The sequence below is a fragment of the Xanthomarina sp. genome, assembly GCF_035306605.1.
Classification (GTDB): domain Bacteria; phylum Bacteroidota; class Bacteroidia; order Flavobacteriales; family Flavobacteriaceae; genus Xanthomarina.
Genome location: NZ_DATGNR010000042.1, coordinates 1 through 57,671 on the forward strand (window position 1 = coordinate 1; position 57,671 = coordinate 57,671).

Below are 57,671 nucleotides of genomic sequence, written 5' to 3' on the forward strand. Positions count from 1 at the left end.
AAGTAACCGTAGTCGTACCACCTTCGCATAATAGCGGAGCAGTAGGATTTCCATAATCTCCTGTAGCATTACAACCACCAGTAACAGAGAATCCTTGTAACCACGTATTGAATGCTGCGTCAACAGCTGCTTGATCAGCGAATCACAAGCCTCAGAAGTCATAGAGTCTGGAGCGTTAGCAACTACTGCTTCAGGAGCATTAATTGTAAATGTTCTTTCGATAGAGGTATCACCACATATATCAGTAACATTATAAGTAACCGTAGTCGTACCACCTTCGCACAATAATGGAGCAGTAGGATTTCCGTAATCTCCTGTAACATTACAACCACCAGTAACAGTGAATCCTTGTAACCACGTATTGAATGCTGTGTCAACAGCTGCTTGATCAGCGAAATCACAAGCCTCAGAAGTCATAGCGTCTGGAGCGTTAGCAACTACTGCTGTTGGAGCATTAATTGTAAATGTTCTTTCGATAGAGGTATCACCACAGATATCAGAGATATTATAAGTAACCGTAGTCGTACCTCCTTCGCACAATAATGGAGCAGTAGGATTTCCGTAATCTCCTGTAGCATTACAACCACCAGTAACTGTGAATCCTTGTAACCACGTATTGAATGCTGTGTCAACAGCTGCTTGATCAGTGTAATCACAAGCATCAGAAGTCATAGAGTCTGGTGCGTTTGTAACTACTGCTTCAGGAGCATTAACTGTAAATGTTCTTTCGATAGAGGTATCACCACAGATATTAGAGATATTATAAGTAACCGTAGTCGTACCACCTTCGCATAATAGCGGAGCAGTAGGATTTCCATAATCTCCTGTAGCATTACAACCACCAGTAACAGAGAATCCTTGTAACCACGTATTGAATGCTGCGTCAACAGCTGCTTGATCAGCGTAATCACAAGCCTCAGAAGTCATAGAGTCTGGAGCGTTAGCAACTACTGCTTCAGGAGCATTAATTGTAAATGTTCTTTCGATAGAGGTATCACCACATATATCAGTAACATTATAAGTAACCGTAGTCGTTGCACCTTCGCATAATAGCGGAGCAGTAGGATTTCCGTAATCTCCTGTAGCATTACAACCACCAGTAACAGAGAATCCTTGTAACCACGTATTGAATGCAGCATCAACAGCTGCTTGATCAGCGTAATCACAAGCTTCAGAAGTCATTGCATCTGGAGCGTTGATTACTAACTCTGGTGTATTAATAGTTATAATTTGCTCCACTGTTGCTGTTGCTCCACAATTATCTGTAAGGGTAAATGTTCTTGTAACAACAATAGGACAAGTTTCGGAAGCACTATCTAAATAAGTTATGCTTGCTAAATTTTCTTCTTCAAAACCACCTCCTTCAGCTGTAAATTCAGCTTCTGTTATAGTGACTTCTGTTTCAGAATATTCTAAATAAATTGTAGGCTCGTTTATAAGGTCGCTAGTTTCACAACCTTCTAATGATTTGTTAGCAGGTGCTGTTGTAATAATAGGAGCAACAGCATCTAAAACTTCTATCTCATAATTACCAGTAGCTGAACATTCAGTATCATTATCACTAATAGTTACAGTGTAGGTTCCAGCAGTTAAGCCAGTTAAGATTGCTGAATCTAAACTAGGATCAATAGTACCATTATAAGACCAAACGTAAGTGTAGTTTCCTGAGCCACCCTCGACATTTAAAGTAATAGAACCATTACTACTGTCTGTACAACTTTCATTAATTATTTCTTCTGTTATTGTTATGTTATCATAAACAGAAACTGTAAATGGCACTTTTTCTCCCATACAATTTCCGTCAAGTCCTTCAGCCGCATAATAGGTAAACTCTCCTACTGTATCTGTAGGTGGGGTAAATAAAGGTTGTCCAACAGTGTTTGGGTTATTATCAGTATAAAACAACACTACGTGGTTAGGATTTGTTGTAGTTCCAGTTATTGGTGATGCAACTTCATTTAAACAATATTCAAAATTTTCAACAGTTGGAACCGTTTCAATATTAGCTACTTCAATTGTGAAAATATATATACAAGTTGTGTCTCCTGGAGGTACAGCGTAGTATGTTGAAACACCCGGAGTTGCTGGAAATGGGTTTGTATTAGTATATTGAATTGAAGAAGGTGTTAATGGGTATATATTATAAAAAGTTGATCCTAGAGGGAATTGTGATGAAACTACAGATACAGGTATGGTATTAGCAGTTGAGTTGCAGAAGAAAAACTCTCTTTCTTCTGAAATACCTATACAATTATCTAAAATAAACTGTTCCGAGTCTATATCAATATATATAGGATCTATATTAGGTTCTCCTTGACAAATACCATTTTGTTGGTAACCTTGAATTAAAGGAAGAGTATATGGAGAACCAGAAGTAGCCCCTATTCCTGAGATGTATCCACCTACTATTACAATTCTTGGTGCACAATTATTATTTACAAGTATTGAGCAATCTTCAGTGGCCTTTAGTTTAAAGGTAATGTCTGCTAAGAGTGTATTTATATCCGTGTTGATTGGTAAATAGTCAAATTCCCAAACAATAGCTCCAGTAGCACCTTCGTTAGGATCAAAATACGGAGCAGTTTGTATAACTCCAGAGTCATATATATTAGAAGTGATACTTGGATTAATATAAGTTGACGTAAAAGGAATTGGAACAACAAGTTTTGCATTTTCAATAGCTTCTGTACCTTTGTTTCTTATTTCAATACCATATTCAATGGTATCTCCCGGTTCAACAACTATATTAGAGCCTGAAGGAGGAACACCATTAATTGTGTTTGTTGCTAACACTCCTTCTGAAACCGGTATATATGCATCAACGGACATTGTCATATTAAAAATAACATAGGTGTCTTGATTAGAACCATATCTAAACCTTGTTTGAGTTTGGCCGTTAGCAATTAATTGATTGTTAGTATTGTTTAGGTTAAACATGCTAATGTCTAAACCAGTATTATTAGTGTTGTTAGGAGTTCTTGGATTACCACCTGTTACAATGGAAGAGTTAAAGAAGTTGTTTGTTGAATTTCCTGAGTGACTTAAAGAAACCCAAGCGTTGTTATTAGCATTTCTAATACTGAAGAAATCACCAGAAATACTTCTGTCACCTTCACCTGCCATTAATCCTAATTTAATATTTACATCTCCAGCTTGAACTGCATTAAAACCTGATACAGGTAGTTCGTAAGCTGTTGTAGAACCAGTACCACCATTATGCTCAACAAATGCATATCCGTCAAATATGGTAACGTCTCTCCAGTTCATTTTGGAGTTTTCATATATTACTACAAGGCTCCATCCTCCATAATACCCAATAGAACCACCATTCCCTTGACTTAAGGCTAAATCAGCAACCCAATATTCTCCTAATCCATTGTTTCTAACTTGGTTAGTTACTTCTTTGAAACCTACATACATGCCTTCTTTTCCTGGATACAATATTTGGTTTGCATCTGCTTGATGAACTACATAATCACTATCATTAGGACCTTTTAGTTTAATAGTTCTTTTTTGAAGATTTGTTAAATAGCTATCATTCCCTCGTCCAGACCAATAAAGCCCAGCGAATAGAATATTAGAACATTCTGGATTAGCTCCGTTTTCTTCAGAAAATGTTAAGGTAGCTGAAGAAGAGTTTGTTGTACTTGGGTTACCATCTAAGTCAACAAATACCATGTTGGTATTACTATTAGTGGAACTGTTATTTAAACCAGTAACCGTTAAGTTAGAGTTTCCAATAAGTGTAAAATCACCTTTAATACTATAGAGTTTTATGTCTGGTGTATATTGTGATGATCGTTGGGTAAAGGGCTCTAATACTTGAGAAAAAGTAGAGCTAGCGAAAGAGCAAATAAGTATAAACATACTTATTGTCTTTTTATTAAATAAAACAGAATTTATAGTAAACTTTTTCATACTGATATGACTTTTACGTTGTGATATTTTTATGTTTATCGAGGAATATTTACCCCATAATAATTAAGAATATTACTAGAAGGAACATTCGAAAACATGTTTTCTACTTGCTGCTTAGAGGCCTGGATCTCACAGTTTATGTATACGCATTTAAGGTTGCTTAAGTTGCTAAATGCATCTAAGTAATTAATTCTCGCATTTAAATCATTTAAACTATTTACATTAATTATAATAGATTCAACGTTACTTAAATCTAAGTTGTTTAACGTTGCTAAAGACGCTACATCGGTATAAAGTCTTTTGTAATTTTCTTCGCTAAAGGTTAATCTGCCGTTAGTGTAGTAACCACTTTCTTTATATTCATAAACATATTCTTTAAGTTCTGTATTGGAAGTGTTAACAGCAGTTCTAGAGGTATTACTGAATAACTGCACATCATTACTTTGGGCAATGGAATTATTAAAAGTAATTAAAGTCAATAACAGCAAACAAAAAGAAAGGATATTGGATGGGTTGGATTTCATAATTAGTTTGTTAAATATATTAGTACTTAAGTTTTTTTAATATTCATATACAATGAATCAAGATTAAAATTTCAAAATTTCATCTTAAACGTTCAATACAATAATCTTGTACTGTTGTAGAGGGATGAACACTGAGTCTTCAGTGTATCCTGGATTACATGTTGTTTTTTGATTTTGGGTATATTTTTAATTAATAGCTTAGTAACAAATAAATAGAGATTCTTTAATGAAATCAAAAAATTATGTTAAGGAACTCATAAATTCGATAAGGAGCATTTTGTAAACACTTAGTCGATTAAATGAGATTATTAATCGATAGGAAATATGTGCAAATTCTTACTTTAAGTTAACTTTTAATTTTTTTTATACACTTTATTAAGTTTGATGTTTTAATTATTTAGATTTATAATAGCTTTACTCAATGAGTAAAAACCATGTTATTTTATCGATATAAAATTATTGTTGGTCGGTAAAAAATGTATTTAATCGATATGAGATGAAAAAATTAATACTTGTCAGACATGCGAAATCATCTTGGAATGAAGGTGTAAAAGACCATGATAGAGGGTTAGAGAATAGAGGTTTTACCGATGCAAATTTAGTGTCGTTGAATTTTAAGGAATACCTTTTAATTCCCGATAAAGTAATTTCTAGTACAGCTAAAAGGGCCAAAACTACAGCTCAGATATTCTTAAAAAATTTAGAAATAGACCCTGGAAAATTGGAGTTGAATAAAAATGTTTATGATTTTTCTGGAGAAAACCTAGTTAAGACTATTAAAGAAACTCCTGATAATTTTGATGTTTTAATGGTCTTCGGACACAATTACGCTTTAACTGAATTTGTTAATACTTTTGGAGATATGATTATTGAAAATGTTCCAACTAGTGGACTTGTAGTTATAGAGTTCCATACGGATTCATGGCAGTATATTTATAAAGGACAAACTTTAAAAGTAATATTTCCTAGAGATTTAAGAGAGTAATAAAGGAGGAAATAAATCTAAAAAATTTAGTTTTAAATTTTAATTCACTTTAAAACCCTTCAAATTATTAAGTTGAATTTCAAAATTTTAAAATTCCTAAATAAAAGATTTTATTATACTTGAAAACACTAGAAGTTGGTAGGTAATCTATTCAATATTACATTTTAATGGAATATATTTGTAAGACTTAAATTAACCTTTGAATGACAAAAAGAGATAAACCTAATTATAATTATATAAACAGGGAAATAAGCTGGTTGCAATTTAATGCCAGAGTTCTGCAGGAAGCAGCAGACAAGAATGTACCATTAATTGAAAGATTAAGGTTTCTAGGTATATTTTCTAATAATTTGGATGAGTTTTTCAAGGTAAGATATGCTACAGTAAAGCGTATTGTTGAAGCAGGTAAGGATGCCAAAAGTGTTCTAGGTGGGATTAAGGCAAATGAACTTCTTGAAGAAATAACCCAAATAGTAATCAACCAACAAAGCGAAAGTCTCGAGATTTTAAGCAATATTCAAAAAGAGCTTGAGAAAGAAAATATTTTTGTAATTAATGAAGATGACATTGACGAGAATCAGCATAAATTCATCAAACAGTATTTTATAAAGAAAGTAAGTCCGGCTTTAGTTACCATAATTTTAAGTAATCAAGTAGATCTCCCTAATTTAAAAGATAGTGCATCATACTTGGCTGTAAAAATGACTTTACATAATGGACATGGTTGTCAGTATGCCTTAATTGAAATATCAAAAGCTATGGATCGTTTTGTGGTTCTGCCAGAAAAAAACGGAAAGAGCTACATTATTATGTTGGACGACTTATTGCGCTATTGTTTAGACGATATTTTCAACATTTTCCATTATGAAAAAATTTCGGCTCACATGATTAAAATCACAAGAGATGCTGAACTAGATTTTGAAAGTGATTTAACTAAAAGTTTTATAGAAAAAATTTCTGACAGTGTTAAGCATAGACAAATAGGGGAGCCTGTTCGATTTGTTTATGATAAAATGATAGATCCAGAAACCTTATCCTATTTAATGTCTAAAATGGGAATTGATTCTCATGATAGTATTATTCCTGGAGGAAGATATCATAACCGAAGAGATTATATGGCCTTTCCTAGTTTAGGAAGAACAGACTTACTCTACAGTAAAATTGAACCATTAGCCATTAAAGACTTAAGTTTAGAAGATAGTATTTTTGATAGTGTTGCTAAAAGAGATTATTTGCTTCATGCACCATATCAAACTTTTGCCTATGTTGTTAAATTTCTTAGGGAGGCTGCTCTCGATCCAAAGGTAGCTACCATTAAAATTACTATTTATAGGTTAGCTCAAATTTCTCATGTTGCTAGTTCTCTAATTAATGCCGCTAAAAACGGTAAAAAAGTTACTGTGTCAATTGAAATTCAAGCACGTTTTGATGAACAAGCCAATATAGATTATGCCCAGCAAATGGAAAATGAAGGCGTGAATTTAATTTTTGGTGTTCAAGGATTAAAAGTCCACAGCAAAATGTGTGTAATAGAACGTGAAGAAAAAAACAAATTAAAACGTTATGGGTTTATAAGCACGGGGAATTTTAACGAATCAACTGCTAAAATATATACGGATTTCACTTTGTTTACTTCAGATCAGAGAATATTGAAAGATTTGAATAAAGTGTTTAGTTTCTTCGAAATTAATTACAGAATCTATAGATACAAACACATTATTACGTCGCCTCATTATACCCAAAAAGCCTTTTTTAAGCTTATAAATACTGAAATTCAGAATGCTAAAGCAGGAAAGCCAGCCTATATTAGGTTAAAAATGAATAGCCTTTCTAGTTTTAAAATGGCCGATAAATTGTATGAAGCTAGTAAAGCAGGAGTTAAAGTACAAATGATAGTTAGAGGTATTTGCTGTTTAATTCCTGGAGTGAAAGGTATGAGTGAAAACATTGAAGCAATTAGTATAGTAGATAAGTTTTTAGAACATACTAGACTCTTTATTTTCTGTAATAATAACGACCCAAAAGTGTATATTTCATCAGCGGATTGGATGACTAGAAACATAGAAAATAGGGTGGAAGTAAGTTGTCCTATCTATGATGAGGATATTAAAAAAGAACTTATAGAAACATTTAATATTTGTTGGAGCGATAATGTAAAGGCTAGAATTTTAAACGAATCGCAGAAAAATGAATACAGAAAGAGTAAAGGGCCGAAAATACGTTCCCAGTTCGTCTTATACGATTACTACTCTAAAAAACTAGAAAATTAGTATGCTAAACATAAAAAAATACGCGGCTATAGATATAGGATCCAATGCTATTAGACTTCTTATAGCCAATATTATTGAAGAAGAAGGAAAAGAAACACGATTTAAAAAAAGTTCCTTAGTACGTGTTCCCGTGCGTTTAGGAGCCGATGTGTTTTTAGATCAATACGTTTCAGATTACAATAGAGACCGGATTGTGGACACCATGAAGGCCTTTAAGTTGTTGATGAAAACTCATAACGTCGTTAAATATAAAGCCTGTGCCACCTCGGCAATGAGAGAAGCTATAAATGGTAATGAAGTTGTTGAATTGGTTTATAAAAAAACAAAAATTAAAATAGATGTTATTGAAGGTGAAGAAGAAGCAGCTATTATTGCCGCAACAGATTTACATTCATATATAGATAAGAGCAAAACCTATTTGTATGTAGATGTAGGTGGAGGAAGTAGTGAGTTTACCATTATTGATAAAGGTGAAACAATAACTTCAAAATCTTTTAAAATTGGAACAGTTAGGTTGTTAAATGATATTGTAAAAAAAGAAACTTGGAACGAACTGGAAAAATGGATTAAGGAAAACACTAAATTATATGAAAAAATAGACGTTATAGGTTCTGGAGGAAACATAAATAAAATATTTAAAATTTCTGGGAAAGCAATGGGGAAACCATTAACCTATTTTTATCTAACTACGTATTATAATATGTTACAATCCTATTCCTATGAAGAACGCATTTCAGAATTAGATTTAAATCAAGATCGTGCCGATGTAATTATACCAGCTACTAGAATTTATTTGTCATCTATGAAGTGGAGTGGAGCTAAAGATATATATGTTCCAAAAATTGGATTGTCTGATGGAATTATAAAAAGCATCTACCGAAAAACAGTTTCTAGCAATACACAGTAGAAATCATACATTTGGTCTTTAAAGTATATTACATTTCATCAAAATATTTATATTAGATTCATTAGTAATTCTAAACTGCTTCTTTAAAATATTTTATTATGAAAAAAACATTACTTCTTTTAGCTTTTATTACAATTTCAACCTTGAGTTATTCGCAAAACAGCATGTATGGTGTACGAGCAGGATTAAATATTTCTAATTTAGATTTTGAACCCAACCCAACTTTTGAAAATAAGCATAGGAATGGATTTGCTATTGGTTTCTTTGGTGAGTACGATTTGTGCAAAACCTTTGCTATAGCTCCAGAAGTTCAGTTTTCAGCTGAAGGAGCGAAAGACAAAGATTTAAGATTAGATTATATCCAAATACCTGTTTTGGTTAAATATAGACTTAGTGAAAGGTTTTTAATTGGAGCTGGACCTATGGCAGGCGTAAAAGTTTGGGAACATGAAGATGGTAATAAAAACTTTGCGTTTTCAATGGTAGGAGGTTTGGAATTATTTATAACAAGCGAAATTTTTATAGATGCAAGATATCATTACGGATTTACCAATGTTATTGATAATAATTCTACATTCGAGGCTAAAAATAGCAACATACAAATTGGCGTTGGAGTAAAAATTTAAGATAATGATATTCAATAAAAAAAACTCCGATGATTTTTTAAAATCATCGGAGTTTTTTATTTAGTTGAATTTTAAATATCCTATTTAATACTACCCGTGAATGGTTTCAGATTTACTCAAATCTTTCATGATTTCTGCTTCAAATTTTAGAAGCTGTTGCCATTTTTCATCTACTTCTTTTCTGTCTCCATATTGTCTTGCAAATCCTAAAAACATGGTGTAATGATTGGCTTCGCTTACCATGAGTTTTCTGTAAAATTCAGCAAGCTCTTTGTCTTCCAATTCTTCTGAAAGCAACCTAAACCGCTCGCAACTTCTAGCTTCAATTAAGGCTGCATAAAGTAATCTGTGTACAAGTTGAGTTGTTCTGCTTCCTCCTTTTGGAAAAAAAGTAATTAGTTTTAAAACATACTCGTCTTTTCTATCGCGACCTAAGGTCCAACCTTTTTCCAAAATCCGATCGTGAACCATTTTAAAATGACTAATCTCTTCTTTTACTAAAGCAATCATTTCTTGAACTAGTTCTGTATATTCTGGAAAACTAACTATTAATGAAATAGCTGTACTTGCAGCTTTTTGTTCGCAATAAGCATGGTCGGTTAATATTTCTTCAATATTTTTTTCTACAATATTTACCCAACGAGGGTCTGTTGGTAATTTTAATCCTAACATGATTTTTTGTTTAGCCATTTTTATAAAATTAACTAGTTATCGTTTGGTCAAACATCAAATTAATTAATGTATAGCTCAATCGAAAATATTTTTATTTTACTTTCTTTTTAGATTAAATATCTAAATCAAAGGTTCTTCTTAATGTTTCTATAGCTGGATTTTTTTCCAATAATTTCTCGTACTTATCCCTATCAGTAAACGCGTATTGCTTTTCCATTTCTTCATTTATTTCAATGGATAATTGCAAGTCGTAGTTATTTAAGGACTTTTTCAAAAATACCATCAATTCATACTGTTGACGTTCAAGTTCTACTTTGTTGGTAGAATTCGGAAACTCAAGGCAGATAGTTGTTCCATCCAGTTTTGGCGTATCAATCGAAAGAATGGAAGCTAAATTAAATTGTCCTTTTTCTTCTAATTGTTTAATAAAAGCATTCCAAAACGTCATAAATTGTTCTTCAGTAAATGCATCAGTTGGTAGATTTTCTTCATCTACAACTACTTCCATCTGTTTTATTTGATGTTCTTTCTTTGCTTGAATACTTTTTAACGACAAACCAGAAGTGGCTTTTTTGCCACTTTTTAAAGAAATCTTTGGAATTTCAGGTTTTGCTGTTTCAGAAACGGTGTTTTGAATTTTATTAGTACTCGTATTATTACTTCTAACCGGTTGACTATAAGTTTGAGGTTTGGTTTCTTGAAAAGAAGTTTGCTCAGGTTTCGATATAGATACAGGAATAGGTTTAATTCCTTTATTAATAAAGTAACTGGCCGGAATTATGAAGTTCTTACTATTTTTTTTTTCTCCATCAAAAGTGATAGAGGCAAGTTGCATAAGGCATAATTCAACGAGTAGTCGTTGATTTTTACTGGTTTTATACTTTAAATCGCAATCGTTTGCTAATTCTATTCCTTGAAGTAGGAATGGTTGAGAAGCCTTTTTAGACTGGATTAGATATTTTTCTTGGGTTTCTTCGCCTACTTCTAATAACTCTATAGTTTCAGAATTCTTACAAACCATTAAATCTCTAAAGTGAGAAGCTAAACCAGCAATGTAATGATGGCCATCGAACCCTTTGGCCAATATGCTATTAAACTGAACTAAAAGACTTGGTATATTATTTTCAAGAATAAAATCTGTACTAGTAAAGTAAGTTTCGTAATCAAGTACATTTAAATTTTCTGTTACAGCTTGTCTAGTTAAATTTTTTCCTGAGAAACTTACCACACGATCAAATATAGAAAGTGCATCACGCATAGCTCCATCAGCTTTTTGGGCTATAATGTGTAAGGCGTCATCTTCAGCTTCTATCCCTTGTTCTTGGGCAATGTATTTTAAATATTCCTTTGCATCTTTTACTGTAATTCGTTTAAAATCGAAAATTTGACAACGAGATAAGATGGTTGGAATAATTTTATGTTTTTCAGTGGTTGCAAGTATAAATATGCAATGTTTAGGTGGTTCTTCTAGTGTCTTTAAAAAAGCATTAAAAGCAGCTTGAGACAACATGTGAACCTCGTCAATAATATAGACTTTGTATTTTCCCACTTGTGGAGGAATCCGAACTTGATCTGTTAACTCTCTAATTTGGTCAACGCCATTATTAGAAGCGGCATCTAATTCAAAAATATTAAATGCAAAGTCTTCGTCTTCCTTCTCCGTTCCATCGCTGTTAATCATTTTAGCTAGGATACGGGCACAAGTTGTTTTTCCAACCCCACGTGGGCCTGTAAACAGAAGAGCTTGTGCTAAATGATTGCTTTCAATAGCATTTAATAAAGTATTTGTAATAGCCTGCTGACCCACAACATCTTTAAATGTTTGAGGTCTGTATTTACGCGCAGAAACTACAAAGTGATCCAATTTTACTGAATTTATTTTAGAAATTTTAAAATGCTAAACTTGAAAGTAACAAAGTTAAAAATAAGCTTTAAATTAAGTACTATTCCCGTCTATATTTAATAGGAGTTATTAACAAAGTTCCTAACGAGCTTAGTGTTTAAGAGTAATTAAAGGAGTTTTTTTCACTTCTCTGCATACAATTAAAACTCTAGGTAATTATACCTTTAATTCTAAATCTTTATTATGTACTTTTGCGCCAAGTAGATCGCCTTATCGCTGTCCTGATTTATTAGGATGGAGGAAAGTCCGAACACCATAGTGCAACATAGTGGTTAATGGCCACCAGTCGAGAGGCTAGGAAAAGTGCAACAGAAAGTATGTACAGGTAATGCTGTAGTGAAACCAGGTAAACTCTATGTGGTGCAATGTCATGTAAACCAATGCTTGAGGGCGGCACGCTCGATGTTGGAGGGTAGGCAGCTAAAGTGTTTTTGGTAACAAAACACTCAGATAAATGATAAGGGCTTTTCTTTTTTATAATTTATTTTTTAAAAAGAAAATGTACAGAATTCGGCTTATAGATTTGCTTAAATATCATAAACCCTTCAAGTTTTTGAGGGGTTTATTATTATAATTTATTCTTTTTGAATAGTTTTCAAAAATGAAATTTTATCAATTTATATCAATCCTCCTTTTTTACTATTTTTAGTTTTGCTTAAGAAGCAGAAAGAAAGCCCTATATGTTTGACTGAAATGGAAAAGCAATAGGAGGAAAAGAATTCTTTCGTAAATTAAGATCTAGTGTATATTTTAAAAGAGTTGTTGTAAATGATACAGCTGTAATTGCTAAGCTTTAGATTGAGAGAAATTAATAATAATGAAGGAATCCAACCTTTTTATATAACAGAAAAAGGGTTTCGTTATAAAACTGGAAAGTAGATTCTCTATGAGGATAAGTTAGACTTATTAAAAGATTTTTTTTTTTAATATAAACCTATACTTTGGAAGTGCGATTGTTTTAAAACCAAAAGGTAAATATTGTAAAGAATTAGGCGAATTCTCCACGTTTAATATTTCAGATAAAGCTTTGATAGATTGGTAGTTTTACGATGGATTTTCAAAAAAACTAAATATATTTCCGCCATAACTTTTAGAATAGCTAAAATTTTCTATTTCAGAAAGTACCGTGTGTTTGGAATGTTCTACAATTAAAATGCCATCTTCTTCCAATAAATTGTTTTTAAAAATTAGCTCTGGGATTTTAATAAAATTTTCAAGAGAAAAACCATAAGGAGGATCGGCAAAAATAATGTTCGATTTTTTTGTGGCTTTTTCTAAATAAGTAAACACATCACTTTTTATGGCTTGTATGGGCATTTCGAAACTTTTAGCAGTTTCTGTTATAAATTTAACACAACCATAGTCTCCATCAACACTTGTAATGTATGTAGTTCCTCTTGATGCAAATTCATAACTAATGTTTCCTGTGCCAGCAAAAAGATCTAATACAGTAATTTCATCAAAATAATACTGGTTATTAAGAATGTTGAATAGGGCTTCCTTAGCCATATCTGTGGTTGGGCGTACAGGTAATTTTTTTGGAGCAGTAATTCGTCTGCCTTTAAATTGTCCAGAAACAATGCGCATTAAAAACTTTGTATTAGAACAAAATCGGAATAGTCGGATTTTGGTTCGTTAAGGTATTTATAAGTATCGATACGTTTTCCAAAACTTATATGTCTGATGTATTTATATAAGATTTCATATAAATTGGATTCTTGTTCGATATCTCCCAAAAGTACGACATTTATTTTTTCAGGATTTAATTTTAACTGTTCTATAGTAAACAAGATATAATAAATGAAATCTTCTTTACTAGAATAATCGAAGGTGTTATATAAATTAAGTTTTCCTTGATTTGAAACTACAATTTCAAAATGGTCTTTATTTACATGTACGTATAACTTAACATTTTCCGAATGTTTTTCAATTTGTAAAATCTTGTCTACCAAAATGGTCGAGAAATGGCTATAAGTAAAGCTGCCAAAGGTGTCATAAATATAATTGTTTACATTTACGTAGGGTACATAAACACTAACACTATCATTAATATTCAGATGGTCGTAAGCTATAAAATCTGATTTAAGTATTTTTGAATTGAATTTTAAATAATCTGCTAAATAGTCCTCATTAAACAGAGCTTTAGGAACTATAGTAGCAAGTTCATTTATATAAATTACATGAACATTATTAAAATCTTCCTGAAGTTCTTTTTCTGTACTAAAAAGTAGTTTTAAAAAATCTAAAGCTTCAAAGGGAGAAAGTTTTTTGTCCTTTTCGAAATGCTTTAAATATGAAATAGTATTTGTATCCTGGTTTAGGATACAAAAAGAAAGTCCATTCAAGCTTATTTGAATGGACAAATCTAGATTATTTAATTTGTTATAAGTTTTATTCGCTATCTCCATAAGTTTTTGGCCAATTTCCATTGGTTTTAACCTCTGTCATAGATCCTACTTTTAAAGCATCTCCATTAACACCATCCACAGAAATTACTTGATTTTCTTGAATGATAAGGTCTCTGTCTTGATCGTGTAAAATAACATTTTTCTTAACACTAGCTTCAAAAACCGGGATTTTTATTCCGTTTTGATCTAAAAATCCAGCTTCCATTTTAAATTGCTTATCTGTATTAGGAACATTCATCATGGTTTTATATCTATTAGAGTTCTTAAATAAAGAATCCTTAACAGATTTAGTTCCTAAAGTATCAATAATTCTAATTTCTTTAGTCATTTCAACACCGCCATAACGTTTTGTTAATTCTTCATCAATTACGGTTGAGTCTCTACGTTGCGTAATTGTAAAATGAGCAGTATCTATAAATTTTACTAAATTTTCGTGATTAGGAGCAAATACACCAGTTACTTGTTGGTGTGCTAATTGAGCATCTCTAATGTCTATAAGTCTCTCAATAACTTGTGCGTAACGTTTGTTCTTCACTTTGTTAAATTGAATTGGCTCGTAAATTGACATAAAGGTTAGATATCCCAAATAGAAAATCAGCGCCCAAAGAGCAATGGTCAATACTGGTTTAACTTTAGAAGGGACAAACTTGTCAATTAACCATACTAAACCAATAGTAAGTACTATTACAGCAACAGCTATAAGAATTATTTTAAACATAGTGTCAGTTATTAAATTTATTTAAGGTACATCGCAAATCTACAATTTTTTTTTAATCGTAAAAACCAAAGCAGGGAAAAATCATTCTTATCTTTGATGAAATTTAAAAAATCACACTAATACATGACATCTTCCGAATTTTATTCTCTTATAAGACAGCAATTTCCCTTTCATCCAACCACGAAGCAAGAAATTGTATTATTACAACTTTCGGAGTTTATTTTATCTAAAGACCCAAATGCCCTTTATTTACTAAAAGGTTATGCAGGAACAGGAAAAACCACTATTGTTGGTACTTTAGTATCCAACTTATGGAAAATTAAAAAAAGCGCAGTCTTAATGGCACCAACGGGTAGAGCGGCTAAGGTTATCTCAAATTACTCAGGAAAAGAAGCTTTTACAATTCATAAAAAAATATATTTTCCTAAAAAGGAAAAAGGAGGAGGAGTGAAGTTCGTTATGCAACCCAATAAGCACAAAAACACCATTTTTATAGTGGATGAGGCTTCCATGATTCCAGATACGCCTAGCGAATCAAAGTTTTCTGATAATGGTTCCTTGCTAGACGATTTAATGCAATATGTATATTCTGGGTTTAATTGTAAACTATTATTAATTGGAGATACAGCCCAATTACCTCCGGTAAAGCTAGATATAAGTCCAGCATTAGATGCAAATACTTTAGAGCTTAATTATAACAAGCAAGTTACTAAAATGGAATTGGACGAAGTAGTAAGACAGGAGCAAGACTCAGGTATTTTAGTGAACGCTACAAATTTACGTGAAAGCTTAACAGATACCTTTTTCGATAGCTTTAAATTCAATTTAAACAACTATAATGATATTGTAAGACTTATTGACGGACACGAAATAATGGATGCTATAAACGATGCCTATAGTGAACTAGGTAACGAAGAAACAGCAATTATTGTAAGAAGTAACAAACGTGCCAATTTGTATAACGAACAAATAAGAAGTAGAATATTGTTTAATGAAAACGAATTAACTACTGGTGATTTTTTAATGGTTGTTAAAAACAATTATTTCTGGATTAAGCCCACTACAGAAGCAGGCTTTATTGCTAATGGTGATATCATTGAGGTGTTGGAAATTTTTAACATTATAGATTTATACGGATTTCGATTTGCTGAAGTAAAAATCCGAATGGTTGATTATCCTAAAATGAGTCCTTTTGAAACGGTTCTACTTCTAGATACTATTTCGGCTGAAACACCTTCGCTTACCTATGAAGATTCCAATAGACTATATCAAGAAGTAATGAAGGACTATGAAAATGAAACTAGTAATTATAAAAAGTTTTTAAGCGTCAAAAATAATAAGTATTTTAACGCATTGCAAGTTAAGTTTTCCTATGCAATTACCTGTCATAAATCGCAAGGTGGGCAATGGAACACTGTGTTTGTAGAACAACCATATTTGCCAGAAGGCATTACAAAAGATTATTTACGTTGGCTTTATACAGCGGTTACTCGTGCTAAGGAAAAACTATATTTAATAGGATTTACAGATGAGTTTTTTATTGAACAATAAGTGAAATAATGAAATACTATGACAGAATCTGTTTTAAGTATATTTTTAGGAATAGGATTAGCTGCTTCAGTGGGGTTTCGTGTATTTGTACCCTTATTTGTTTTAAGCTTAGCAGCATATTTTCAGTTGTGGGAACTTAATGAATCCTGGTTATGGATTGGTAGTTTGCCTGCAGTTTTAGTTTTAGGAGTTGCAACCGTAGTTGAAATCTTCGCTTATTATATTCCTTTTATAGATAATTTACTAGATACTATTGCAGTACCACTTGCGGCTATTGCCGGAACAGCTATCATGGTTTCTACAGCAATAGATTTAAGCCCAGTGTTTACATGGACTTTAGCGGTTATTGCTGGAGGAGGAACAGCTGCAGCAATTGCAGGAACTAGCTCTGCCACTAGATTAGCTTCAACATCAACTACTGCAGGATTAGGAAATCCTGTTGTTTCAACCTTAGAGACAGGTACTTCTGTGTTTTTATCAGTTGTATCCGTTTTTATGCCTGTTATAGCTATAATTTTAGTTTGTTTTATCTGTTTTATGATTTTTAAGCTTTATAAAAAGTTTCAATCGAGTTAGAGCTTAAATATATTTTAAAAACCCTATTTTTGAAGATACATATTAAATTTATATGAAAATAATTTCCATGATCCCTGCACGATATAGTGCATCCCGTTTTCCAGGTAAGCTTATGCAAGATTTGGGAGGCAAATCTGTTATTAGGCGAACTTATGAAGCCACAGTAAACACTAACTTATTTGATGATGTGTTTGTAGTTACTGATAGCCAGATTATTTATGATGAAATAACAAACCACGGTGGAAAAGCCATAATGAGCAAGAAAGAGCACGAATGTGGTAGTGATAGAATAGCGGAAGCCATCGAATTTATGGATATTGATATTGTTGTAAACGTACAAGGAGATGAACCTTTTACAGAAGTTTCGGCATTACAAAAATTAATCGATGTGTTTAAAAACGATAATCAGAAAGAAGTTGATTTAGCTTCATTAATGGTAAAAATTACAGATTGGGATGAAATTAAAAACCCAAATACTGTAAAGGTAATAGTTGATAATAATAATTTCGCTCTCTATTTTTCCCGTAGCCCAATTCCATACCCAAGAGATGAAACGGTTCCTGTAGTTTATCATAAACACAAAGGAGTTTACGCGTTTAGAAAAGAAGCCTTACTGGATTTTTACCGCTTACCTATGTTGACTTTAGAGGCATCTGAAAAAATTGAATGCATTCGATATTTAGAATATGGAAAAAAAATTAAAATGGTAGAAACAGATGTTCAAGGGGTGGAAATAGATACGCCTGAAGACCTAGAACGCGCTAAAAAACTTTGGAAATAAATACGATGTTTTCTTTGAAAATCCTGTGAATGGATACAAAAAGTATAACAATTAAGAGGTAAATAAATTTGATTAAAGAATATAAAAATATAAAGGTAATAGGCTTTGATGCAGACGATACGCTTTGGGTAAACGAAACCTATTTTCGAGATGCAGAAAAACAGTTTGCCCTACTTTTATCTAAATACGAAACCTTAAATAAAATAGACCAAGAGCTATTTAAAAAGGAGATAGATAATTTACCTCTTTATGGATATGGTATAAAAGGGTTTGTTCTTTCCATGGTTGAAATGGCTTTAGAGTTATCCAATAATAGTGTTCCAAACAAAACTATTCAAGCTATTTTAGATATAGGTAAAGACATGTTAAACAAACCTGTTGAGCTGTTAGATGGAGTAGAAGAAGTTTTAAAAAATCTTTCAGGCAAGTACAAACTTATTTTAGCAACCAAAGGCGATTTGCTTGATCAACAACGAAAATTAGAAAAGTCTGGTTTAACAGATTATTTTCATCACATAGAAGTGTTGATTGATAAACAAGAATCTAATTATTCTAAGCTTTTAAATCATTTAGAAATTAAGCCTTCTGAGTTTTTAATGATAGGAAACTCATTGAAATCGGATGTGTTACCATTATTAAATATTAAAGCACATGCTATTCATGTGCCATTTCATACAACTTGGGTTCATGAGCAAGTGGATCAAAAGGAAACCAATGGTAAATCGTATAGAACAGCTGCTAGCTTGTTGGATATTTTACCTTTATTAAATTAATTAGATAATTATAGTTATTTCATATTCATGAGTTATAAAAACTTTCCAATGGTGTCCAAAGTGATTTTCGGACGAGGTAGTTTTAATCAATTAGAAGAAATACTTTCACCTAAACGATTAAATACTAAAGCGCCATTCATTTATATTGTGGACGATGTTTTTCAAGGTAACTCTTGGTTAACATCAAGAATTCCATTGTCATACAATGATAAGATATATTATGTTTCTGCAGATGAAGAGCCTAAAACCTCCCAAGTAGATCAAATGGTTGAAGAAATAATCTTAAAATTCAATGCTTTACCATCAGGAATAATTGGAATTGGAGGAGGAACCATACTAGATATAGCTAAAGCTATTTCAATTATGCTAACTAATGAAGGCGAATCTAAGGATTACCAAGGATGGGATTTGGTTAAAAAACCAGCTATCTATCATGTTGGGATACCAACAATATCTGGAACTGGTGCAGAAGTATCTAGAACAACTGTTTTAACAGGGCCAGAAAAAAAGTTAGGAATCAATTCAGATTATACACCATTTGATCAAGTAGTTCTAGATCCTGAATTAACCAAAGAAGTACCTGTGGAGCAATGGTTTTATACTGGAATGGACTGTTATATTCATTGTGTTGAATCTTTAAAAGGTACTTTTTTAAATGCTTTTAGTCAAAGCTATGGTGAGAAAGCATATGAACTTTGTGTAGAGCTGTTTTTAGACAACAACCTAACACCAGAGGAAGCACAAGATAAGCTAATGATGGCATCTTGGCATGGTGGAATGAGTATTGCATATTCGCAAGTTGGAGTGGCACATGCCATGAGTTATGGTTTAAGTTATTTGTTAGGAACAAAACACGGAATTGGAAATTGTATTGTTTTCGATCATTTAGAAGAATTTTATCCTGAAGGAGTAAAGATTTTTAAAAAAATGAAAGAAAAACATGGAATAGAGTTGCCAAAAGGGATTTGCGCGAATCTTTCAGATGAAGAATTTGATATTATGATTGATGTAGCATTAGGTTTAGAGCCACTATGGGAAAATGCCTTAGGGAAACATTGGCAAAAAACAATTACTCGAAATAAACTAAAAGAACTTTATTTGAAAATGTAAGATGCGAAAAATAGCTGAATTTATTTATTTTAAGATTTTAGGATGGAAAATAGTTGGAAACACTAATATATCTAAAGATACAGTTAAAAAAGCCGTTCTTATAGCCTTTCCACACACTAGTTGGCACGATTTCTATATTGGAGTATTACTTCGAAAAGTTTTAGGAATTAAAGCTAATTTTATTGCAAAGAAAGAATTGTTTATTTGGCCTTTTGGTTACTACTTTAGATCCATTGGAGGCAGGCCTATAGATAGAACTTCAGGACAAAATAAAGTAGAAGCCATTGCTAAACTGTTTGATGAAAACGACGAATTTAGATTAACTCTAGCTCCTGAAGGAACAAGAAAAAAAGTAGAGGAGTGGCGAACGGGGTTTTACTATATAGCTAAGGCGGCCAATGTGCCAATTATTATGTTTACATTAGATTTTAAGAATAAACAAAATAAAATCTCAGAACCGTTCTATCCGACGGATGATATGGAGGCTGATTTTAAATTTATGAAAAAGTATTTTGAAGGCGTGGTTGGAAAAGTGTCAGGAAATTCATAATAGTTAGGTTATTTATATACAATTATCAATTTTAGCCTAGAGTTGAAAACAAAAAAGCTACTTATTTTAAGTAGCTTTTTTGTTTTTAGAAATAACAATTGTGATGTAATTTCTCTAAAAATATTGAAGTTATAAATTATAGGTAAAAAAACTTTGACTATTCGCTAACCTTAAATTCCTTCATTTCTTTTAAAGGTTCTAATACATTATAATCTTTCCAATAACCAGGATCAAAAGCTTTAAGAGTTTCGTAATCAATTTTTCGTTTTTCAGTAGTAGCATTATAATTGGAAGTTGAAATGGATTTTTCATCCATAACTAAAATCTCGTTTTTTTCTTTAAAGATACCTTCTACTTTAAAATTGAATGCTACTTTATCCCTACTATCATTATCCTTAAATTTTATTGGTCTGTCAACATAAAAATATCTATCCAATTGATCTACCATGTAATTTGGGTAGTAATGACCTTCTGGATGTTTTTTATAAATAACCGAACCTCTTTTATTTTGTTCTATATATTTAACTCCCAAAAGGAACTTTAAATTCAATTTTTCACCTTTTCGTCCTTTTGCAAACTTATAGTCAGCTCTTAAAATAGCAAAGGTTTCATGCGATACGTAAAAGGTTCCTTCAAAATCAGCAGAACCTCTTCGTGGTTCGTATTCTATCACATAAACCATTTCTGGTCCTAAAAATGTAATATCCTTAATCTCGTAATTGTATTTTTTTGTATCTGTAATAAAATCTAGAATGGTTTTGGATGTAAAACTATGATCATTTACTTTATTATGAACCATTTTTCTTATAAATTTCAATGAGTTAATAGTATCGTTTTTACTGTCTTTGTTTTCCTTTAGTGAAACAGAATCAGACATTTTAAACCAACCAGATTTTACAGTATATACCTTATCCTTATCTAAGTGTTTTAAAACAATAGCTTTAGCTTTTTCTGTTAAATTTTCAACGGATTGGTCGTTGCGCTCATCTAACAGCCTAATGGCTTTTGTTACTTCTAATTTTGAGTTTTCTACATCTTTAATTTTTAAATTCCCTACAAACTCCGTGTATTGTTTTGATTTGTTCTTTAATAAGGAGTTACTTAGTTCATCTAAATCGTTGTTAAAAGCTTCTAATTGCTTCTTTTTAAAACCTGAAGATTTATCTATTTTAAATTCGGCATCTTTTCCAACTATATATTCTGTTCTTCTACTAAAAATATCATAGGAAACTAAGTTGGTTTTGTAGTTAGTTTTTAAGTTTCTATTCACATAGTACATTATAGAATCTATAGTAAGTGGCTTGTTGGTTAAGTAAACCTCACGAAGTTCATTTACTTGGTCGTTTAATTTGTAAGTTTTTGAAGTGAATTCTTGAAGTTGTAAACCTAGTTTTTCAAAGCCTAAACAAGAAATATGAACAGAATCCGAAGGTTTAAAACCCGCTGTTTCTATTGAGAAACCTCCTTCTTCGTTTGTAATAACACCATGGTTTTCGCCAATTACAATTGCCGCTAAAGGTATGGGTTCATTGGTTTTTGTAAGTACTTTCCCAGAGACTTGCTGTGCAATAGTGGTTGATATAAACCCAAGAGTTAAGAATAGTAATAGGTAGTTTTTACACATAGTTTTTATTTTAAGACGACTAACTTATTGTATTGTTACTTATAAAGATGAAAAATCCCAAACGATTTGTTTGGGATTTTTTGAAATATTTATGAATTTATTTTTAGAAAGCTCCATCTAAAACACATAAGTTGTCATAATTACCATGGTACAGTCTGTAAGTACCATTTGGTTTAAAAACAATATGATTATAATCTAATTCTGATTTATTGAAAAACGTATTATAGAAAAAATTATAAGAATCTATATATACATCCTTTTCAGGATTTTGCTTAATACTAGAATCTTTACTTACTATTAAATAACCTTCAATTCTGTTCGGGTTTCTTTTAATCGATCTCCAATATCTTTTGTATTTAATATCGTGCTGTAGCTTTTTATCATTTTTTTTATAAAGATGAATAGCAATGGCTTTATTTCTATCTATGTCCTTGCCAACAATCTTTTCAAGTATTAACCGAACTTGTTCGTTTTCTGTTTGAGTCAATTTGTCTTCGATAAAATTTTGACTAAGAAAATTTACAGTAATTCCATCTTCAACAATTGTTTTAGTGGGATATCCCGCCATTAAACATTCATTGAATTTTTTTTCAGATATATAAACTCCTTGGGCATCTGCATATTTCACCTTCTTTCCAGAATCTTGTCCTAATGCCATTATTGGAACAAAACAAGAAAATAAAAATGAAATTACAAATGGCTTAAAGTGCTTCAATAGTAGGTTTTTAAATTAGTCTTCAGAACTTTCCTCCATAGTGTGATATACATTCTGAACATCATCATCTTCTTCTAATTTTTCAAGAAGTTTTTCAACATCTGCAGCTTCATCTGGAGTTAGTTTTTTAGTAACTTGAGGTATACGCTCAAATCCTGAAGATAATATTTCAATACCCCGAGATTCTAATTCTGCTTGTATGGTTCCAAAACTTTCAAAAGGTGCGTAGATTAAAATTCCGTCATCATCGGCAAAAACTTCTTCAGCACCAAAATCTATAAATTCTAATTCTAGTTCTTCTGGATCTAACCCTTCGTTTGGAATTCTAAAGTTACAAGTATGATCAAACATAAACACAACAGAACCTGAAGTTCCTAAACTACCATCACACTTGTTAAAATAACTTCTAACGTTGGCAACCGTTCTTGTGTTGTTATCTGTAGCTGTTTCAACTAAAATAGCAATTCCATGAGGCGCGTAACCTTCAAAAAGAACTTCTTTATAGTCGCCTTGGCTTTTATCGCTTGCTTTTTTTATTGCTCGTTCCACGTTATCCTTTGGCATGTTAACAGCCTTGGCATTCTGGATAACCGCTCGTAATCTAGAGTTACTAGCTGGATCTGGCCCGCCTTCTTTTACAGCCATTACAATATCTTTACCAATACGAGTAAATGCTTTACTCATGGCAGACCAACGTTTCATTTTACGTGCTTTACGAAATTCAAAAGCTCTTCCCATTTATAAAATTTTAATTTTAGGTTCCAAGAAAGTGGAAATATTATTTAATATTTAGTTTGCGACACAAATTTAAAAAAATATGATAATCGAATGTGATTGTATGAAGAAAATTCACAGGTTTTACATTAATAGTTTTAAAATTTATGAACGAGATGACATTTACAGTTATTCCTGTTCTTCAACAATCATTTCTATCGCTTCAGCTAACTGAAAATCTTTTTCAGTAACACCTTTTGCAGAGTGTGTTGATAATGTAATAGACAACACATTATAGGTGTTACTCCAGTCTGGATGATGATTTAATGCTTCACATTCAAAAGCAATTCTGCTCATGGCGCTAAAACAATCTTTAAAATTGTCGAATTCGAATTCTGCATGAAGGGCATCTTCATAATATTCCCAATCAGGAAAGCGCAATAATTTTTTTTCTATGTCTTGTTCTGATAATTTGCTCATTTTATTTGATTTTAATTAGCTCTAAATTTAATCAATTTCAATGAGACCATCAACTAAACGGCTAACTCAGTTAAAATGTCTTCGCTTTTAACTTGTAAATGTTTTGGCAATAAGTTGCTCTGTGGTAAAACAGCTAAATAACGTTCGTCGTTAGTTGTGTAAACTCGTTTTATAATGGGTTGGAAGTTCCCAAAATTTCCTATGGTTTTAATTATATTTTCTATAAACTCATCATGATGTACTAAGTCCGTACTTCCTAAATGAAAGATTCCTGTTTTATTTCGATTAATAATATAATGGATTTGTTGTGTTAGTTTATAGTCTGAAGTAACATTCATCACTAAGTTGGGAAACACTTCTACAGCTTCGCGCGAATTTAATAATTCTTTAATTTCTTGAATTCTTGGTGATTGAGCTCCAAAAACCATAGGTGTTCTTACAATTACAACTTGCCTTTTAGGTAAGCGCATGAGCATGTTTTCAATTTTAATTTTGAAATGCCCATAAACACTATGGCTTAAGGTCTTGTCCTGCTCGTAACTAGGATATTTACTATAACCATCGAACACGTTAGCAGATGACAAAAAGATTATCTTACATTCTCTATTAGCTTTTAAATATTCGGAAATATGAGTGTGTGCAATTATTTGAGCCGAAAAATGTCCTCGTAAAGCTGAAATAATTATTGTGGGTTTTACGGCTTCTAAAATTTCAAAAACATCATCCTCTTCAATGTTATACTGAAAAAAGTGTTTGTTTTTTTCAAAAAAAGTGTTTGGTATATTATAGGTGCCGAATGTATTAAAGTAGGAGCAGAGTTCTCTGTACAATGCATTTCCTAAAAAACCACTTGCACCTAGTATTAATATTCGATGTTTATCTTCTCTTTCTTTCATATAGTTCTAAATGGAAGAATACTAATTAAAATATAGGTTTTAAAGGTGATATGTTTTTAAGTATGACAGAATAACCTAAATTTTCCTCATTCATTTAAACCCTGAGGTTAAACTGAAGTTTGATTGAGAAGTATGCTTACTGAAACAGTATTTTTTCCAGTGAAGCCAACTTCAAAAGTAAATACAATTTAAGATAAAGCTTGTTTGCACAAACTTAGGCTACTTTTGAAGTTGGACTCAGGATAAATTATTTATTTAAGTAATTATTCAGCTTTGTAAAACGGTAGTTTAACTACAGTAGCAGGTACCGCATTTTTTCTAATTTGAATATGGATTTTCGTATCTACATCAGCAAATACTTTTGGTACATAACCTAAACCAATGCCTATTCCTAAGGAAGGTGACATAGTTCCAGAAGTTACTCTACCTATTTTGTTTCCTTGAGTATCCACAATATCATAACCTTGTCTTGGAATACCACGATCGTCTAATTTAAATGCAACCAATTTATTTTCTAAACCACGAGCTTTTTCGGCCTCTAAGGCTTTAGAATTAGTGAATTCTTTGGTGAATTTTGTAACCCAACCTAAACCAGCTTCAAACGGAGATGTGGTGTCGTCTATATCGTTTCCATATAAACAGTAGCCCATTTCTAATCTTAGAGTGTCTCTTGCCGCCAAACCAATAGGTTTAATTCCATAATCAGCGCCAGCTTCAAATACTTTATCCCAAACTTGTTTTACTTCGCTATTTTTACAATAGATTTCAAATCCACCACTTCCAGTATATCCAGTGGCCGAAATAATTACGTTTTCTATCCCCGCAAAATCACCCACAACAAAACTATAAAAGTTAATTTCAGATAAATTATGACTTGTTAAGCTTTGCATTGCTTCAATTGCTTTTGGGCCTTGAATAGCAAGTAGTGCGTATTCATTACTTAAATCTCGGACTGTAGCACCTACATCGTTTTTATCAGCAATCCACTTCCAATCTTTTTCAATATTCCCAGCATTTACTACTAATAAATAGCTTTCTTCTTTTAAACGATAGATAATTAAATCGTCTACAATTCCACCATCTTCATTAGGCATATAGCAGTATTGTGCTTTTCCTATTGCTAATTTGCTAGCATCGTTGCTACATACTTTTTGAATAAGTTCTAAGGCATGCGGGCCTTCAATTAAAAACTCCCCCATATGCGAAACATCAAAAACGCCAACGCCTTTTCTAACAGTTTCATGTTCTATATTAACGCCTTCATACTGAACTGGCATGTTGAATCCTGCAAACGGAACCATTTTTGCTCCAAGAGCTTCGTGAGTGGAATTTAAAGGTATGTTTTTCATTGAAATATGTTTTTATTTCCGAATTGCCGGAAATCTTATAAATTAATATTGAGTTGTCGAGCAAAAGTATCAAAAATTATCTATTCAATTCCATCTAGAACATGATAATATATCATCAAATATTTGTTAATATTTGAAAGGTTTTGTTAATCAAATATTGAATTATAATTTTAAAGGCTCTAAAATTAACTGTATTTTTGAAAGACCTATATAGTTTTATTCAATGAATGTAACAGCAAAGATTTCTAATGAAAATATTATCTAAAGAACAAATTTACGAAGGCGATAAATTAACTGCAGAAAGGCAACAAATTTCTTCAGATGAATTAATGGAACGAGCAGGTATCCAAATATTTAATTGGTTGCATGTTAGGATGCAAGGGGCTCAAGTTCCTATTCATGTGTTTTGTGGAATTGGAAATAATGGTGGCGATGGACTTGCAGTTGCAAGGCACTTAATTACTTATGGCTATAATGTACACACCTACGTAATTAATTGTAGTACGAAACGATCTAAAGAGTTTTTAATTAATTACGATAAAATAAAAGATGTTACCAAAAAGTGGCCTACACTACTAAGTTGTAAAGAAGATTTTCCTCCAATTGCTACCGACGATATTATTATTGATGCTGTTTTTGGGATAGGATTGAATAGGGAAGTAGATGATTGGGTGAAACTACTGTTTCAACATTTTAGAGCATCTAAGGCATTTACACTGGCTATCGATATTCCTTCTGGACTAAGTACCGATAAAGCTCCAAAAGATGAAAATGACGTTGTGTGGGCAAATTATACATTAAGTTTTCAGACGCCAAAATTGGTTTTCTTTTTACCGGATACGGCGAAATTTACTATCGAGTGGGAAGTTTTAGATATAGGAATTGATCGAGAGTACTTAATTTCGGCCGAAACCGAAGCCGACTTAATTGGAAAGAATGAGGTTTTGCCACTTTATAGACCTAGAGAAAGGTATTCTAATAAAGGTCAATATGGCCACGCTTTAATAGTAGGTGGAAGCTATGGTAAAATAGGAGCAGTAACTTTAGCAAGTCGTTCAGTTTTAGCTATAGGAGCAGGTTTGGTAACCGCTTATATTCCTAAATGTGGGTATCATGCCATTCAAGCTTCGTTTCCAGAAGCCATGGTAATTACTGATTCAGATGAAAATATACTAACAAAAATAGAAGTCGATTTTACGCCTTCGGCAATTGGAATTGGGGTTGGTTTAGGAACAGAAGCTAAAACAATTAAAGCTTTTGAAGGATTTCTTAAAAACAATAAATTATCATTAGTAATAGATGCTGACGCTATAAATATTTTATCAAAGAAAAAAGAACTTATTAAATTGCTTCCAGAAGGAACGGTTTTAACACCCCATCCGAAAGAGTTAGAGCGATTAATAGGCACTTGGAAAGACGATTTTGAAAAACTGAAGAAGGTAAAAGCTTTTTCAAAAAAGCACAATGTAATTGTAGTTATAAAAGGAGCTAACACCATTACTGTTTTTGAGGATAAATTATATGTAAATACAACAGGAAATCCAGGTATGGCAACAGGAGGAACTGGAGATGTTCTAACAGGAGTTATTACAGGCTTGATTGCCCAAGGTTATAATCCGTTGATTGCCTCAATTTTTGGAGTTTATTTACATGGTAAATCGGCAGACATAGCGGTTGAGCACACGGGTTATCAAAGTTTAATTGCTAGTCATGTAGTTGAATCCTTAGGTGAAGCTTATTTAGATTTATTTAGACAACCAGAATTAGCTCAAGAGGAGGAGGGAACTCAAGAAGAAAAATAAAAAAAGCCACTCATAAAGAGTGGCTTTTTAGTTTTTTAATAAATTGATTTTAGATGTCTAAAGTGTTAAATAACTCTTTAAGTTTTTCACTTGAAGGTCTAGGTGCATCTGGAGTTACAATGTTTCCATTTGGATCAATTAAAATAAATCTTGGAATTCCATTAATTTTATAATCTCTAATAAACGGTGTTTTCCAACCTTCTGGAGCAAATAATTGAATGCCGCTTAATTCCTTATCTGCAATCATAGCTTTCCAGCTTTCACGTGCTTTATCCCATGAACCTCCGTGAGATCTGTCGTCGTCAATAGATAGACTTACAAAGTTTATGTTTTTTCCGTGATATTCTTTTTCTAATGCTTTTAAAGATGGAATTTCAGCCTTACAAGGTCCACACCAAGTAGCCCAAACATCAATATAAGTATATTTACCTTTTAAATCGGCTAAAGAAGTTGTTGTTCCGTCAATATTCTCATAATTTTCAAATGTTGGAGATGGAGCACCTACAGGAAATTCTTTCTTTAAATTAATTGCATCAGTTATATATCCTTTATAAGCCTTCAGCATGCGGTCTAAATTTTTATTAGCATTTGAAACTAATGACGTGTCAATGTCTGTTTTAGAGTTATAGAATTCATTAAGTTTAGATTTAATGTCTTCCATGGTTTTATCAAGCTCATCTAATTCGGTTAATGTGCTTAATTCATCCAAATTTAAAAGCTCTTCTTCCTTTAACGATTTTTGAGCTAAAAAGTTACTGTGTTCTGAACCAATACCTGTATAAGAAATAGTTTCATCAAACTCTTTAGTATCTAAAGTTAAATTGATATCAAATCCATTTTTTAAGAATAAATTGGTGCTTTCGTTACCATCAAAAAAGTTATATACACCAGTTTCAACTTTAAGAGTATCGCTAAAACTACCATCTTCATTCACTTTAATGGTTTTTGAGTAATCTTTAGATCTTACAACCACAGAATCGCTACTTTTGTTAGAAATCTTTCCAGAAAACGTCACATAATCTTTAGGTTCTTCCTTACATGAGATAATTGCAAGGGCACTAAATAAGAATAATATTTTTTTCATTGTTAATTATTTATTTTCATCAAAAATAATAGATTAATTATATTTTTCCTCATTACAGTTAATTATTAATAAATGTTTGCATAAAACATTTGTATTGTTGATTTTTGAAATCAATTTAAAATACTATGGACAACATTCACTATATATCTACCGAAACCCTCGATTTAAAGACACTTTACAGTGTTGTTTCTGAAAACAAACAATTAAAACTTTCTGATGAAGCTAAAGAGAAAATCACTAACTGTAGAACTTATTTAAATGAAAAATTAAAGAATCAAGATGATCCAATTTATGGAATAAATACAGGTTTTGGTTCCTTATATGATGTTAAGATTAGTAAAGATAATTTAACGAAACTTCAGGAAAACTTAATGATGTCTCACGCTTGTGGAACGGGTGAGGAGGTCCCGGAAGCTATAGTTAAGTTAATGCTCTTGCTAAAAGTACAGTCTTTAAGCTATGGACATAGTGGCGTGCAGTTAAAAACTGTAGAGCGCCTTGTAGACTTTTATAATAATGATATCTACCCAAAAATATATACCCAAGGTTCCTTAGGAGCTTCTGGCGATTTAGCACCTTTGGCTCATTTGACCCTGCCTTTAATAGGAAAGGGAGAAGTTGTTTATAAAAATAAAAATTACTCTGGAGAAGCCATTTTAAAAGAGTTTGGTTGGGAACCTATAACATTACAATCTAAAGAAGGTTTAGCCCTTTTAAACGGTACGCAATTTATGAGTGCTTATGGTATCCATTTGTTATTTGAGTCTTATAAACTATCTTACTTTGCCGATTTAATAGGAAGTATTTCCTTAGATGCTTTTGATGGAAGATTAGAACCGTTTAATGAGTTGGTTCATTTAGTTAGACCACATAACGGACAATTGAAAACAGCAGAACGTGTTCGCGAATTCTTACAAGGCAGTGAATTGATAAAGCAGAAAAAAGTACATGTACAGGATCCGTATTCGTTTAGATGCATGCCTCAAGTACATGGTGCAACTAAGGATACCTTAGCTTTTGTTGAGAAGACCTTTATTACTGAAATTAATTCGGTAACGGATAATCCTAATATTTTCTCAAAAGAGGATGAAATTATTTCTGGAGGGAATTTCCATGGACAACCATTAGCACTTGCGTTAGATTACCTTAAAATAGCTATGGCGGAATTGGGAAATATTTCTGAAAGACGCGTTTTTCAATTAATTTCAGGTTTGAGAGGCCTACCAGCATTCTTGGTAGATAGTCCTGGTTTAAATTCAGGATTTATGATTCCTCAATATACAGCTGCAAGTATTGTTAGTGCTAACAAGCAACTAGCTACACCAGCAAGTATAGATAGTATTGTATCAAGTAATGGACAGGAAGATCATGTAAGTATGGGGGCTAATGCAGCTGCTCAAGCTTATAGATTGATAACTAACGTGAAAAGTGTTTTAGCTATTGAATTATTTAACGCATCTCAAGCGTTAAGTTTAAGATCAAATTTAAAGTCGTCGGAATTTATTGAAAACTTTTTAAGTTTCTATAGATCTGAAGTGGATTTTGTTTCTGTTGATAGAGAATTATATAAGGATATAGAAAAATCTATTAGTTTCTTAGATACATTAAGTATAGATAGCAACGAGCTATTTTAAGGAGAGTAGCTATTGTATTGAACAAAGTTCTTTAGCCCAGTCAACCGCATTATCTAAAGAATCGAAGGTTCTGAAAGGTTTTTTGTAAAACATTTGTTCTATGTCGGTGTTGTCTAGTCGGGATTCATTTCCATTTACAACAGCAATACCCAATACATTTGAGATTTGTGCTGTTTTAATATAGACTTTGGGATCTACAGAATAAGAGTTTATTCTATAGGTTATATACACCAAGTTTGTATTCTTGTAATAAGTTTCTACAAGGTCTTCAAGAACAGAGTTTAATTGTGGTGTAACCGTAATGCCCTCATTCATGACTACCACCATATAACAAGAGTGTATAGTAATTTCTCCGAATGAAAAAGACAAATTTTTAGACATAATGTTTTGTAATATTTTACTTGTTAAGTGTAGTAAATCTAATAAATAAATCCAATTAAAATTAAAAACGCCATTAATATTTATTAATGACGTTTTTTTTATATAATTAAATTAAAAATTTCGATTAAGATTCAGTTGCGTTTTTAGCCTTCTCAATTTTCACTGTTAGCTCTTGAGATTTTTTATCTAAATCCATAATAATAGTATCGCCTTCTTGAATGTTAGAGTTTATAATTTCTTCAGCTAGTTTATCTTCAACGTATTTTTGGATAGCTCTCTTTAAAGGTCTAGCTCCATATTGCTTATCAAATCCTTTGTCGGCAATATAATCTTTTGCACTTTTACTTAATTTTAAAGTATAGTCAAGAGATTTAATACGATCAATTAGCTTCTCTAATTCAATATCGATTATTTTATGGATGTCTTCTTTCTCTAAAGCATTGAAAACAATAACATCGTCTATTCTGTTTAAAAATTCTGGAGCAAACGCTTTTTTAAGTGCGTTTTCAATAACACTTCTTGCGTTGGCATCTTCTTGTGCTTTTTGCGAAGCAGTTCCAAATCCAACACCTGTACCAAAATCTTTTAATTTTCTAGAACCAATATTGGAAGTCATGATAATAATGGTGTTTCTAAAATCAATTTTTCTTCCTAAGCTATCGGTTAAGTATCCATCATCTAAAACTTGTAAAAGCATATTGAATACATCTGGATGTGCTTTTTCAATTTCATCTAATAATACAACAGCATAAGGCTTACGTCTTATTTTTTCGGTTAATTGACCTCCTTCTTCGTAACCAACGTATCCCGGAGGAGCTCCAACTAATCTAGAAATAGCAAATTTTTCCATGTATTCACTCATGTCAATTCTTACAAGAGAATCTTCGCTGTCGAACAACTGTTTTGATAGAACTTTAGCTAATTGAGTTTTACCAACTCCAGTTTGCCCAAGGAAAATAAACGACCCAATTGGTTTGTTAGGATCTTTAAGTCCAGCTCTATTTCTTTGGATTGCTTTTACAACTTTAGCTACGGCTTCATCTTGACCAATTACTTTTCCTTTTATCAATTCAGGTAACTGTGCCAATTTAGAGCTTTCAGCTTGAGCAATTCTGTTAACAGGAATTCCAGTCATCATAGACACGACATCGGCTACACTTTCCTCGGTAACAATTTCTCGGTGTAGTTTGGTTTCCTCGTCCCATTTTTCTTGAGCTATTGCCAAATCTTTTTCTAGACGCTTTTCGTCGTCTCTAAGTTTTGCAGCTTCTTCGTATTTCTGTTTTTTAACAACCGAAGTTTTAGATTCTTTAACGGCTTCAAGTTGTTTTTCAAGTTCTAAAATTTGTTTAGGAACATTTATATTTTTGATATGAACACGAGAACCGGCTTCGTCTAAAGCATCAATAGCTTTGTCTGGTAAAAAGCGCTCCGTCATGTATCTATTAGTTAGTTTTACACATGCTTCAATAGCTTCAGGAGTGTATTCCACATTATGGTGAGTCTCGTATTTGTCTTTAATATTGTTCAGAATTTCTATTGTTTCTTCAACTGTTGTTGGTTCAACAATAACTTTTTGGAAACGACGCTCTAATGCACCATCTTTTTCAATATATTGACGGTATTCGTCTAAAGTTGTAGCACCAACACATTGAATTTCTCCACGTGCTAAAGCTGGTTTAAACATGTTTGATGCGTCTAAACTTCCCGTGGCTCCTCCAGCACCTACAATGGTGTGTATTTCGTCAATAAATAGAATAATATCGTCGTTTTTTTCCAGCTCGTTCATAACGGCTTTCATTCGTTCTTCAAACTGACCTCTATATTTAGTACCAGCAACCAAGCTAGCTAAATCTAGAGTAACAACACGTTTGTTAAATAGTATTCTAGATACTTTACGTTTTACTATTCTAATAGCCAATCCTTCGGCAATAGCCGATTTACCAACTCCAGGTTCACCAATTAAAAGTGGGTTGTTTTTCTTTCTTCTACTTAAAATTTGAGATACACGCTCTATTTCTTTTTCACGCCCAACTACAGGGTCCAATTTGCCTTCTTCTGCCATAGCAGTTAAATCGCGTCCAAAATTATCTAAAACAGGGGTTTTCGATTTTTTATTGGCTTTAGAGGAAGGTGTGTTAAATAAATTATCTTTAGAGGTATCATCGTCCATTCCGCCGTCATCATCTTGAAATGATTCAGCTTTAGGTTCTATATAATCTTCTTCGTTAGTTATCATAAACTTAAATTGTTCTTTTGCGTTATCATAATCTACTTTCAGCTTATTTAAAAGCTTCGTGGTAGGATCGTTTTCATTTCTTAAAATGCATAGCAGTAAATGCGCTGTATTTATAGAAGTGCTCTGAAATAATTTTGCTTCTAAAAATGTTGTTTTTAAAGCTCGTTCTGCTTGTCTAGTTAGGTGTAGGTTCTTTTTCTCGTTAGAAACTACCGTTATATTAGGGTTTGCAGGACTTAGTATTTCAACTTTACGTCTTAAATGATTTAAATCAATATCCAAAGCATTTAAAATGTTAATGGCTTTGCCATTTCCGTCTCGTAGTAAACCCAGCATCAAATGTTCGGTGCCAATAAAGTCGTGTCCTAATCGTAGGGCTTCCTCTTTGCTATAAGCAATCACATCTTTTACTCTTGGGGAAAAATTATCATCCATATTTTAATCCTTTCTTCATTAAAAATACTAAATTCTACTAATTAAAAACAAAAACTATACCTTTAATTATAGCTTTTGTGCTAATAGACAAAAAAAACCTTACAAAATCAAAATATTTAACAGCTTACTTATTAAATAAATTATCTTTGTATTGTTAATAAAAAACTTCAAAAAAAAGCGCAATAAAGTCTTACTATAACTGATGAATTGGTTATATTAGCACGATTTGAAATATTTGAAAAACTAATTTAATTTATATATGACAGAAGGAGAAAAACTCATTCCAATTAATATTGAAGATGAGATGAAATCGGCTTACATTGATTATTCAATGTCAGTCATTGTGTCACGTGCATTACCAGATGTAAGAGATGGATTGAAACCTGTTCACCGTCGTGTGCTTTTCGGCATGCATGAACTAGGAATTAAGGCGACTGGAGCGCATAAAAAATCTGCGAGAATTGTTGGGGAAGTTTTAGGTAAATATCACCCACATGGAGATACCTCGGTTTATGACGCTATGGTTCGTATGGCTCAAGAGTGGAGTTTACGTTACATGATGATTGATGGACAAGGTAACTTTGGATCTGTGGATGGAGATAGTCCGGCAGCTATGCGTTATACGGAAGCGCGTATGAGAAAAATAGCTGAAGACATGTTGGCAGATATTGATAAGGAAACTGTGGATCATAAGTTGAATTTCGATGATACTTTACACGAACCTACAGTGTTGCCAACAAGAATTCCAGGACTTTTAGTTAATGGAGCCTCAGGTATTGCAGTTGGTATGGCTACTAATATGCCTCCTCATAATTTAAGCGAGGTTGTAGATGGTACTATTGCTTTTATTGATAATCCAGATATTGAAATTGATGAATTAATTACACACATTAAAGCTCCAGATTTCCCTACAGGAGGAACTATTTATGGCTACGATGGTGTAAAAGAAGCGTTTCATACAGGTCGTGGACGTGTTGTGATGCGTGGAAAAGCAATAATTGAAGAAGTTCAAGGACGTGAATGCATTATTGTAACTGAAATTCCATATTTAGTTAACAAGGCAGACATGATTAAAAAAACTGCCGATTTAGTTAATGAAAAGAAAATGGATGGTATTGCAACCATTCGTGATGAATCGGATAGAAATGGAATGCGTATCGTTTATGTTTTAAAACGTGATGCTATTCCTAACATTGTTTTAAACAGATTATTTAAATATACAGCTTTACAGTCTTCTTTTAGTGTAAATAATATTGCATTAGTTAATGGAAGACCTCAGTTACTTAACTTAAAAGAGCTAATACATTACTTCGTAGAGCACAGACATGAAGTAGTTGTTAGAAGAACTACTTTTGAATTGCGTAAAGCAGAAGAAAGAGCTCATATTTTAGAAGGATTAATTATTGCTTCAGATAATATAGATGAGGTAATTAAAATTATTCGTGGATCCTCAAATGCAGATGAAGCTCGTGAGAAATTAATTGAGCGCTTTAAACTTTCAGAAATTCAAGCTAAAGCTATTGTAGAAATGCGTCTACGTCAGCTTACTGGATTAGAACAAGATAAATTACGTTCTGAATACGATGACTTGATGATTACCATTGAAGACTTAAAAGACATTCTTAATAAAAAAGAACGTCGTATGGAGATTATCAAAACAGAGCTTACAGAAGTAAAAAGTAAGTATGGTGACGAACGTCGCTCTGTAATAGAATATGCTGGTGGAGATTTAAGTATTGAAGATATGATTCCAGATGAAAAAGTAGTTATCACTATTTCGCACGCTGGATATATTAAACGTACCTCTCTTAATGAATATAAAACTCAGAATAGAGGAGGCGTTGGACAAAAAGGATCAACAACTAGAAATGAGGACTTCTTAGAGTATTTATTTGTTGGTACAAACCACCAATACATGTTGTTCTTCACCCAAAAAGGAAAATGTTTCTGGATGCGTGTTTATGAAATACCTGAAGGAAGTAAAACTTCAAAAGGGCGTGCTATCCAAAACTTAATCAATATAGAACAAGACGATTCTGTAAAAGCTTTTATAGCAACTCAAGATTTAAAAGACGAAGAATACATCAATAGTCACTACGTGATTATGGCAACCAAAAAAGGTCAGGTTAAGAAAACTTCTTTAGAGCAGTATTCAAGACCAAGAGCTAACGGAATTAATGCCATTACCATTAAAGAGGACGATGAATTATTAGAAGCTAAGTTAACTACAGGTGAAAGCCAAGTAATGTTAGCTTTAAAATCTGGTAAAGCCATCCGATTTGAAGAAGCTAAAACACGTCCGATGGGTAGAAATGCTTCTGGGGTTAGAGGTATTCGTTTAGCCGATGAGAAAACAGACGAAGTTGTTGGAATGATTGCTGTAGATGATATGAATAGTGATATTCTTGTAGTTTCAGAAAACGGATATGGAAAACGTTCAAGTTTAGAAGATTACAGAATTACTAATCGTGGAGGAAAAGGAGTTAAAACCATTTCTATAACAGAGAAAACCGGAAATTTAGTAGCTATTAAAAACGTTACCGATAACGATGATTTAATGATTATCAATAAATCCGGAATTGCTATTAGAATGGCTGTTGAAGACTTAAGAGTAATGGGTAGAGCAACACAAGGTGTGAAACTTATTAACTTAAAAGGAAACGATTCAATTGCTGCAGTAGCTAAAGTTATGCACGATGAAGATGATGTTGAGTTAGATGAAAATGGAGATGTTGTTATTCCAGAATCTACGGAAGTATCAAACCAAATTGAAGATGGCACAACTCTTGATAATTCAGAAGAAGAATAAAAAATAAAACAACAATATTAAAAAATTATGAAAACAAAATTTATAGCAGCTTTTGCAATACTAGTAACTACCTTCTCCTTTGCTCAGAAAAAGGAATTGAAATCTGCAGAGAAGGCGATTAAGAAAAATAATTTCGCAGAAGCTAAATCAATACTGGGTCAATTGGATCCAGCCTCTATGGATGACAAATATAAAGCCGAGTTTTATTATCTAAACGCAGAAGCTTTATATGCAAATGGATCAGCAAATAATGACGATGTTTCTAAAGCACTAAAAAGTTTAGGCTTAATTAAAGGAGAATTAGATGCTGAAACGGCAACGTTAAAGAGAACGATGATCGAATCTTTTATTTCAAAAGCAAACGAAGCATACGAAGCTAAAGATTATAGTGTGTCATCAAAGAACTTTGAAAATGCTTATAGAGTATCGACTAAAGATACCTTGTATTTATACTATGCAGCAATAACTGCTGCTGGAGTTCAAGAATTTGATAGAGCAGTGGTGCTTTATGAAGAGTTGGACGATTTAGGATATACTGGTGTTGAGATAGAATATTTTGCATTAGACAAAGAAACAGGTGAAGAGGAAGTTTTTTCTAGTAAAACATTGAGAGATTTATCTGTAAAAGGAGGAACTGTTATTAAACCTGGACAACGTACTACTGAATCTAAACGAGAAGAAATTGTAAAAGCTATTGCATCTATTTACAAAAATAAAGGTGAAAATGAAAAAGCTTTGAATGCTATAGCCAAAGCTAGAAAGGCAAATCCTGACGACTTAAGTTTATTGATTTCAGAAGCAAATTTATACTATGACCTAGGAGATAATGATAAATTTAAGGAGTTATTGAAGGTAGCAACGGAAAAGGATCCTAATAATCCAGAATTGCAATTTAACTTAGGTGTTTTATCACAAGAATCTGGAGATTTTGATGCGGCAAAGAAATATTATGACAAAGCCATAGAATTAGATCCAAATTATATTAGTGCTCAAATTAACATGGCGGCTATGCTTTTGGATAAAGAGAAAGCTTTAATTGAAGAAATGAATAGTTTAGGTGCATCTGCAGCAGATAACAAACGTTACGATCAATTAAAATTAGAGCGTACTGAAATTTATAAAAGAGCTATTCCATATTTAGAGGCTGTAATGAAAACAGATCCAGCTCAAATGGACGCTGCAATTACCCTTATGAATATTTATAGTGCCACTGGTGATACTGCAAAGTATAAAGCTATGAAAGCTACTGTAGAAAAGCTTAAAGGAAATTAATTTACAATAAAATTAAACCTATAAAAAAAGCTGCAATTAAAAATTGCAGCTTTTTTTTATATCACTTTTTTAATGACTCGTAATTTATGAGTATGCATTCTTTTGTCGTGGTTGTAGATTCCCGAATGGTCTAATCTATCAATTCTTACTTTACCATGTGCATGAATAATATAATTATCTTTCATGATAATGCCTACATGAACAATTTGTCCTTCACTATTATCAAAAAAAGCTAAGTCTCCCGGTTCACTTTCTTCTATAAAACTTAAAGCTTCACCTTGGGTAGCTTGTAGTGATGCGTCACGTAATAGTTTGTACCCATTTAATTTATAAACCATTTGTGTAAATCCAGAGCAGTCAATCCCGAAAGGTGTTTTTCCTCCCCAAAGATATGGTGAGTTTAAATACATAAAAGCCGTTTCAATTATGTTCGATTTAGGCTTTTGTCCCGTAATTACATCTCCATCATGAGTATGGTTTAATAATGATAGACCATTTAATGAGGAACCAAGTGGTATAGCGTAAAGGTGTAAATCTTTATCCTCAACAAATTCCACTAAATCTTTTGAAAGAATAGGGGATTCATCTTGAATAGTATGATATTGTTCTTCAGTAATTTCTATATACTGTTTATTGTCAATCCACCCCTCGTAAGTATCAAAACCAAGACGGATTTTGCTCCAATTTTTACGTTGTTCTATCACTTTAAAATGATCACCATACAATACTTGCGAAACAAGTTCGCTTGTGTCGGTAGGTTCTAATCTTAAAGGAACAATGCTTAAATTACAAATTCCGTATAGCATCAATAATTAATATCAGGATTAGTTTCTTTCAATTACTACTGCTGAAGCACCACCACCACCATTACAAATAGCAGCTGCACCAATCTTAGCATTGTTTTGTTCTAGAACATTTAATAAGGTAATTAAAATTCTAACTCCAGAACAACCAAGTGGGTGACCTAAAGAAACAGCTCCACCATTAACGTTAACGTTACTATCGTTAAGGCCTAAAATTTTCATATTGGCTAAGCCAACAACAGAAAATGCTTCGTTGAATTCAAAATAATCAACATCGTTTAATGAAACTCCAGCTCTATCCAAGGCTTTTGGTAATGCTTTTGCTGGTGCCGTTGTAAACCATTCTGGTTCGTGGGCAGCATCCGCATAACCTTTAATTGTAGCTAGGGGTTTTAAGCCTAATTCTAATGCTTTTTCTTTACTCATTAAAACCATAGCTCCAGCACCATCATTTATTGTTGATGAGTTTGCAGCAGTAACAGTTCCATCTTTTGTGAAAGCAGGGCGTAATTCTGGTATTTTGTCTATTTTAACATTGGTAAATTCTTCATCTTTTGAAACGATAATCGCATCACCACGACGTTGAGGAACTTCAACAGGAACTACTTCATTGTCAAATTTTCCGGCTTCCCAAGCAGCAGCTGAACGTTTGTATGATTGAATAGCAAAGTTATCTTGATCTTCTCTTGTAAATTTATATTCTGTAGCACATGCATCAGCACACACACCCATGGCATTGTTGTCGTATGCATCTACTAAACCATCTTTTTGCATTCCATCTTCCATTTTGGCAGGTCCAAACTTTGTGCCTGATCTTGCATGGAAATAATGTGGAATTAAACTCATATTTTCCATTCCTCCAGCTACAATAATGTCGGCATCACCTAATGCAATAGCTTGAGCAGCTAGCATAACACTTTTCATTCCAGAAGCACATACTTTATTAACAGTTGTACATGGAACTGAATTTGGAATTCCGGCATAAATGGCTGCTTGTCTTGCAGGCGCTTGACCAGTTCCAGCTTGTACCACGTTACCCATGATAACTTCTTGTACTAAATTTGGATCTAGTTTTATTTTATCTAAAGCTCCTTTAATAGCTACGGCTCCTAATCTTGGTGCAGGAACGCTAGATAAAGCTCCTAAAAAACTTCCTATTGGTGTTCTTGCTGCAGATACAATTACAACTTCTTTGCTCATTTTCTATGGGTTTAAATTTTATTCACGCGAAATTAATCATTTTTTCAGAGAATTTAGAATGTTTAGACTAATATAAGTAATCAAATTAGCTGTTATTTTTATTACATTTGAATACTCGAACCTAATCAATGAAAGACTTTATTAATTATTTCTATAGAAATCATTCCCTTGCTTATAAATTAATTCTATTTGTAAGCGCCACGTTTTTAATTGTTTATTTGTTTCCAAAGAGCGGTAAGTTTAAATATAATTTTGAAAAAGGAAAGCCTTGGCAATCTGAAAATTTATACGCTCCTTTCAATTTTGCTATCAAAAAAACAGATGAAGAAATTACTTCTGAAAAGAAAACTATCACAGATAATTCCCTTTTGTATTTTAATGTGGATACAAAAACAAAAGAAAGAGTAGTTGCAGGATTTCATTCTGAATTTAAAGTGGAATTACCCGATTCTATAATTGCTTCAAATAAAAACAAACTTTTTCGACTTGGTTTAAACCTTATAAATACTTTCTACACAAATGGAGTTTTGGATGAAGATTTAAGTTTTCCAGACGATAAGAAAGTTGTTTTGTTGGAAAGGAGAATTGAAAAGAAAACTGTAAAGTATTCCGAGTTAATTAAGCAAAATCATATCAAAGATTTGCTTAATAAAGCACTTACAAACGAGGGGTTGGTCGAGTTTGAAATCCCGTTCACTTCGCTGTTTTTTGACATTATAGAGCCAAACTTAACCTTTGATAAAACCTTTACTGAAAAGGCTGTTCAAAGCGATTTGGAGAAAATTTCATTCACTAGAGGTAGTGTTGAAAAGGAAACCTTGATAATATCTAAAGGGGAAGTGGTAGAAGGCGACAAGTACCAAAAATTAAAATCATTAGAATCTGAATATGAATCTCAAATTTGGACAAAATCTAATTATTATTGGATTGTTTTTGCATATACACTATTAGTTTCGTTGGCTTTATTAATGTTGCTTTTGTTTTTAAGAAAATACCGGAACGATATTTTTGAGAACAATACCAAGGTTACTTTTATTTTCTTTAATGTTCTTTTAATGGTGTTTTTAACTACTCTAGTTATAAACTATAACACCCAATATATTTATGTAGTTCCATTATGTATTTTGCCTTTGGTTTTAAAGGCTTTTTTTGATGCAAGGCTTGGTTTGTTTACTCACGTAATAACCGTGCTTTTATTGGGGTCAATTGTTCCGAATAGCTACGAATATATGTTTCTTCAAATAATAGCTGGAATTGTAACTATTTTAACGGTTTCTGAGCTATATAAGCGCGCAAATTTGTTTATTTCGGTTGGACAAATTACCTTAATTTACATTATTGCATATTTTGCATTTTTTGTTATTCATGAAGGAAGTGTGGATACCTTACATTGGGAAACCTTCGGAATGTTTATACTTTGTGGTTTGGCAACCTTGTTTGTGCAACCATTAATTTATGCATACGAAAAAGTCTTTGGTCTAGTATCAGATGTATCTCTTCTAGAGCTTTCAGACACCAATACAAAGCTTTTAAAAGAATTATCAAACAAAGCCCCAGGAACCTTTCATCACTCCTTAAATGTAGCTAATTTGGCAGAGGCATCTGCAAATGAAATTGGTGCTAATGCTATGTTGGTTAGAGTAGGTGCATTGTATCATGATATAGGAAAAATGATGAATCCAACTTACTTTACAGAAAATCAATCTACAGGAATTAATCCTCACGACGAATTATCTCCTAGGGAGAGTGCTAAAATTATTATAGATCACGTAATTAATGGAATTGAAATAGCAAAGAAAAACAACTTACCCGATCGAGTTATTGATTTTATTAGAACCCATCATGGAACTAGCCTTGTTTATTATTTTTACAAAAAAGAAATGGATGTTGATTCGTTAGTTGATAAGAGGCTTTTCCAATATCCAGGTCCTAAGCCATTTAGTAAAGAGACTGCTATTTTAATGATGTGTGATAGTGTAGAAGCGGCATCAAAAAGTTTAAAAGAACCAACATCGACTAAAATTGATGATTTTGTTGAAAATATTATAAATAAGCAGATGATTGACGAACAATTCTTAAATGCTAACATAACTTTTAAAGAAATTCAAATAATAAAAAAAGTGCTAAAGCGCAAGCTTGCAAACATTTACCATTTAAGAATTGAATATCCTGAATAATTATTAAAAAAATTGACAAAAATAGTTGCGTTCTTAAAGATGTTGTATTACATTTGCAACCGCAATTTTGTTGCTAAGTTCATATTTTAATTCGGAGAGGTGCCAGAGTGGTAATGGAGCAGATTGCTAATCTGTCGACGGGTAACTGTCGCCAGGGTTCGAGTCCCTGTCTCTCCGCTTTTTATTAATAACAGATAACTGTTTTCGGGGTGTAGCGTAGCCCGGTTATCGCGCCGCGTTTGGGACGCGGAGGTCGCAGGTTCGAATCCTGCCACCCCGACAAATTTTTAAGAGTTACGGGCTCGTAGCTCAGCTGGATAGAGCACCTCCCTTCTAAGGAGGCGGTCATAGGTTCGAATCCTATCGGGCTCACAAAAAGACTTACTGTTTCAGTAGGTCTTTTTTGTTTTATATAGGTTTTGTAGTTTTTAGATATAGCTAGTTAAGTCTCGAGCTAATAAGGGAAATTGACTAATTGTAAATAAAACTGTTTGTTGCTATAAAAGCAATCTAACTTTTTCGTATTCTATTTCTTTAAAATCATTAATCACGAAATTAGCCTTACTGTAGTCTTGATTTTTGGAATTGGCACTCTTGTATCCAACACAAAAAATATCTGCGGCATGAGCTGCTTGAATGCCATTGGTGGAGTCTTCAATGACTAGGCAATTGTTTTTAGAGTGTCCACTAACTTTTGCTGCATTTATAAAAATTTCTGGATGTGGTTTGGATGCTTTCAAATCGGCCCCACTTAATTTGGTTAGAAAGTATTGGTCTAACTCAAAACGATTAAAAACACTTTCAATAGTTCCCATCGAGGCAGACGAAGCTAGAACTAGTGTTAATCCATTGTCATGATATTCTTTAATAAGATCTAAAACGCCATCAATTAACTGAAGTTCAGGATCATTTTTGAATAAGTCTTTGAAAATATTTCTTTTAACCTGAACCAAATATTCTGGATTGTTCGTCAATTTAAAATGATCGCAAAGTTTTCGGCAGACGTTAATAGTAGATTGTCCAGTAAAACTTTGGTATTGCGCATCGCTAACATCAATTTTGAGCGTGTCAAACATGCCATAATAGGCTTTTCTGTGTAAAGGCTCGGTGTCTACAATAACACCATCCATATCGAATAATACTGCTTTTAACAAGGATATTTTTTTTTCAAAGATACTGAAGCTATCTTTTTTAAGGTAATTTTGAACAAACAATTAATATTTTTTCATTAACCATATTTGTGGTTGCAAAAATATAAATGTCTCCACCATCTTTAATATTTAGTTTTTTTCTGATATTCTCTACAGATTCGGGAAAATTTCTGGTGGTAATATTAGCTTTATTAATCCCAAGTTTTTTAAAAAGTTTCTTATTGTATCCTAAAATTTGTTCTATTTTAAAAGTTCTTCCCGGAAATTTAATCCTTTCAGTTGATGTGTATAAATGAGAATGTTGTTGTAGTTTATTTATCTTAAATTCTTTTGAAATGCTATTAAAAGCTCCAGATTTTAAAATAGCTGAATTAGGTTCGTATAAGTAGAATAGAGGCAAGCTGTATGTTACATCTGTTGTTGTCTCTAATTTAAATTTAAAGCTAAAATTCTCAGTCTGAGCTCCTGTTAAGTTTACGGTTTCTATTCGAATATCATTTTCATTGGCATCCTTATTCAGTTCCCAAAGCAATTCTTTTACTTCATTATTAACAGCTACAACATAAATAGTTTTTACATGTTTTAATTCGTTAATTCCAACTGAAAAATCTAATAAAGGGGATGTTTTTACTAGAATGTTAGTAGATCGATTAAATAGTAAATCTAAATGTTCTGGTACGTTTGGAAGACAATCGTTTAGAAAGAATACTTTGCCTTTGCTGTCGTGCCTTCTTGATGGATCTATGTATATCCAATCGAACTTTGATGGACTTGTTTGTAAATACGAAATACCATCGCTCGCAATAGTTTGGATATTCTTTATCTTTAATTGCTGATAATTATGGCTTACAATCTGTGATAGCTTTTTATTAATTTCACAATGTGTAATGGTTTTAAATTGCTTTGAAAAGTAAAAACAATCCACGCCAAAACCTCCAGTTAGATCAATTATTGTGTCTCCATTAATAATACTCGCTTTATATTTTGCAGTTATTTCAGAAGAAGTTTGTTCAATATTTAATTTGTTTGGGTAATAAATATTAGGTGTTTTAAACCAGCTAGGAAGTTTTTTTTTACAGCGTTTTTTAGCTTCAATTTGTTCTAAAAGCACTTTAATATCTACCTGTAAATTTGGATGTTTTTTAAGTAATAAAGCAGTGGTGTCAGAATTTAAATTATTATTTATAAATTCTTGATTTACATTATTTAATACGTCTTCATTCAAAGTGTTACTATAGGTTTTTAGTGAGTTTCTTAACGACCCTGTTTTCAGCTAAAAATTCTTTTAAAATAACTTTAATTGCTGTGTATGTTGGAATGGCAATAATCATTCCTACAATACCAAATAATAGGCCTGCAATTATAATTACTAAGAAGATTTCTAACGGATGCGATTTTACACTTTTCGAAAAAATTAGTGGCTGACTAAAAAAGTTATCTATTAATTGCCCTATGGTTACTACAATTAATACATATATAGTTTCAGGTAAAATAACTTCGCTAAAACTTTGTCCTAAATTACTTGTCATAGTTAACAGAATCATAATCGCGCCACCAATTAATGGACCTATATATGGAATTAAGTTAATTAAAGCACACAAAAAGGCTATAACTATGGCGTTTTGCACGTCAACAATCAATAAACCAATGGTGTATATTATAAACAAAATTGTAATTTGAAATACCAAACCAACAAAATACCTAGATAGTAAGTTTTTAATTTTTTCTAAAGAATGTTTTGAGCGTGCTATTTTATTTTCAGGGATAAGAACCATTAATCCGCTTTCAAACAACGAACTATCTTTTAAAAAGAAAAATGAAATAAAAAGCACAGAAAACAATCCCATGCTAAAGCTTCCAAAGCCACTAACTATGGCATTTAGAAATTCAGGTATTACGGCAAAGTCAATTTTTGATAATAAAGCAGAGTTGGCTAAAGGATCGTTTTCCGGAGTAAGTTGTTCCAGTTGAAAATGGGTAATAAATTCTGAATATATATATTGAATTTTTTCACGAAGTTGGTCTATATTAAGTAATGATAAATTTTGACCTTGTTCAACTATTAAAGGGATAAATAAACCAATGAGTCCAATTATAAAACCTAATAACAGAACCATGGTTATAATAACTGCTATTAAATTATTGAGTTTTAAACGCTTTTTCAGGAACTTTACAATTGGTCTTCCAGTTAAGGAAATAACAGCGGAAATACCGATATAAACTATAACCGATTGGATTTTGTATAAAAAGAATAATAGGATGCAAATACCCGCTAACGTAGCAATTGCTCTTAAAATTCCATTTGATATAACTTTTGAATTCATTTAGTAAAGATACATTTTGCTTTTAAATGTTTAACTCTTTATTTTTTAAAAACTGTTTTGTGGCTTCGTATAGCGCTATGGTTATAGCTTGAACGACATTCATACTGCTGTTTTGTCCAAACATATCAATATGAATAACGAAATCTGACATGTTTAAAACAGTCTCAGATACACCAAAGTTTTCGTCTCCAATAATCAATGCTATTTTTTGGTTTTTAGGAAATTGAAACTCATCAATTCTATTACTACTTTCAGTAATTTCCAAAGAAATAATCAGATAGTTTTCCGATTTCAATTGGTTTATAGTTTCTATTATAGACTCTCTTTCTTCAAATGGAACAACTTTTTCTGTTGCTCTAGAGGTTTTAGTCATTTTTCTTCCTGTAGGAATAGGAGAGCCACAAAACATTATTTTCTCTACACCAAATGCATCGGCTGTTCTAAATAAACTTCCAATATTTGGGGCATTATTAATATTGTCGCAAACCAGTGTAATAGAGAAAGTTTGCTTATTGAAATTTGTATTGTAGTGGCTTAGCTGTTTCACAAAAAATTAGTTTTCAAACACGTATTTTATAATATTGGCTCCCATTTTTAAGGCTTTTTCTCTAACTTCAGGTGAATCGTTATGGACAGCTTCGTCTTCCCAACCATTTCCTAAATCACTTTCGTAGGTGAAAAGTAAAACCAATCTATTTTCATGAAAAATTCCAAAAGCTTGAGGACGTTTTCCATCGTGCTCATGAATTTTAGGTAAACCCTTTGGAAAGGAATAAACTATATTGAAAATTGGATGGCTAGCAGGTAGTTCTATAAGTTCTTTATTTGGAAATACTTTTACTAGTTCTTTTAAAAGATAAGGTTCTAAGCCATAATTGTCGTCTATATGTAAAAAACCTCCTGAAATTAAGTAATTTCTTAAGTTTTCAGCATCTTCTTCACTAAAAAACACATTTCCATGCCCCGTCATGTGGACAAAAGGGTATTGAAAGATTTCAGTACTTCCAGTTTCTACCGTTTCTGGTTTTGAACTTATTTTGGTGTTTATATTGGAATTGCAATAGGCTATTAAATTGGGCAAGGAGGTAGGGTTTGCGTACCAATCTCCGCCGCCTTTATATTTTAAAACGGCTATTTCTTGTGAAAATGAAACTAGGCAATAAAAAAAGAAGATTACAAAGAAAAAAATTGTTCTTGTTACATTTTCTTTGCTATGATTAATCTTGCTATAATTCATTTTAAGATTCATTTGAAAAAGCTATGGAATGGCAAGCAACTATGGCAGCTGTTTCTGTTCGAAGTCGCGTGTTTCCTAATGTTACAGGAATAAAATTAGCATCAATTGCTTGCTTGATTTCTTTTGTGCTAAAATCGCCTTCAGGGCCAATTAAAACAGTGATGTCTTGGTTTGGTTTTATTTCTTTTTTTAAAGATTTTTTGTCTGTTTCTTCACAATGCGCAATAAATTTTTGTTCCGATTGGGGCTGACTTACAAATTCTTTAAATGAGACAGCTTTATTTAGTTTTGGCATGTAGCAAGAAAGCGACTGTTTCATGGCTGCTTGCAGTATTTTTTCGTAACGTTCGGGTTTAATTGTTTTTCTTTCGCTGTTGTCACATATTATAGGCGTAATGCTGTCTATACCAATTTCCGTAGCTTTTTCTAGAAACCATTCGTATCTATCGTTCATTTTTGTTGGAGCTACGGCTAAATGAACATGATAAGCCCTTTTTTCTTGTTTTTCTTTATTTATAACGACAGCCATACAATTTTTAATATCAGAAACAGATATTTCTGCTGTAAAAAGCAAACCATATCCATTGGTAATATGCATAATGTCGCCTACCGATTTTCTCAAAACTTTTACAATATGCTTGCTTTCTTCCTTTGGAAAAATTATTTGTGTCGTTTCTTCTGTTATATCGGGGTTATAAAATAACTGCATTATATTTTTGGTTCTACAATTTTTAGAACTTTAATTTCCTTAATTTCCTTTGGTTTGAACGTGTTTAGAACGATGTAATACAAACCATTTTTATCATTTTCTAAAGTGTATAATTCCTTTTCCATGTATAGATCTTCAGTTACGTCAACACTAAAAAACGAATAAACTTCTTCCTTACCAAACCAACCTGTATCCCCACCACGATTTGCATTATTTGCAACGGAATATTTTTTGGCTAGGAACTCAAATGGAGCACCTTTATCGTAAGCGTTTATAATTTGTTTTATAGTTCCTTGGATAGTAGCTGGATCTTCGTTTTTTCCATTAAGCAAAATGTAACTCATTCGATAATGGGGAACCATATTTTTCTCTATTATTTTATAGGAAGTTTTTTCAAAGCTGTTTTCGTTTGTTTTTTTACTTCCAATCGACATTTTAAAAAGGTCTTTAGCTAAAATCGTTTTATGTTTTTCTTCGTTAAAAGTAATGAGCTTATTGCCTTTTCGCTTATTTGTTTTTAGAAACTCTTCGGCAGAAGTTATATCAATTACGGAATCAATATTGGTGCTTTCTTCCTGAGCATTTGATATATAGCTAATTAGGCAAAGTAAAAGTAAAATTCTTTTCATTGGGGAGTATTTATATGTTTGATACAGCAAAAAAACAAAATTATTAGGTTGAAACTATAAAATCTGTTAGATAAATATAGGAATTATCACCTAGTTTTTATTTAAATAATTAGATTTTTAGTCTAGCAGAGGCTGTTATGCTTTGTTTTGAAAAATCGTTTTCAAGATATTTTAAATAACCAACTATAGCAATCATTGCAGCGTTGTCAGTAGTAAATTCAAATTTTGGTACGTAGGTAGTCCATCCAAATTTAGATTCTCCTTCTTTTAATGCCTTTCTGATTCCTGAATTTGCTGAAACTCCACCTCCAATAGCAATATGTTTTATTCCTGTTTGCTTAGAAGCCATTTTTAATTTATCTATTAAAATTCCGATAATTGTATATTGAATGGAAGCACAAATGTCGTTGATGTTCTCTTCAATAAAATTTGGATTAGCCTTAACTTCCTTTTGAATAAAATATAAAATCGCTGTTTTTAGTCCTGAAAAACTAAAATTTAATCCATCTACTTTTGGTTTTGTAAATTGGAAGGCTTTCGGGTTCCCTAATTGTGCTCGTCTGTCAATTTCTGGCCCAGCAGGATAGCCTAGACCAAGTATTTTCCCGCTTTTATCATAAGCTTCTCCAACCGCATCATCAATGGTTTCTCCTATAACTTCCATTTCAAAATAACTTGAAACTTTTACTATTTGAGTGTGTCCACCAGAAATAGTCATAGCAAGAAACGGAAAAGGAGGTTTATTAAAACCATCTTCATCAATAAAATGAGCTAAAATATGAGCTTGCATGTGGTTGACATCGATTAATGGTATGTTCAATCCCATGGCAAGCGATTTTGCAAAAGAGGTGCCAACCAGTAAGGAGCCCATTAAACCTGGCCCACGCGTAAATGCAATGGCCTGGAGTTGATCTTTCCTAATGTTGGCTTTTTTTATGGCCTGATCTACTACCGGAACTATGTTTTGTTGGTGCGCTCTAGAAGCCAATTCAGGTACTACGCCACCATATTCTTCGTGGATTTTTTGATTGGCAACAACATTACTTAAAATTTTGCCGTTGTAAATCACGGAAGCAGCAGTATCATCGCAGGATGATTCAATTCCTAGAATATAAATATTTTGTGATAACATTAGTTAGATTTAGGCACAATAATTGTTAATTTTGACTTCAAAGTTATAACATTAAAACGTATCAAAAAATTTTTAAAAATACTATCTAAATTGGTGGCAATAATTTTGCTGCTTTTCATCATTTTGGTGTTGTTGCTTTCCATTCCATCAGTACAAACTTATTTAGGAAAGAAAGTAACTACCAGATTAAATAATGATTTTGGTACAAATATAAATATAGGTAGGGTTGGTCTTCAACTTAATGGAGATGTTGAATTAAAGGAAATCCTAATTAGAGATTATAAGAAAGATACTCTTTTCGCTGCAAAAGAATTGAATACGTCTATTTTAAGCTTTAAAAACATTATAAATAATAAATTGGTTTTTGGCGATATTGGTTTAGATGGATTGGTGTTTAATTTAAAAACGTATAAAGGAGAAGTAGATACCAACCTTGATATTTTCGTGGCAAAGTTTGATGAAGACAACCCCTCGCACGAAAAAAGCAATTTCTTACTATCCTCTAGTGATGTTTCTATTTATAACGGAATTTTTAGATTAATTGATGAAAATAAAGAAACCCCAAAAATTCTAGAGTTCAGTAATATTCAAGCTAATACTACCAATTTAGTTATAAATGGTAGCGATGTGAGTACTCGTATTAATACCTTGGCTTTTAATGATAGTAGAGGACTGGAAGTCAGTAATTTAATAAGCAATTTCACTTATACACCAAGCAATATTTTATTGGAGAACTTAAGTATTAAAACAGCAAATTCATCATTAGAAGGAGAAGTGAAGTTTTTTTACGATAGAGAAGATTTAAAATATTTCACAGATAAGGTTTTAGTGGATGCTACTTTTACTAAAAGTGATGTGGCGTTAAATGAACTAAACATCTTTTACAATGAATTTGGGATTAATCAAAGAGCTAATTTTAGTGCTAAATTAAGTGGAACACTTAACGATTTAATGGTTAATGATTTAAAATTGTTTACAAGTTCAAGAAGCCAAATTATAGGAGATATAAAATTTAAAAACCTCTTTAATGCTGAAGTTGATAACTTTTATATGAAGGGCGATTTCGATCAGCTTAACTCTAATTACAGAGATTTAAAGGCTTTGTTGCCAAATGTTTTAGGGCAATCCATTCCAACAGCATTCGATAAACTTGGAAATTTGAATATTGTTGGAATATCTGAAATAACTACTTCTACTATCTCAGCAAACTTATTAATTAACACACAAATTGGACTTATTGACGCCAATTTGAATATGCTTAAGATTAACGACATCGATAATGCTTCGTACTCGGGGAAGGTTGTGCTTAAAGACTTTGATCTTGGGAAGTTTATAGATGATAAGACCCTTGGTAAAACATCGTTAAATCTTGATGTTGATGGCTCTGGTTTTACCAAAGAAAACGTAAACACAAAATTGAATGGTGATATATTTTCATTGGTTTACAATAAATATGCCTATGAAAACATTGATGTTTCTGGAAACTTAAGAAATAAGATTTTTAATGGAAAGCTTATTTCAAACGATAAAAATTTAAAATTAAAATTTGATGGATTAGCCGATTTTTCTAAATCCATTAATTCCTTCGATTTTGTGGCAGATGTTTCTTTTGCAAATTTAAATGCCTTGAATTTCGTTAAAAAAGATGATGTATCTATATTCAAAGGAATTGTAGATATGAAAATGAAAGGAACGACCATTGATGATGCGGTTGGAAGTATTCAGATAAACAAAACTTCTTATAAAAATCAAAATGACGAGTATTTCTTTGATGATTTTGAAATTACGTCATCTTTTCAAGATGGTGTAAGAGATATTAGTGTGAATTCCCCAGATATTATTGAAGGTGAGCTTAGTGGGGAGTTTGTTATTGCTGATATAGGAAAACTATTTGAAAATGCTATTGGAAGTATTTATACCAACTTCAAACCTCATAAAGTAAGAGAAAATCAGTATATCGATTTTAATTTCAAAATCTATAACAAGATAGTTGAAGTGTTTGTTCCAGATTTAATCCTTGGAAAAAACACCTATGTTCGTGGACGGGTTGAAAGCGATGAAAAGGAGTTTAAACTAACGTTTAAATCTCCTGAAATTAAGCTGTTCGATTATTTTGCAAACCAAATAGAACTTCAACTAGATAACAAAAACCCTGTATTTAATACTTATGTTGAAATAGACAGTATAAACACGAAATTCTATGATGTTTCAAAATTTAGCTTAATTAACGTGACCCTGAACGATACTTTATACGTTCGTACTGAATTTAAAGGAGGTAAGGACAATAGAGATCTTTATAACTTAAACTTTTATCATACTATAAACCCAAAAAACAAGTCGGTTGTAGGTTTAAAAGAGTCTGATGTAACTTTTAAAGGAAACAAATGGACAATTAATGAAAATCGAGATCATTTGCATAAAGTTGTATTCGATAACAAGTTCACTAATGTTAATATTGAGCAAATTATCATGAATCATAATCATGAAGAAATTAGGCTTTCTGGTGTTTTAAAGGATTCTACCTCAAAGAATATTAATCTTAATTTTAATGATGTCGACCTATCTAAAATAACTCCTGACGTTGATGGATTGAATATGTATGGGAATGTTAATGGAAGGTTAGAAATACTTCAGAAAAAGGGAGCTTATTTACCTAGTTCAGAAATTTCTATTGATAATTTAATAGTAAACGATCTGCTTTTAGGTTCGTTTGATGCAGCCATAACGGGTAACGAAGACTTAACCAACTACGCTGTAGACATTAGAATTAAAGATAAAAAAGCACAATCTTTTGCTGCCATTGGAAATATAAACTTTGTTAACGAAGTGTCTACTTTAGATATAGATTTGTTATTCAATAAGTTTAAGCTAGACTTTATAAATTCCTTTTTAGAAGGCATTTTAAGCGATATCCGGGGTGATGTAACAGGTGTTGCTAATGTCTCTGGAAATTTAAAAAAACCAAGTGTAAGTGGGAATTTAAAGCTGAATAATTCAGGGTTAAAAGTACCTTACCTTAATGTGAATTATGACTTTGCAGATAATACTCAGGTAAATTTAGTCAACCAGAGCTTTGTTTTTAATTCATTACAATTAACCGATACTAAATTCGATACTAAAGGTGTATTGAATGGATCTATAAGTCATACTAATTTTTCTGAATGGGAATTGGATTTGGGTGTAACAACTCAAAACTTAGTCGTTCTTGATACACATGCCGATGACGATGATGAAGCTTTATATTATGGAACAGCTTTTATTGGTGGCTCAGCAAAAATTAAAGGTCCAGCAGATCAATTAACAATAAGTGTAATTGCCGAAACAAAACCAAAAACCTCTTTCGTTATTCCATTAAGTGATATGGAGTCATTTGGAGACAACTCTTATATTCATTTTTTAACACCTGAAGAAAAGGAAGCCAAACTTAAAGGAGAAGACTTAGTAACCAAAGAAGTTTCTGGTCTGGAATTAGATTTTGATTTAGATATTACCCAAGATGCAGAAATAGAAATTGTAATTGATAAAGATTCTGGAAGTACCATAAAAGGGAAAGGAGAAGGTGGTTTATTAATAGAAATAAATACCAATGGTAAGTTTAGAATGTTTGGGGATTTTATAGTATTTGATGGTATATACAACTTTAAATATGGTGGAATTATAGAAAAGAAATTTATTGTTCAAGAAGGAAGTTTGGGCTGGGATGGTGATCCAATGAGTGCTAGAATTGATATAAAAGCTCTTTATGCTACGCAGGCAAACCCATCACCATTATTGGATAATCCTATAAATAGAAGTATTCCTGTGTATGTTGAAACCAGCCTAACTGGACAATTGGAAAAACCAGATATTGATTTCGGTTTTAGCTTTCCAAATTTAAATTCAACGGTAAAATCTGAAATTCAATATAGATTAAGTTCCAAACAAGATAGAGACAATCAAGCTATTTATTTGCTGGCTACGGGTGCATTTTCTAATAGGTTAAACGAAGTTAATTTTACGGGAACCATTGCAGAACGATTAAACGGAATTATTAATGGTTTGTTTACTAGCGGAAATAATAAATTAAATGTAGGCTTAAATTACGAGGCAGGTGAAAATACTCCAGAGTATCATACCGACGATCGTTTAGGCGTTACCCTTCAAACAAACATTTCCGAACGCGTTATTATTAATGGTAAGGTTGGGGTTCCTGTTGGTGGCGTTAGTGAAACCGTTGTTGCAGGAGACGTTCAGATTGATTTTCTTTTAAATGAAGAAGGTACTCTAACCGCCAAAGTGTTTAATAGAGAAAATAGTATCCGTAATTTTGGTGAAGAAATTGGTTATACTCAAGGTGTCGGAATTGCCTATAATGTCGATTTTGATACGTTTAAAGAACTTCTTAATAAGATTTTTAAAGGAAAAGTAAAAACGGTGAAGCAAACCTCAAAAGAAACTTCTGATAAAGAAGAGAATGCATTACCTTCTTATGTTGGTTTTAAAAAGGAAGATTAAAATTAGCTAATAAAAATCATGGTAATCCAAAATAATCACTTTCCTACAGGATTCCTCTTAAATTTAATATAAAACCCTGCTTTTATTGGGTTTTCTTTATTAAATTTACTACAATTAACAGTTAATAAATGAGTGATAAAATTACCAAAATAGGTGTTTTGACTTCTGGTGGAGATGCGCCAGGAATGAATGCTGCAATTCGTTCTGTAGTTAGAACGTGTGCTTACCATAATATTGAGTGTGTTGGAATATATAGAGGTTTTGAAGGCTTGATGGAAGGAGATTTCAAGGATTTCACTGCTAGAAATGTCAACCATATCATTCATACAGGTGGAACTATTCTTAAATCAGCCCGATCTGACGAGTTTAAAACCAAGGAGGGAAGAAAAAAAGCATACAACCATTTGGTAAAAAAAGGCATTCAAGCCTTAGTTTTAATAGGAGGTGACGGTACTTTTACCGGTGGAATGGTATTTAATAAGGATTTTAACTTTCCTGTAATTGGAATTCCAGGAACTATAGATAACGATATTTACGGAACTAATTTTACAATTGGTTACGATACAGCTATAAATACAGTTGTAGAAGCCATTGATAAAATTCGAGATACAGCAAGTTCTCATAAACGTTTGTTTTTTGTTGAAGTTATGGGGCGAGATGTCGGACATATCGCATTAAATGCAGGAGTTGGAGCAGGAGCGGAAGAAATTTTAATCCCTGAGGAAGATTTAGGACTTGACAGATTAATTGAATCTTTAGTAAGAAGTAAAGCTTCAGGAAAATCATCTAGTATTGTAGTTGTTGCCGAAGGAGATAAAATAGGAAAAAATGTGTTCGAGCTTAAAGATTATGTGGATGAGCATATGCCAGAATATGATGTACGTGTTTCGGTGTTAGGGCACATGCAGCGTGGAGGCTCTCCAAGTTGTTTTGACCGTGTATTAGCAAGTAGAATGGGAGTGAAGGCAGTGGAATCATTGTTAGAAGGAAAATCTAATTATATGGTTGGAATTCTAAATAACAAAATGGAATTAACCTCCTTAGATAAGGCAGTGAAAGGTAAGACTGAGATTAATTTAGAACTTTTACGAGTGTCAGATATTATGACAACTTAATTGGTTTTAAAAAAACGGATTAATAAATTAGAGAAAGATTAATAATAAAGAAAATAACATATAAGAATGTCAAATTTAAGATTAGGAATTAACGGCTTCGGAAGAATAGGAAGACTTGTGTTTAGAGCAGCGTTAAAACAGGGAGTTGATGTCGTAGCTATAAACGATTTATTAGAGGTTGATCATTTAGCATATTTATTAAAATATGATTCGGTTCATGGAAAATTTGATGGAACCATAGATATAAAAGAAGGTCATTTGATTGTAAATGGAAAAACCATTAGAGTTTCTTCCGAAAGAGATCCTAGAAATTTAAAATGGAATGAAGTAAAAGCTGATGTTGTTGCCGATTGTACGGGGATTTTTAAAACTCTAAATACCGCTAATTACCATATTGAAGCTGGGGCTAAGAAAGTAGTAGTTTCTGCGCCAAGTAAAGATATTCCAATGTTTGTAATGGGAGTGAATCAGGACCAGTTAAATGCATCACATACCATTATTTCAAATGCTTCTTGTACAACCAATTGCTTAGCACCTATGGCTAAAATTGTAGAAGATAATTTTGGAATAGAAGAAGCATTAATGACTACTATTCATGCTACAACTGCATCGCAATTAACCGTTGATGGGCCTTCAGCAAAGGATTATAGAGCGGGTCGTAGTGCCTTGTTAAATATAATCCCAGCATCTACTGGAGCTGCATTAGCTGTTGGTAAAGTTCTTCCCAATTTAGCGGGTAAACTAACAGGAATGGCTTTTAGAGTTCCTACAGCCGATGTGTCTGTTGTTGATTTAACGGTTAGAACAAAAAAGGAAACTTCTTTAGAGGAAATTAATAAAGCCTTTAAAAAAGCATCGGAAAATGAGATGTTAGGTATTGTAGGTTACACTGAAGAAAAAGTAGTGTCACAAGATTTTGTAGGAGAGACAAACATTTGTGTATTTGATTCTGATGCCTCTATAGAATTAAATTCTAGATTTTTCAAATTAGTAGGATGGTATGACAATGAATATGCTTATTCTGTAAAATTAGTAGAGTTGGCAACTCTTATGAATTCAATTTAATATAACTAAATAATAAATTCCACATGCTAAATCTATTTAAATAGAGGCTTGGTGTGTGGAATTTTTATATTTTTATCACATGATATTAATAGCCGATAGCGGTTCTACAAAATGCGATTGGATTTCAGTTGATTCTCAGGGAAATCAGCTTGTTGAGAAAATAGAAACCAAAGGATTAAACCCAGCACTTTTAACGGAAACAGAACTCTTTGAAATTATTAATTCAAACCTTGAATTAATAAATGACAAAGAAAAAATTCTTCACATATTTTTTTATGGAGCTGGATGTGGAACTGAAAAACCTAGACTTTTATTAAAACAAGTGTTACAAAGCATCTTTAAAAATGCTACCATTGAAGTTAAGGAGGATACTTGGGCAGCGGTAAGGGCAGGATTAAGTTATAAAAATGAAGCAGCTGTAGTTTGTATTCTTGGTACGGGATCTAATTGTAGTTATTTTGATGGAGAACAGATACATCAGCGTGTAGCTTCTCTAGGTTTTACTATTATGGACGATGCATCTGGTAATTATTTCGGAAAGGAATTATTAAGAGATTACTATTTTAATCGTATGCCTGAGAATTTAAAAACCGCTTTTGCTCAAAAATATAATTTAGATGCTGATTATATTAAAAACAAGCTTTATAAGCAGGCTAATCCTAATGCTTACTTAGCTTCATTTGCCGAATTTTTATTTTCAAATAAAGATTCTGCCTATATAAAAAATCTTATTTTAAATGGTCTTCGAAAGTTTTCAGAAAACATGATTTTACAGTTTTCTGATGAAATAAAAACTGCTCCAGTACATTTTGTAGGATCTGTAGCTTATTTTTCAAAAGATGAAATTGTAGAAGTTGCAAAGGAATTTAACTTTAAAGTAGGAAACATAATTAGACGTCCTATAGATGGACTTGTAACATACCATATAAATCAATTAAATTAATGGAAATAGCAATTATTGCACATGATGGAAAAAAGGCAGAAATGGTTCAGTTTTTAAATGAACACAAGGAGATTCTCCTTCAAAGGAATATTTCATTAGTTTCCACCGGCACTACAGGAAAAAAAGTTAAAAAAGCAGGCTTTGAAGTATTGAGGTTGCTGTCAGGACCTATGGGTGGCGATGCACAAATTGCAGCAAGAGTAGCAGAAGGAAAGTGTGATATGGTCTTGTTCTTCAGAGATCCACTAGAAAAACACCCACATGAACCCGATGTACTTATGCTTATGCGCTTATGTGATGTTCACGATGTGCCTTTAGCTACCAATCCTGCAACAGCTGATTTATTGATGAAAGGTTTGTTGTAATTATTCAGTATAAACTTTATTTTCTTGTTCAGCCACACGAATAAATGTGGTTCTTTTTGTTAATTCTTTTAAATGTTGTGCACCTACATAAGTACAGGTGCTTCGTATACCACCAAGAATATCATAAACCGTTGCGTCAACGTCACCTTTGTAAAGCACTTCAACTGTTTTTCCTTCGCTAGATCTATATTCAGCAACGCCACCAACATATTTATCCATAGCAGTGGTTGAGCTCATTCCGTAAAATTGCTTATATGATTTTCCATTGCGTTCAATAGTTTTACCACCACTTTCTGTATGTCCAGCAAACATGCCACCAAGCATAACAAAATCGGCTCCAGCTCCAAATGCTTTTGCAACATCTCCAGGAGTTGAACAGCCTCCGTCACTTATAATTTGTCCACCCAATCCATGTGCCGCATCTGCACATTCAATAATAGCCGATAATTGAGGATAACCTACGCCCGTTTTAACTCGTGTTGTGCAAACAGAACCAGGTCCAATACCTACTTTAACAATATCTGCACCTGCTAAAATTAGTTCTTCAACCATTTCTCCCGTAACCACATTTCCCGCAATTATGGTTTTAGTTGGATACTGCTCTCGTGTGCGTTTTACAAA

Annotated in this window: 47 protein-coding genes, 3 tRNA genes and 1 other RNA gene (1 of these 51 running past the window's edge); 24 read left to right on the forward strand and 27 right to left on the reverse strand. The window is 32.4% G+C overall.

The window, feature by feature from the left end; genetic code table 11:
* The coding region (locus tag VKY41_RS06130; RefSeq protein ID WP_500813559.1) for a SprB repeat-containing protein at positions 1-3,867 on the reverse strand (3,867 nt) is incomplete at its 3' end.
* Between the two features lie 86 nt (positions 3,868-3,953).
* Positions 3,954-4,442: a hypothetical protein gene (locus tag VKY41_RS06135; RefSeq protein WP_500813560.1), complete on the reverse strand. Its 489-nt coding sequence runs from the start codon at positions 4,440-4,442 to the stop codon at positions 3,954-3,956.
* A 496-nt stretch (positions 4,443-4,938) separates the two neighbouring features.
* Between VKY41_RS06135 and VKY41_RS06140 the strand changes: the two genes are divergently transcribed.
* From VKY41_RS06140 to VKY41_RS06155, 4 genes are all read left to right on the forward strand, one after another.
* Positions 4,939-5,427: a SixA phosphatase family protein gene (locus VKY41_RS06140; RefSeq protein ID WP_500813561.1), complete on the forward strand. Its 489-nt coding sequence runs from the start codon at positions 4,939-4,941 to the stop codon at positions 5,425-5,427.
* 203 nt (positions 5,428-5,630) lie between these two features.
* Positions 5,631-7,697: a polyphosphate kinase 1 gene (ppk1, locus tag VKY41_RS06145; RefSeq protein WP_500813562.1), complete on the forward strand. Its 2,067-nt coding sequence runs from the start codon at positions 5,631-5,633 to the stop codon at positions 7,695-7,697.
* 1 nt (position 7,698) lies between these two features.
* Entirely contained in the window at positions 7,699-8,604 is a 906-nt protein-coding gene (locus VKY41_RS06150) for a Ppx/GppA phosphatase family protein (protein ID WP_500813563.1), read from the forward strand.
* Between the two features lie 98 nt (positions 8,605-8,702).
* Complete coding sequence (locus tag VKY41_RS06155; RefSeq protein ID WP_500813564.1) at positions 8,703-9,230, forward strand: porin family protein; 528 nt, start codon at positions 8,703-8,705, stop codon at positions 9,228-9,230.
* A gap of 90 nt (positions 9,231-9,320) precedes the next feature.
* Here the strand turns inward: VKY41_RS06155 and VKY41_RS06160 are convergent, their stop codons facing one another.
* Together VKY41_RS06160 and VKY41_RS06165 are read right to left on the reverse strand one after the other, a co-directional pair.
* Positions 9,321-9,902 (reverse strand): MiaE family protein, encoded by a 582-nt coding sequence (locus VKY41_RS06160; RefSeq protein ID WP_500813657.1) that lies wholly within the window; start codon positions 9,900-9,902, stop codon positions 9,321-9,323.
* A 112-nt stretch (positions 9,903-10,014) separates the two neighbouring features.
* Positions 10,015-11,766, reverse strand: a complete 1,752-nt coding sequence (locus VKY41_RS06165) for a DNA polymerase III subunit gamma/tau (protein WP_500813565.1) — start codon at positions 11,764-11,766, stop codon at positions 10,015-10,017.
* A 236-nt stretch (positions 11,767-12,002) separates the two neighbouring features.
* On the opposite strand from VKY41_RS06165, the gene rnpB reads away from it, so the two are divergent.
* Positions 12,003-12,339, forward strand: an RNA gene (gene rnpB, locus VKY41_RS06170) — RNase P RNA component class A.
* 510 nt (positions 12,340-12,849) lie between these two features.
* Here rnpB and VKY41_RS06175 read toward each other — a convergent pair.
* The 3 genes from VKY41_RS06175 to VKY41_RS06185 are packed head-to-tail and all read right to left on the reverse strand — an operon-like array spanning position 12,850 to position 14,931.
* On the reverse strand, positions 12,850-13,392 hold the full coding sequence (locus tag VKY41_RS06175) for an RsmD family RNA methyltransferase (RefSeq protein WP_500813566.1): 543 nt from the start codon (positions 13,390-13,392) through the stop codon (positions 12,850-12,852).
* Positions 13,392-14,234, reverse strand: a complete 843-nt coding sequence (locus VKY41_RS06180; RefSeq protein ID WP_500813567.1) for a DUF3822 family protein — start codon at positions 14,232-14,234, stop codon at positions 13,392-13,394. Before VKY41_RS06180 ends, VKY41_RS06175 begins: the two co-directional genes overlap by 1 nt.
* Entirely contained in the window at positions 14,197-14,931 is a 735-nt protein-coding gene (locus VKY41_RS06185; RefSeq protein ID WP_500813568.1) for a hypothetical protein, read from the reverse strand. Before VKY41_RS06185 ends, VKY41_RS06180 begins: the two co-directional genes overlap by 38 nt.
* A gap of 123 nt (positions 14,932-15,054) precedes the next feature.
* On the opposite strand from VKY41_RS06185, the gene VKY41_RS06190 reads away from it, so the two are divergent.
* From VKY41_RS06190 to VKY41_RS06215, 6 genes are all read left to right on the forward strand, one after another.
* Positions 15,055-16,482: an ATP-dependent DNA helicase gene (locus VKY41_RS06190; protein ID WP_500813569.1), complete on the forward strand. Its 1,428-nt coding sequence runs from the start codon at positions 15,055-15,057 to the stop codon at positions 16,480-16,482.
* An 18-nt stretch (positions 16,483-16,500) separates the two neighbouring features.
* Positions 16,501-17,058, forward strand: coding sequence for a DUF4126 domain-containing protein (locus VKY41_RS06195; RefSeq protein WP_500813570.1), 558 nt, complete (start codon positions 16,501-16,503; stop codon positions 17,056-17,058).
* Between the two features lie 52 nt (positions 17,059-17,110).
* The gene (gene kdsB, locus VKY41_RS06200) at positions 17,111-17,839 is read left to right on the forward strand and encodes a 3-deoxy-manno-octulosonate cytidylyltransferase (protein ID WP_500813571.1); all 729 of its coding nucleotides are present in this window, start codon (positions 17,111-17,113) and stop codon (positions 17,837-17,839) included.
* 68 nt (positions 17,840-17,907) lie between these two features.
* On the forward strand, positions 17,908-18,612 hold the full coding sequence (locus VKY41_RS06205; protein WP_500813572.1) for an HAD family hydrolase: 705 nt from the start codon (positions 17,908-17,910) through the stop codon (positions 18,610-18,612).
* A gap of 27 nt (positions 18,613-18,639) precedes the next feature.
* Positions 18,640-19,722: an iron-containing alcohol dehydrogenase family protein gene (locus VKY41_RS06210; protein ID WP_500813573.1), complete on the forward strand. Its 1,083-nt coding sequence runs from the start codon at positions 18,640-18,642 to the stop codon at positions 19,720-19,722.
* Between the two features lies 1 nt (position 19,723).
* Positions 19,724-20,272, forward strand: a complete 549-nt coding sequence (locus VKY41_RS06215) for a 1-acyl-sn-glycerol-3-phosphate acyltransferase (protein ID WP_500813574.1) — start codon at positions 19,724-19,726, stop codon at positions 20,270-20,272.
* Between the two features lie 157 nt (positions 20,273-20,429).
* Here the strand turns inward: VKY41_RS06215 and VKY41_RS06220 are convergent, their stop codons facing one another.
* The 6 genes from VKY41_RS06220 to gcvT all read right to left on the reverse strand — a co-directional run bounded on the left by VKY41_RS06220 (position 20,430) and on the right by gcvT (position 26,050).
* Entirely contained in the window at positions 20,430-21,896 is a 1,467-nt protein-coding gene (locus VKY41_RS06220; RefSeq protein WP_500813575.1) for a carboxypeptidase-like regulatory domain-containing protein, read from the reverse strand.
* 103 nt (positions 21,897-21,999) lie between these two features.
* Entirely contained in the window at positions 22,000-22,554 is a 555-nt protein-coding gene (locus VKY41_RS06225; RefSeq protein WP_500813576.1) for a hypothetical protein, read from the reverse strand.
* A 72-nt stretch (positions 22,555-22,626) separates the two neighbouring features.
* On the reverse strand, positions 22,627-23,349 hold the full coding sequence (locus VKY41_RS06230; protein ID WP_500813577.1) for a YebC/PmpR family DNA-binding transcriptional regulator: 723 nt from the start codon (positions 23,347-23,349) through the stop codon (positions 22,627-22,629).
* A gap of 165 nt (positions 23,350-23,514) precedes the next feature.
* Entirely contained in the window at positions 23,515-23,805 is a 291-nt protein-coding gene (locus VKY41_RS06235) for a 4a-hydroxytetrahydrobiopterin dehydratase (RefSeq protein ID WP_500813578.1), read from the reverse strand.
* A 53-nt stretch (positions 23,806-23,858) separates the two neighbouring features.
* Complete coding sequence (locus VKY41_RS06240) at positions 23,859-24,701, reverse strand: sugar nucleotide-binding protein (protein WP_500813579.1); 843 nt, start codon at positions 24,699-24,701, stop codon at positions 23,859-23,861.
* A gap of 263 nt (positions 24,702-24,964) precedes the next feature.
* Positions 24,965-26,050: a glycine cleavage system aminomethyltransferase GcvT gene (gene gcvT, locus VKY41_RS06245; RefSeq protein ID WP_500813580.1), complete on the reverse strand. Its 1,086-nt coding sequence runs from the start codon at positions 26,048-26,050 to the stop codon at positions 24,965-24,967.
* A gap of 248 nt (positions 26,051-26,298) precedes the next feature.
* Here gcvT and VKY41_RS06250 point away from each other — a divergent pair, with 248 nt between their 5' ends.
* The gene (locus VKY41_RS06250; RefSeq protein WP_500813581.1) at positions 26,299-27,852 is read left to right on the forward strand and encodes an NAD(P)H-hydrate dehydratase; all 1,554 of its coding nucleotides are present in this window, start codon (positions 26,299-26,301) and stop codon (positions 27,850-27,852) included.
* Positions 27,853-27,901: 49 nt separating this feature from the next.
* Here the strand turns inward: VKY41_RS06250 and VKY41_RS06255 are convergent, their stop codons facing one another.
* Complete coding sequence (locus VKY41_RS06255; RefSeq protein WP_500813582.1) at positions 27,902-28,936, reverse strand: TlpA family protein disulfide reductase; 1,035 nt, start codon at positions 28,934-28,936, stop codon at positions 27,902-27,904.
* Between the two features lie 125 nt (positions 28,937-29,061).
* Here VKY41_RS06255 and hutH point away from each other — a divergent pair, with 125 nt between their 5' ends.
* On the forward strand, positions 29,062-30,570 hold the full coding sequence (hutH, locus tag VKY41_RS06260) for a histidine ammonia-lyase (RefSeq protein ID WP_500813583.1): 1,509 nt from the start codon (positions 29,062-29,064) through the stop codon (positions 30,568-30,570).
* Between the two features lie 9 nt (positions 30,571-30,579).
* Here the strand turns inward: hutH and VKY41_RS06265 are convergent, their stop codons facing one another.
* Entirely contained in the window at positions 30,580-30,951 is a 372-nt protein-coding gene (locus VKY41_RS06265) for a hypothetical protein (RefSeq protein WP_500813584.1), read from the reverse strand.
* Positions 30,952-31,075: 124 nt separating this feature from the next.
* Complete coding sequence (locus VKY41_RS06270; protein ID WP_500813585.1) at positions 31,076-33,625, reverse strand: ATP-dependent Clp protease ATP-binding subunit; 2,550 nt, start codon at positions 33,623-33,625, stop codon at positions 31,076-31,078.
* A gap of 259 nt (positions 33,626-33,884) precedes the next feature.
* Between VKY41_RS06270 and gyrA the strand changes: the two genes are divergently transcribed.
* Both gyrA and VKY41_RS06280 read left to right on the forward strand, forming a co-directional pair.
* Entirely contained in the window at positions 33,885-36,434 is a 2,550-nt protein-coding gene (gyrA, locus tag VKY41_RS06275; protein ID WP_500813586.1) for a DNA gyrase subunit A, read from the forward strand.
* Between the two features lie 27 nt (positions 36,435-36,461).
* A complete protein-coding gene (locus VKY41_RS06280) occupies positions 36,462-37,706 on the forward strand; it encodes a tetratricopeptide repeat protein (protein WP_500813587.1) in 1,245 nt (414 codons plus the stop codon).
* A 56-nt stretch (positions 37,707-37,762) separates the two neighbouring features.
* On the opposite strand, the gene VKY41_RS06285 is transcribed toward VKY41_RS06280, so the two are convergent.
* Both VKY41_RS06285 and VKY41_RS06290 read right to left on the reverse strand, forming a co-directional pair.
* Positions 37,763-38,512 (reverse strand): C40 family peptidase, encoded by a 750-nt coding sequence (locus VKY41_RS06285; protein ID WP_500813588.1) that lies wholly within the window; start codon positions 38,510-38,512, stop codon positions 37,763-37,765.
* 18 nt (positions 38,513-38,530) lie between these two features.
* Complete coding sequence (locus tag VKY41_RS06290; RefSeq protein ID WP_500813589.1) at positions 38,531-39,709, reverse strand: acetyl-CoA C-acyltransferase; 1,179 nt, start codon at positions 39,707-39,709, stop codon at positions 38,531-38,533.
* Positions 39,710-39,837: 128 nt separating this feature from the next.
* On the opposite strand from VKY41_RS06290, the gene VKY41_RS06295 reads away from it, so the two are divergent.
* The 4 genes from VKY41_RS06295 (at position 39,838) to VKY41_RS06310 (ending at position 42,258) form a co-directional block, all read left to right on the forward strand.
* Positions 39,838-41,886 (forward strand): HD family phosphohydrolase, encoded by a 2,049-nt coding sequence (locus VKY41_RS06295; RefSeq protein WP_500813590.1) that lies wholly within the window; start codon positions 39,838-39,840, stop codon positions 41,884-41,886.
* Between the two features lie 93 nt (positions 41,887-41,979).
* A tRNA-Ser gene (locus VKY41_RS06300) sits at positions 41,980-42,063 on the forward strand.
* 28 nt (positions 42,064-42,091) lie between these two features.
* A tRNA-Pro gene (locus tag VKY41_RS06305) sits at positions 42,092-42,166 on the forward strand.
* An 18-nt stretch (positions 42,167-42,184) separates the two neighbouring features.
* A tRNA-Arg gene (locus VKY41_RS06310) sits at positions 42,185-42,258 on the forward strand.
* Positions 42,259-42,383: 125 nt separating this feature from the next.
* Here the strand turns inward: VKY41_RS06310 and VKY41_RS06315 are convergent.
* The 8 genes from VKY41_RS06315 to tsaD all read right to left on the reverse strand — a co-directional run bounded on the left by VKY41_RS06315 (position 42,384) and on the right by tsaD (position 49,068).
* Positions 42,384-43,040 carry an HAD family hydrolase gene (locus VKY41_RS06315; protein ID WP_500813591.1) on the reverse strand — a complete coding sequence of 219 codons (657 nt, stop codon included), beginning with the start codon at positions 43,038-43,040 and terminating at the stop codon, positions 42,384-42,386.
* 37 nt (positions 43,041-43,077) lie between these two features.
* Entirely contained in the window at positions 43,078-44,262 is a 1,185-nt protein-coding gene (locus VKY41_RS06320; RefSeq protein WP_500813592.1) for a class I SAM-dependent methyltransferase, read from the reverse strand.
* A gap of 7 nt (positions 44,263-44,269) precedes the next feature.
* Positions 44,270-45,361, reverse strand: a complete 1,092-nt coding sequence (locus VKY41_RS06325; protein ID WP_500813593.1) for an AI-2E family transporter — start codon at positions 45,359-45,361, stop codon at positions 44,270-44,272.
* A gap of 22 nt (positions 45,362-45,383) precedes the next feature.
* On the reverse strand, positions 45,384-45,908 hold the full coding sequence (locus tag VKY41_RS06330; protein WP_500813594.1) for a TrmH family RNA methyltransferase: 525 nt from the start codon (positions 45,906-45,908) through the stop codon (positions 45,384-45,386).
* 6 nt (positions 45,909-45,914) lie between these two features.
* Positions 45,915-46,598, reverse strand: a complete 684-nt coding sequence (locus VKY41_RS06335) for a DUF4159 domain-containing protein (RefSeq protein ID WP_500813595.1) — start codon at positions 46,596-46,598, stop codon at positions 45,915-45,917.
* A gap of 1 nt (position 46,599) precedes the next feature.
* Positions 46,600-47,307, reverse strand: a complete 708-nt coding sequence (locus tag VKY41_RS06340) for a 16S rRNA (uracil(1498)-N(3))-methyltransferase (RefSeq protein WP_500813596.1) — start codon at positions 47,305-47,307, stop codon at positions 46,600-46,602.
* Positions 47,307-47,936 carry a peptidylprolyl isomerase gene (locus VKY41_RS06345; protein WP_500813597.1) on the reverse strand — a complete coding sequence of 210 codons (630 nt, stop codon included), beginning with the start codon at positions 47,934-47,936 and terminating at the stop codon, positions 47,307-47,309. Before VKY41_RS06345 ends, VKY41_RS06340 begins: the two co-directional genes overlap by 1 nt.
* 109 nt (positions 47,937-48,045) lie before the next feature.
* Positions 48,046-49,068: a tRNA (adenosine(37)-N6)-threonylcarbamoyltransferase complex transferase subunit TsaD gene (gene tsaD / locus VKY41_RS06350; RefSeq protein ID WP_500813598.1), complete on the reverse strand. Its 1,023-nt coding sequence runs from the start codon at positions 49,066-49,068 to the stop codon at positions 48,046-48,048.
* Between the two features lie 93 nt (positions 49,069-49,161).
* On the opposite strand from tsaD, the gene VKY41_RS06355 reads away from it, so the two are divergent.
* The 5 genes from VKY41_RS06355 to VKY41_RS06375 all read left to right on the forward strand — a co-directional run bounded on the left by VKY41_RS06355 (position 49,162) and on the right by VKY41_RS06375 (position 57,050).
* Positions 49,162-53,562 (forward strand): translocation/assembly module TamB domain-containing protein, encoded by a 4,401-nt coding sequence (locus VKY41_RS06355; protein ID WP_500813599.1) that lies wholly within the window; start codon positions 49,162-49,164, stop codon positions 53,560-53,562.
* Positions 53,563-53,690: 128 nt separating this feature from the next.
* Entirely contained in the window at positions 53,691-54,677 is a 987-nt protein-coding gene (gene pfkA / locus VKY41_RS06360; protein WP_500813600.1) for a 6-phosphofructokinase, read from the forward strand.
* A 66-nt stretch (positions 54,678-54,743) separates the two neighbouring features.
* Positions 54,744-55,742: a type I glyceraldehyde-3-phosphate dehydrogenase gene (gap, locus tag VKY41_RS06365; protein WP_500813601.1), complete on the forward strand. Its 999-nt coding sequence runs from the start codon at positions 54,744-54,746 to the stop codon at positions 55,740-55,742.
* A 79-nt stretch (positions 55,743-55,821) separates the two neighbouring features.
* On the forward strand, positions 55,822-56,685 hold the full coding sequence (locus VKY41_RS06370; RefSeq protein WP_500813602.1) for an N-acetylglucosamine kinase: 864 nt from the start codon (positions 55,822-55,824) through the stop codon (positions 56,683-56,685).
* Positions 56,685-57,050 (forward strand): methylglyoxal synthase, encoded by a 366-nt coding sequence (locus VKY41_RS06375; RefSeq protein ID WP_500813603.1) that lies wholly within the window; start codon positions 56,685-56,687, stop codon positions 57,048-57,050. The genes VKY41_RS06370 and VKY41_RS06375 overlap by 1 nt, the downstream gene beginning before the upstream one ends.
* Here the strand turns inward: VKY41_RS06375 and VKY41_RS06380 are convergent, their stop codons facing one another.
* Positions 57,051-57,671 carry the 3' portion of a GMP reductase gene (locus VKY41_RS06380; protein ID WP_500813604.1) on the reverse strand. The gene runs 420 nt beyond the window's last position, so only the last 621 of its 1,041 coding nucleotides appear in the window; its start codon lies off the right edge, out of view; its stop codon occupies positions 57,051-57,053.

Bases quoted from the DNA above. Each gene is read 5' to 3' on its own strand.
- VKY41_RS06135 (WP_500813560.1), bottom strand. From the start codon at position 4,442: ATGAAATCCAACCCATCCAATATCCTTTCTTTTTGTTTGCTGTTATTG.
- VKY41_RS06140 (WP_500813561.1), top strand. From the start codon at position 4,939: ATGAAAAAATTAATACTTGTCAGACATGCGAAATCATCTTGGAATGAA.
- ppk1 (WP_500813562.1), top strand. From the start codon at position 5,631: ATGACAAAAAGAGATAAACCTAATTATAATTATATAAACAGGGAAATA.
- VKY41_RS06150 (WP_500813563.1), top strand. From the start codon at position 7,699: ATGCTAAACATAAAAAAATACGCGGCTATAGATATAGGATCCAATGCT.
- VKY41_RS06155 (WP_500813564.1), top strand. From the start codon at position 8,703: ATGAAAAAAACATTACTTCTTTTAGCTTTTATTACAATTTCAACCTTG.
- VKY41_RS06160 (WP_500813657.1), bottom strand. From the start codon at position 9,902: ATGTTAGGATTAAAATTACCAACAGACCCTCGTTGGGTAAATATTGTA.
- VKY41_RS06175 (WP_500813566.1), bottom strand. From the start codon at position 13,392: ATGCGCATTGTTTCTGGACAATTTAAAGGCAGACGAATTACTGCTCCA.
- VKY41_RS06180 (WP_500813567.1), bottom strand. From the start codon at position 14,234: ATGGAAATTGGCCAAAAACTTATGGAGATAGCGAATAAAACTTATAAC.
- VKY41_RS06185 (WP_500813568.1), bottom strand. From the start codon at position 14,931: ATGTTTAAAATAATTCTTATAGCTGTTGCTGTAATAGTACTTACTATT.
- VKY41_RS06190 (WP_500813569.1), top strand. From the start codon at position 15,055: ATGACATCTTCCGAATTTTATTCTCTTATAAGACAGCAATTTCCCTTT.
- VKY41_RS06195 (WP_500813570.1), top strand. From the start codon at position 16,501: ATGACAGAATCTGTTTTAAGTATATTTTTAGGAATAGGATTAGCTGCT.
- kdsB (WP_500813571.1), top strand. From the start codon at position 17,111: ATGAAAATAATTTCCATGATCCCTGCACGATATAGTGCATCCCGTTTT.
- VKY41_RS06210 (WP_500813573.1), top strand. From the start codon at position 18,640: ATGAGTTATAAAAACTTTCCAATGGTGTCCAAAGTGATTTTCGGACGA.
- VKY41_RS06215 (WP_500813574.1), top strand. From the start codon at position 19,724: ATGCGAAAAATAGCTGAATTTATTTATTTTAAGATTTTAGGATGGAAA.
- VKY41_RS06220 (WP_500813575.1), bottom strand. From the start codon at position 21,896: ATGTGTAAAAACTACCTATTACTATTCTTAACTCTTGGGTTTATATCA.
- VKY41_RS06225 (WP_500813576.1), bottom strand. From the start codon at position 22,554: ATGGCATTAGGACAAGATTCTGGAAAGAAGGTGAAATATGCAGATGCC.
- VKY41_RS06230 (WP_500813577.1), bottom strand. From the start codon at position 23,349: ATGGGAAGAGCTTTTGAATTTCGTAAAGCACGTAAAATGAAACGTTGG.
- VKY41_RS06235 (WP_500813578.1), bottom strand. From the start codon at position 23,805: ATGAGCAAATTATCAGAACAAGACATAGAAAAAAAATTATTGCGCTTT.
- VKY41_RS06240 (WP_500813579.1), bottom strand. From the start codon at position 24,701: ATGAAAGAAAGAGAAGATAAACATCGAATATTAATACTAGGTGCAAGT.
- gcvT (WP_500813580.1), bottom strand. From the start codon at position 26,050: ATGAAAAACATACCTTTAAATTCCACTCACGAAGCTCTTGGAGCAAAA.
- VKY41_RS06250 (WP_500813581.1), top strand. From the start codon at position 26,299: ATGAAAATATTATCTAAAGAACAAATTTACGAAGGCGATAAATTAACT.
- VKY41_RS06255 (WP_500813582.1), bottom strand. From the start codon at position 28,936: ATGAAAAAAATATTATTCTTATTTAGTGCCCTTGCAATTATCTCATGT.
- hutH (WP_500813583.1), top strand. From the start codon at position 29,062: ATGGACAACATTCACTATATATCTACCGAAACCCTCGATTTAAAGACA.
- VKY41_RS06265 (WP_500813584.1), bottom strand. From the start codon at position 30,951: ATGTCTAAAAATTTGTCTTTTTCATTCGGAGAAATTACTATACACTCT.
- VKY41_RS06270 (WP_500813585.1), bottom strand. From the start codon at position 33,625: ATGGATGATAATTTTTCCCCAAGAGTAAAAGATGTGATTGCTTATAGC.
- gyrA (WP_500813586.1), top strand. From the start codon at position 33,885: ATGACAGAAGGAGAAAAACTCATTCCAATTAATATTGAAGATGAGATG.
- VKY41_RS06280 (WP_500813587.1), top strand. From the start codon at position 36,462: ATGAAAACAAAATTTATAGCAGCTTTTGCAATACTAGTAACTACCTTC.
- VKY41_RS06285 (WP_500813588.1), bottom strand. From the start codon at position 38,512: ATGCTATACGGAATTTGTAATTTAAGCATTGTTCCTTTAAGATTAGAA.
- VKY41_RS06290 (WP_500813589.1), bottom strand. From the start codon at position 39,709: ATGAGCAAAGAAGTTGTAATTGTATCTGCAGCAAGAACACCAATAGGA.
- VKY41_RS06295 (WP_500813590.1), top strand. From the start codon at position 39,838: ATGAAAGACTTTATTAATTATTTCTATAGAAATCATTCCCTTGCTTAT.
- VKY41_RS06325 (WP_500813593.1), bottom strand. From the start codon at position 45,361: ATGAATTCAAAAGTTATATCAAATGGAATTTTAAGAGCAATTGCTACG.
- VKY41_RS06335 (WP_500813595.1), bottom strand. From the start codon at position 46,598: ATGAATTATAGCAAGATTAATCATAGCAAAGAAAATGTAACAAGAACA.
- VKY41_RS06340 (WP_500813596.1), bottom strand. From the start codon at position 47,307: ATGCAGTTATTTTATAACCCCGATATAACAGAAGAAACGACACAAATA.
- VKY41_RS06345 (WP_500813597.1), bottom strand. From the start codon at position 47,936: ATGAAAAGAATTTTACTTTTACTTTGCCTAATTAGCTATATATCAAAT.
- tsaD (WP_500813598.1), bottom strand. From the start codon at position 49,068: ATGTTATCACAAAATATTTATATTCTAGGAATTGAATCATCCTGCGAT.
- pfkA (WP_500813600.1), top strand. From the start codon at position 53,691: ATGAGTGATAAAATTACCAAAATAGGTGTTTTGACTTCTGGTGGAGAT.
- gap (WP_500813601.1), top strand. From the start codon at position 54,744: ATGTCAAATTTAAGATTAGGAATTAACGGCTTCGGAAGAATAGGAAGA.
- VKY41_RS06370 (WP_500813602.1), top strand. From the start codon at position 55,822: ATGATATTAATAGCCGATAGCGGTTCTACAAAATGCGATTGGATTTCA.
- VKY41_RS06375 (WP_500813603.1), top strand. From the start codon at position 56,685: ATGGAAATAGCAATTATTGCACATGATGGAAAAAAGGCAGAAATGGTT.